The sequence below is a fragment of the Nostoc sp. NMS7 genome (assembly GCF_017115085.1).
Lineage (GTDB): Bacteria > Cyanobacteriota > Cyanobacteriia > Cyanobacteriales > Nostocaceae > Nostoc.
This window is the reverse complement of the sequence record NZ_JABXKJ010000137.1, coordinates 1-57,671: the sequence shown is the minus strand read 5'-3', so window position 1 is coordinate 57,671 and position 57,671 is coordinate 1. Positions and strand designations below refer to the sequence as shown.

The window sequence follows — 57,671 nt, the reverse complement described above, 5'->3', positions numbered from 1 at the left end:
ATAGATCAACCTGTCGTAAAACGCCATCATGTGACTTTTATCACTTACAAGGAGTAATCCCATGACTACATATCGCACAGTTTCGATCGATGGTTTAGATATCTTCTACCGTGAAGCTGGTTCTCGTAATAATCCGACGATTCTGTTATTGCACGGCTTTCCAACTTCCTCTCATATGTTCCGCAATCTCATACCTGCCCTGGCTGATAAATTCCATCTTGTTGCGCCTGACTACCCTGGCTACGGCAACAGTTCGATGCCAACTGTAAATGAATTTGATTACACGTTTGATCGCTTGGCTGAGATTGTGGAAAAATTCATTGCTGCGATCAATCTCAAAAAGTACAGCCTTTATGTGATGGATTATGGTGCACCGATAGGCTATCGGATTGCCGCTAAATATCCAGAGCGCGTGCAATCTCTGATTGTTCAAAATGGCAATGCTTACGAGGAAGGTCTGCGCGAATTCTGGGAACCAATTAAGGCATACTGGCAAGAGCGATCGCCTGAGAATGCTGAAAAGCTCAAATATCTTGTCACCCTGGAAGCGACGAAGTGGCAATATACCAACGGTGTTCGCAATCTAGAAGCGATCAGCCCCGATACCTGGACTATCGATCAACATTTCCTCGATCGCCCTGGCAACGGTGAAATTCAACTGGCACTGCTGTATAGCTATGGCACCAATCCACCGCTCTATCCCCAATGGCAAGAGTATTTCCGCAACTATCAACCTCCGACCCTGATTGTTTGGGGCAAGAACGACTACATCTTTCCTGCTGACGGTGCTTATCCCTACCAGGGTGACTTGAAAGACGTTGAGTTCCATCTACTCGATACCGGACATTTTGCCCTAGAAGAGGATGGGGATGCGATCGCAAACTATATCGATCAATTTCTCACATCACGACTGCAATCCGTTCTCGCCTGAGCGGCTGGAATCGTCAAAAAATGACCAAATAAAAAATACCTACCTTTGTAAGGGCTTTTATTGAAAAATTAAGGAGGATTGGTCATGGCAGCAATCGATACAGCACCCTTAGAAAACAGCCTGGGATTTCTAGCTTTAGGAGCTTATATTCTCACCTTAATGCCCGCGAATCTCAGAATAATTTTTCCTCAAACTAAACAAGCCAACCTTCCCAAATGGCTGTTAAAATACCGACGACTTATCGGTATTCTGGCTTTCTGCTTGGCTTTGCTTCACGCTTTCCTCTTAGTGAAAAAGAGAGACCTTGATTTTTTAGATCCCAATACCTATTGGATTTATATCCAAGGTATATCTACCTTCATAATTTTTACCCTATTGGCAATTACTTCTAATGACTGGAGTGTCAAAAGACTGAAAAAAAATTGGAAGCGATTACATACGCTGACTTACTTAGCTATGTTCCTGCTCACTTGGCACGTTTGGGACAAAATGTTAGAGCATTGGAGCTATTTAACCCCGATTGGGCTAGTAGGGATTGTCACGACAACCCTTTTATTTCTGATGGGACGCTGGATTGAACATCGGAATAAACAACAAAAAGCGAAAGGAAAAGCGTTCTCATCTCAAATTCCAGAAAAAATTACTCTATAGTACCGCTAGTCTCCGACACCATTACGCAGTGGGTGCAAGTCAGATTATTCTCCCACTCGCACAAGGAATGTCCTGTTATGAGATCGAAACAAATTACCTGGAAATCTTCAGCACCATTGGCAATCAGCACCCTAACGATCTTGGTTGGTAGTAGCAGTTGTGCTAGCCTATTGTCTTCCTTCCGAAATGCTAGTGTTGCTACTATCTCTGTTACAACTACTAAACCCTTACGTTCTCTCCAAGGAAATTCAACTTGGGTTTACGCGATCGCAATCAGCCCTGATGGACGCTTCCTCGCCAGTGGCAGTTACGATAAAAAAATAAAAATTTGGGATCTGCCTAGTAACACCTTACTTTATACTTTAGAAGGACACGGCGATGCAGTGGTAAGCCTTGCCATCAGTCCAGATAGCAAGCTGCTCGCTAGTGGCAGTTGGGATAACCGGATAAAACTCTGGAATCTAGAGACGGGGCAACTGCTTCGGACCCTAGATGGCCATACAGATGATGTAGAAGCCGTTGCCATCAGCCCCAACGGAAAGTGGCTAGCTAGTTGTAGTGCTGACAAAACCATCCGCATCTGGAACATGCAGACTGGCGTACAAGTCCATCAGTTATTGGATGGAATGTGGGTAAGAACTGTTGCTTTTAGTCCGGATGGGCAGACCTTAGCTAGCGGCAATGAGAGTGGCACACTCAAAATTTGGCGAATCATGGATGGTGCTGTTCTACAAACTCTGAATGCTCATTCACAAGCCGTGCGCTCAGTGACTTTTAGCCCTGATGGACGGACTTTAGCGAGTGGCAGTGCTGATCGGACAGTCAAACTCTGGCAAATGCCCACTGGTAAATTGTTGCACTCCCTAATTGGACATGATGGAGTTGTGTGGTCAGTGGCTTTCAGTCCCGATGGCAAGAGATTAGCGAGTGGTAGCAATGATAGCACTATCAAGTTATGGGGGTTGCCTGAAGGCAAACTCTTGGAGAGTTTGATCGGGCATGAGCGAGGCGTGCGGTCAGTAGTTTTCAGACCGCATGGGAACATGATAGCCAGTAGCAGTGCCGACAAAACCATCAAACTCTGGTCTCTTCCTAAAGAGTGACAAGAAGCTTTCACCAAACAAGATCAACTATTTCTGATTCTGTTGAACGATTTGAATTCAAAAGAGTAAACGCATGACCACTTATCGCACAGTATCGATCGATGGTTTAGATATCTTTTATCGTGAAGCTGGTTCTCGTGATCATCCGACGATTCTGCTATTGCACGGCTTTCCAACCTCGTCCCACATGTTCGGCAATTTAATCCCGGCGTTGGCAGATCAATTCCATCTGATTGCACCTGATTATCCTGGTTTTGGCTATAGTTCCATGCCAACGGTGGATGAGTTTGATTACACCTTCGATCGCCTTGCCGAAGTGATGGCAGGCTTTGTCGATGCGATCGGATTAAACCGCTATAGTCTTAGCTTACTTGCGCCAATATCAACCATCGACGCTAATTGTATGGGGCAAAAATGACCAGGGTTTTTTAGTCGAGGGAGCTTATGCCTACAAACGCGACTTAAAAAACCTGGAGTTTCATTTGTTTGATACGGGACACTTTGCTTTGGAAGAAGATGTGGACGCGATCTGCGCTTCTCCCAAAGGGAGACGCCAAGGGCGAACGCAGCAGCGCTTCGCTATCGCAGACCATATTCGCTGCTTTCTGACTACCCACGTTGTGGAGAAGACCATGCTAGAGGGTGTTATGCACTTTGCGAACTCAACTGTGCAAATCGCTTGAGCATAAGAACAGCAAAGGCAACCAAATGCAGACCCACCAATGTTTCTGTCAGTCGCTGATAATCTCGTGCTAAACGGCGAAACCGAGCCGTCCATGCAAAACTGCGCTCCACTACCCAACGACGTGGTAGCAACACGAACCCTTTTCTAGCTTCTGGCAGTTGTTCATAACACGCTCTAGCGAATCCAAACCCACGACAAAAACCTAATAACAGCTTAATTGTCTGCTATTTTGATTTTTCCATCCATCGCGACGAGATATGAGGAGATCAACATGACAACAACGAGCAATTCCGATTTTACTGCCCGCGAGGCACTACGCCTGCTCGGTCCCGATCCCGAAAACTGGGTGCCTGATCGCCCTGGCATCGATCACAATGTCACTATAATAGGTGGCAGCGGCAGCGGTAGCACCTTTGTATTTGCGCTACGACGTGCTGGGATCGGTGGTGTGACAGCGATCGATGCAGCCGATGACGAGGCTCATGCAGGCGTGTGGCTGACGCGAGCGCGGATGGAAAAGCTCCGAACGCCGAAAAATGTGCCTGGTCCAGAACTAGGCATCCCAGAATTATCCTTTCAAGCCTGGTACGAAGCGCGGCACAGTGCGGAAGCCTACGCGGCGATCGATCGCATTGGGCGAGTGACTTGGGCTGAGTACCTCAGTTGGTATCGACAATTCCTCGGTATCCAGGTTCGTTACCGAACGAAGTTAGTGCGGATTGAGCCAGCCGCAGGTTTCTTCCGCCTACACCTTGAGGTAAACGGTGTCCCGCTCTTAGAGACTACACGCAAAATTATCTTCGCCAATGGCGTGGCTGGCACTGGTGGTCCATACGTACCTTCAGTACTGGCTGACTTACCACGCACGCTATACGCACATACCGCTGATGCCATCGATTTTGAAGCACTGCGTGGTAAGACTGTGGCGGTGCTGGGTGCGGCGGCTTCAGCTTTCGATGCAGCAGGAGTGGCGCTGGAATCGGGAGCGAAGGCAGTACACCTGTTTTCACGACGATCGGCGATCGCATCTCTACCAGTAATTCGGATACGGGAATACCCTGGTGCTTACTGCAACTATCCCCAACTACCCGATGCAGCCCGTTGGTTCCAAGCTTGGTGCTTTCGTCAAGCAGGCTCCACGCCATCACGGAACGCGATTGAGCGAGCGATCGCCTTCCCGAACTTTCACATACACCTATCTGCACCTTGGAAATCGGCACGGGAAAAGGGTGATCGCATTGTCATCCAGGTGAATGATGATGTTTTCGAGTTTGATTTTGTGATCGCTGGCACTGGTTACTTCGTTGACCCAACAAAGCGTCCCGAACTAGCCGACTTTGCTCAGTACATTGCCCTCTGGCGCGATCGCTACGAGCCACCAGAAGACCTGCGCGACGGTTAAAAACTTATCATTTAGACCGCAGGGGGCAGGGGGCAGGGGGCAGGGGGAAAGAGGCTGTTAAATCAATTAATTTAACAGTGCCATCTCAACAGATTGTTTACTACTTATTAAAGGAGAATGTCATGGTTGCTCAAGTAAACTCGCAAGCAGCAAAAATTTTGGAAGTTGCGGATGATCCACGTCTTTCCAAAGGAGTAAAGGAATTTTTGAAAGTGCTGAATTCAGGGGGTGTGCCGTTGGAGAAACTCACTGCACCCGAAGCACGTCAAGTCCTTGTAGATGCACAGGCTTCTGTTTCAGTAGACCTTTCAGGCATTGAAGAGTCCCAAAAGACGATTACTGCTGATGGTTATTCAATTACCCTCAATATTGTACGACCTGAAGGGGTCAAAGGCACATTACCTGTTTTCATCTTTATTCATGGCGGCGGTTGGATACTCGGTGATTATCCAACACACAAGCGCATGGTTCGCGATCTGGTTGTGCTTTCAGGGTTTGCAGGTGTCTTTGTCAACTACACTCGCACGCCAGATGCTCAGTACCCACAGGCAATCAATGAGATTTATGCTGCGACCAAATGGGTTGCCGAGCATGGTGAGGAGATTGGGGTGGATGGCAAGAATTTGGCAGTGGTCGGCAACAGTGTTGGCGGAAATATGACAGCAGTCACTGCTTTGAAGGCGAAAGAAAACGGAGGACCACACATCAAGCTACAAATCATGATGTGGCCGATCGTCGATGCCGATTTTGAAACGAATTCTTATCATCAATTCGGCGACAAACGGTACCTAACCGTACCCACGATGAAGTGGATGTATGACCTGTACATCCCTGACCCAGAAAAGCGCAAAGACATTTACGCATCTCCCTTACAAGCGACGGTTGAGCAACTGAAAGGCTTGCCTCCAGCATTAATTGTGGTTGCAGAGAGCGATATTTTGCATGACGAAGGCACAGCCTACGGACGCAAGCTCGATGAAGCTGGGGTAGAGGTGACAACGGTGCAGTACAACGGCATGATTCATGACTTTGGACTACTCAATGGTTTAGCCGAGCTGCCATTCGTCCGCTCTCTGTTTGTTCAAGCTGCTGCCCAATTGAAGAAACATCTGCAATAGGATGCGATCGATGTTTTTGGGGGAGGGAAAAGACGCTCTTCCATCGCTTTGCTGCTTACCGAGTTAGCGTAGGGGAAAATGGTAAAGCGGATGGCACTAAGTTAAGACACAGCCCTTGCCGTGACTGCTTCCCAGCCTCCAGGCTAGGAACTAATTCTGAGAGCCTCCGCCTCCAAAGGCTTGATGAGAGGCAGAGCCTCTCGAAATACATTCCCAGCCTACAGGCTGGGAACGAGGTGAAACAAGACTTTCGGCTTATCTTAGTGCCATTCGGGTAAAGCGACTGTGCTTTGTGCAATCGCCTCATTAATCAATCCAAAGAGTCAACCCTATGCTCAAAGCAATTAAACACAACCGCCGTCGCTTTCTCTTAACGGCGGCAGGAAGCATTTTCACAGAAATGGCACTCATGGGTACTGCACACGCAAGCTTCGACAATCCCAAACGATCTGAATTGAGGTTTTCTCCCATCAAGCAGATCAAAGCGGGTGTCCTCGACATCGGTTACTACGAAGCAGGACCAAGCGATGGATCTCCGGTGTTGCTGCTGCATGGGTTCCCGTATTCCATCGATAGCTACATTGACGTTGCACCAATGCTTGCTGCACGCGGATGTCGGGTGATTGTTCCCTACCTGCGGGGACATGGATCAACCCGTTTTCTTGACAGCGCCACACCACGCTCCGGGCAGCAAGCTGCGATCGGTGTCGATGCGATCGCCTTAATGGATGCATTGCATCTGAACCGTGCTGTGCTTGCTGGCTATGACTGGGGTGGACGAGCTGCTTGTGTTGTTGCGGCTCTTTGGACTGAACGATGCACAGGTCTGGTGTCCGTCAATAGCTACCTGATCCAGGATATTGCCAAGGCAAGGCTGCCACTTTCACCCGCGATCGAATCTGGTATCTGGTATCAATACTATTTCCAGACCGAGCGCGGACGCGCCGGACTGACGGCTAACAGACGTGAGATTGCAAGGATTCTCTGGACTCGCAATTCGCCGAACTGGCACTTTGACGAGGCAACGCTCGATCAACACGCCAGCGCCTTCGACAACCCCGATTATGTGGAGGTCGTCATTCATTCCTACCGCCATCGCCTTGGACTTGCTGCCGGCTATCCCATGTATGAGGAACTTGAGCAGCGACTCGCCGCGCAACCGACCATTACGGTGCCGACGATCACGCTGGACGGGGACGCAGATGGTGTTGTGCCAGCAACCGATGGGAAATCGACGGCAGCGAAGTTTAGCGGCAAACGTCAGCATCAGGTCATTCCAAACGTCGGTCATAACCTGCCCCAGGAAGATCCTAAAGCATTCGTAACTGCGGTCTGGGAACTCGCATCAAAGAAACGTTAACGGCTTCTCTGCAGCGATAACCTTGCGCCGTTTCACCTTCAAATGGATCGTTATATTTAAACTACTCTCAGGTAATTACCTGCTATGAACAGCCACACACCGAGCGCTAGGGACATTATCGGATCATCACCGTTGATTGCGATTGAAAACGAAGCACCACCCAAGCTGATTGTCGATCCACCGCTTCCCGAACCGCTAGCACAGGGACGCGTCTTCATCCAGTACCGGACGGAGAATTTGCGTGTGTTGCCAGTGTTTGGCAAAGGTGCCCTCGAAGTATCGCCGCGCATCGGTCATATCCACATCACCGTTGACGACGCGCCGTGGCACTTTGTAGATTCCAGTGGGGAAACGATCATCCTGGTCGGACTAGAACCTGGCGTACACAAGGTGCTGATCGAACTAGCTGACCCCACGCACAAAGTAATCACTAGCGAAACTGTGGAGTTCACGCTGCCCGATCCTAAGAAATCATCATGAAAAAACTAGAGGGAAAAATCGCAGTTGTGAGGGGGGCATCTGGGGAAACGCTGCACATCGCGGGTGGTATTCATTGATCTGTATTAAACTGCTTTTGAGGTAATTCGGTCGGCACGCACTTACAGCAGAATCAGAAGTAAAACAGGGTTCATACCTGGCTTTGGGACTTAGTTTGTGTACTTTACCAACTTTAAATCTGCTGTAATTTTAATCCAACCATGCTGAGACGTTGGCGTACCACTCCGTGGAAGCAAGCTACACAAAGCGTCTCCAAGAGTTGCCTCTCGGAACGAGAATCGCGATTCTACCGCTTACATACTATGAACAACCCTGAAAATTATCGACTACCCCTGCCGCCTTTTGATAATGAATCCGCTATCCAAAAAGTCAGAATAGCAGAGGATGCTTGGAACACACGTAACCCTGAACTAGTATCACTCGCTTACACGTCGGATAGCATTTGGCGCAACCGCTCAGAATTTCTATCTGGTCGTGAGGCGATCATTCAGTTCTTGACACGTAAGTGGCTTAAAGAATTGGACTACCGTCTGATCAAAGAGCTTTGGGCTTTTCAAGACAACCGAATTGCTGTCCGGTTTGCTTACGAATGGCATGATGATGCTGGCAATTGGTTCCGTTCCTATGGCAATGAAAATTGGGAGTTTGACGAACACGGATTCATGCGATGGCGTATTGCCAGCATCAACGACCTGCCAATTCACCAGAGCGATCGCAAATACCACTGGATACTAGGTCGTCGTCCTGACAATCATCCCGGATTGTCAGACCTCAATCTTTGAAAAGCCTGTTTTAACTAGGCTGATGGCGCTAGCAATCTCTTCATACTTGCATTCAGCTTTTGAATCACTGGGAAAACGCTGCATATCGCGGGTGGTTTTTAAGAAGGAGAACGGTGAAAATCAACAAGCAAGGAGAAAAACCATGAACATCAACAAGAATGACACCGCAGTAGTCGTCATCGATCCGCAAAACGATGTCTTGAGCGAAAAAGGGGTTTCCTGGGATTTGGTGGGTGAGAGTGTTAAGGATAACAAGACCATCGAAAACATTGAGCGAATCTTCAAAGCCGCGAAGCAGAATGAATTCGAGGTTTTTATCTCCCCTCACTATTACTACCCCACCGACTATAGTTGGAAATTTGCCGGAAACCTAGAGCAAATGATGCTTGAGGTTAAGGAGTTCGATCGCCGTGGCGCGTTGAGCCTAGATGGATTTCTGGGATCGGGTGCTGACTGGCTTGATCGCTATAAGCCCTTCATTGAGGATGGCAAGACGATTGTCGCCAGTCCCCACAAAGTCTATGGGCCGCAAACCAACGACCTTGTTTTGCAACTGCGTAAACGCAACATCAGCAAAGTCATTCTACTGGGAATGTTGGCAAATCTTTGTGTTGAAGCTCACCTACGCGAATTGCTTGAGCAGGGATTCCAGGTCGTTGTCGTCAAGGATGCAACAGCTGCTCCTCGACATCCGCAACTGGGTGATGGCTATAAGGCAGCACTAATCAACTTTGGGTATATCGCCAATGCAGTCCTTTCTACAGATGAAGTTGTTGCAGCAATCGAGTAATGTCAAACTCATTAATCTTACAACACTTATGAAAACATCCGCGTTACTTCTTGCTCTGCCAATCAGTATCTTAGCTAATTTTTCCTTAAGAGCTTCTGCTGATTCTACTGCTAGCATCGTCCTGAGTACAAAATGCCAGGGTGGTTATAACATCAATATTTGGCGGAATTATACTTCAGGCGAACTGCTCTATCGCGCGACCAATCCCAACGGTAATTTAAGTTTGGGTAAAGGAACTACCAAAGCGACAGAAGGTGTTCGAGTGTATAAGTTTCGGAATGGAATTTATGAATATTGGGTGTGGGATGGCACGTTGGATAACCCGCAGTCTGGAACTTTAGAGGTGTATAAAAAGAACCGTATCTTGATGAAGCAAGCTTGTAGAAAAAGTTGAATCTTCTAGTGGGTGTTAGCACTTTTTGGAAACCCAGCTAGTAGTCTGTCAAATTCATTTTGACGGTTAAAGAGACGCGATTTATCGCCGTCTCTACTCTTAATTTATCCATCAATTATTTATTGACACAGTACTAGGGCAAATACGTTATCGCTAAAAGCCTCTTAGTCAGCCAGTTTTTCTGAAATTCATAACACCTTCTAGAAATCGTATTCACCTGATCAAACCCAAAGGATATGGAAGTGGACACTCAACACTATGACGATATTATTATCGGCGGCGGCAAAGCGGGTAAAACACTTGCACCAGCGCTGGTTGCTGACGGACGTAAAACTGCTCTGGTTGAACGCAGTTTAAATATGATTGGTGGTGGGTGCATTAATACTGCCTGCATTCCTACTAAAACTATGGTAGCGAGTGCCAATGTGGCAAACACAGTGCGAAACAGTGCTGCTTATGGTGTTAAAACCAATACACCCACCGTTAATTTAGCAGAGGTGATCCAACGAAAACGATCGGTTGTGCAATCTGCCCGTGAAATGAACTTGCACAATTTAGAAACGGCTCTGGATAACAACTTGATTATTGGCGAAGCAAAGTTTGTTGCGCCCAAAACGATCGCAGTCACGACGACTGAGGGGAACAATCGCTTACTTACCGCCGAACGCTTATTTATTAATACAGGCACACGACCGTTAATTCCATCCATACCTGGACTCACAGAAGTTGAGTTTTTGACAAGTGAGTCGATCATGGAGCTAGAACACCTACCGAAACACCTAATCGTGCTTGGTAGTGGCTACATTGGTTTGGAGTTTGCCCAGATGTTTCGGCGCTTTGGCTCTGGCGTTACTGTCATTGGGCAAAGTGAGCAAATCCTGTCACAGCAAGATCCAGATATAGCGATCGCAGTTCAAACATTACTGGAACAAGATGGTATTGAATTCTTGCTGAAGGCGAAGGTGTTAAGGGTTGATCGCACTGGTAATGAAACCATCCTGCAAATCCAAGTTGCCGATCGTGAAATCACCCTCCAAGGGTCGCATTTGCTCGTCGCCGTTGGTCGTGCGCCCAATACCGATAGCTTAAATTTAGCTGCTGCAGGTGTGGCAACCGATACACGCGGATTTATTCAAGTTAACGATCGCCTGGAGACGAACATTCCGGGGATTTGGGCGTTAGGCGATATTAATGGCGGGCCGCAATACACCCATATATCGCTCGATGATTATCGCATTATCAAAGCTAATTTAATTGATGGGGGCAACCGTAGTACACTGGATCGATTGGTTCCATCCTGTCTGTTCATCGATCCAGAACTGGCTCATGTGGGTTTGACTGAAACTGAAGCACAGCAACAAGGATATACAATCCGCGTAGCGAAGGTGGATGCGTCAGCCGTTCCTAGAGCAAGAACGCTCGGTCAAACCGATGGACTGCTAAAGGCGATCGTGGATACAGATACAGGTCGTATTCTAGGGTGTTCCCTGTTGTGTCATGAAGCAGGTGAAGTGATTTCAACAGTGCAGATGGTGATGCAAGCTCAGATGCCCTACACCGTTCTGCGCGATGGTATTTTGACTCATCCCACGATGACTGAAGGGTTAAATATATTGTTTTCCAAGTTGTAAGCATACAGCAATTGCAGACCCAAGGACTTACCAAATAAACGACATTTCATTCTTGAAGATCAAGTAGATATAGCATGATTAGTAAAACATCTAAAGTCGGTATTATTGGTGCAGGTAATGTAGGTGCAGACGTTGCAAATGCTTTAGTTTTACTCGGTAGATGTGTAAGGGTTGTCCTTTTTGACCGAACCTTATCAAAAGCTGAAGGACAAGTATGGGACATTGAAGACAGCATTCCCCTACTTAAAGAGATGGAGATTATACCATCAAATCAGTATGAAGATTTAGCTGATTCAGATATCATTATTGTGACTGTTGGGGTGCAGCAAAAACAAGGACAGACGCGATTAGATACATTGAGCGACAATGCACAGATTATACGTTCGACAATCAAAGAATTGGATCGAGTTGCACCGAATTCAATCGTAATTATCATTAGCAATCCAGTGGATGTACTAACGCGGATTGCTCAAGCTACTTCCACCAGAGCAGAAAACCTAATTTTCGGTTCGGGAACCGTTCTTGATACTGCTAGACTGAGATATCAACTTGGAAAGCAACTGAATGTTGCCAAACAAGACATTCATGCTTATGTGATTGGAGAGCATGGAGATAGTCAATTTGTCGTTTGGTCTAGTGCATTTATTGGGGGAATTCTGTTAACTGAATTTCCCATACCACAAGGAACAACGCTAGAACAAATTCAGCAAGAGTACGCGCAGTTAACTCGTAAACGAGGCTATAACATTTTTGAACGCAAAGGAAATACAAGCTATGGTATATCAACAGTAGTTTGTCAGTTAGTTGATACCATCCTGCGAGATGAAAAGCAGATATTTCCAGTATCGGCTAGAGCAGATTCTAACTATGGAGTTGGCAGTGAAGTTGTTCTTGGACTTCCATGTATCATTGGCTCAACAGGTATTGAGCGCCAACTGCTGTTATCAAGAAATGCTCTTGAACAACGCTTATTAGAAGAATCAGCCAACAAACTCAATGAAGCCCATAATTCTTTGCATAATTAAAATAAATTGGGTGCGGCTATGGTTGAAAATACAGTATCTTGAACAATACCTTTGCCATCAAGTAGAACAACACAATACATGAGTTTGTGACTTAAAGGAATTGTTTGCCGCAACGGCAAGCTTTTACTTTAAGTCACAGAGTTACCCGTATGGATTAGCGCTGGCCTCCGGTAGCGAGCAGTTGTTCGCCGGTGAGCCAGCCAGCATCGTCTGATGCCAGGAAAACGGCAATAGAGGCAATGTCTCCGGGTCGTCCCGCGCGACCAAGCGGTGTCTGAGCAATGAATGCCTTCTCGAAGTCAGAGCCGATGTAGCCAGCACTTACTGAACCCTCGGTTTCGACGATGCCGGGGTTAAGAGAGTTGACGCGGATCTGCCTCGGTCCGAGTTCCCTTGCGAGTACACCCGTGATGGCATCAACAGCGCCCTTGGTGCCGGTATAAATCACACTGTTTGGAGGTGTAATACGGCTGACGCCAGAGCCGATGTTGATGATGCTGGCACCTTCGCCCAGGTGCTTGACGGCTGCCTGCGTTACGAGCAGAAGACCAAGTACGTTAATGTTGAATATCTTATGGAACTTGTCTTCGGTGATGTCCTTGATCGGAGCGAACTCGTAGACGCCAGAGTTATTGACGAGGATATCGAGATGTCCGTAGTGCTTGATGGCGGCGTCAATGATGCCCTGTGCCTCAGCAGCCTTGGAGACATCACCACCCACGGCGACAGCCTTGCCATCGGCTGCGGTGATCTCACTGACCGTTTTGTCTGCACCAGATTTGCTAGAGGCGTAGTTGACGACGACGGCCGCGCCTTCGGCAGCGAGTGATTTAGCGATCGCAGCACCGATGCCCTTAGATGCGCCTGTAACGACTGCTACCTTACCTGTGAGCTTGCTCATAGTCTTAATATCCTCAAATTAGTAAATTGCTTCTGCTTAGGTTGGCGACTTTGATAAGCAAATGTTGCTTATGCTCATTCTTTAGCGATCGCTCCATGCAGACCACTCAAGTTTTCTGATTTAAAACGCAATTTAATCGTGATGCATTGGAGGCAAGCAGCTGGAAGTGATTCGGGGACGGTTAAACCGATTTTCTTAATTGAGATGATTTGCTGATGCATTTGTATCAACAAAACCTTCGGCATCAGAACAACGCACGGTACTATTGAGGGGAAGACTCATGCTGCTCTTTTGCACCATCAGCTTACCTATGTATTCCAATGCGTCAAAATCTGGACGGGGGCGACCTGCTGCTGGGCGAGTGCGAGGGGTCATCCTATCACCCCTGGGGTGGCAGCGGTTTCAAACGGCAAAACAGCAGGCGGAAACAAACGAAACCTGGGGGAAGCACTTCACCCAGGAAGATCTTAGCGATCGCACCGGACTCTCCCTCAATACCCTCATCCGAATTTTCAAGCGCGAACTGGGGGTTGATCGCCAGTCGTTGGAGCATCTCTTCCAAGCCTTTGGGTTGGCATTAGCAAAAGCAGATTTTACATCCCCTGTTGCACTAAATGAAACGTCCCAAACCCGATGGGCAAATTTCCAACAGGACTGGGACACTGCGGTGGATGCCTCGGTATTTTATGGGCGCGAGGCAGAACTGGCGCAAATGTGGCAGTGGGTCGTGTCTGAGCGCTGTCGCGTGGTTGGGGTGTTGGGCATTGGGGGCACTGGTAAAAGTACGATTGTGGTCAAAGCGGCGCTGCAAATGCAGATGGAATTTGAGAGCGTGGTGTGGCGATCGCTCGCCAACGCGCCACCACTAGATGAACTTCTAGCGAGCGTATTAAAATTTCTCATGCCTCTCCAGGGAGAAGATCCCGTCCTTCCCACCACGCTCGGTGAAAAGCTCTCGAAATTGATCCAGTCTCTGCGATCACGTCGGTGTTTATTGATGCTGGATAATGCTGAAATCATTTTGCACAGTGAGCAGGTCGGGCAGTGGCGATCGGGCTATGAAGGCTATGGACAGTTGCTCAGAACCATTGGCGAAACGCCGCACCTAAGTTGTTTATTGCTCACCAGTCGAGAAAAGCCACGAGAAATGGCGCTGATGGAAGGCGAACATACGCTGGTGCGATCGCTGACATTGAGTGGACTGACACCCGCTGATGGACGTGCCATCTTTCGCCAAAAAGGAGCATTCACAGGTTCAGAAGCCGAATGGCAGAACTTGATCCATCACTATGGGGGTAATCCTCTAGCACTGAAGTTGGTGGCAGCCGCAACTCAGGACTTGTTTAACGGCAGCGTTACAGAGTTGTTAACGTATCTCGATCAGGGGATTCCGGTGTTTGCCGACATCCGCGATCTGCTGGAGCGTCAGTTCAATCGCTTACCCCAGAATGAACAGCAGGTGATGTTCTGGCTGGCAATTTGTCGAGAGGCAGTCTCGATCGCAGACCTACAGGACAATGTGATTGATCCTGCTTGCCAAAAAGCTGTACCCAATCTGATCAACGCGCTGCTTCGGCGATCTCTCATTGAAAAAACGGATGGGTTATTGTTCTTGCAGCCAGTCGTGATGGAATATGTCACAGAACGATTTGTGCAGCAAGTTTGTGCCGAGTTCGAGACTGCTCAAATTAACTTTTTGCGAACCCATACCTTGATTCGAGTGCAGGCGAAAGATTATGTGCGAGAGATTCAAGCTCGATTAATTGTGCAACCCGTAATGGAGCAGCTTCTGTCTCGCTTTGGCAGTGTGGCAGCAATCGCGACGCAGGCACGGCAATTATTGACACAACAGCGAAAAAAGCCAGGTTACGTTGCAGGCAATCTGATCAACCTGTTGGTGCAGCTTCAGGTGGATTTGCGCGGCTCAGATTTTTCTGATCTCGTCGTGCAGCAAGCCGACTTACGGCAAGTTGATTTAGCTGGGGTCAATTTTCAGAATGCCAATTTAGCCAAATCCGTCTTTTCAGAAACACTCAGTCTTGCCATGTCCATCGACCTGAGTCCAGACGGTCAAGCGATCGCAGTGGGGGATTCCAGCGGCAGAATCTATCTCTGGAACATCACCACAACCCAACTCTTCACCACCTTTGCCGGTCACACAGGCTGGGTCTGGTCGGTAGCCTTTAGTCCGGATGGGAAAATGTTAGCCAGCAGCAGTACTGATGGTTCGGTACGCTTGTGGGATGTGCAGAACGGGCGCTGCTTGCAGGTGCTTACAGAGCATACAGACTGTGTTTGGTCAGTGAGTTTTAGTCCCGATGGTCAGCAACTAGCGAGCAGTAGTGAAGACAAAACTGTGCGCTTGTGGAATTTGCAAGGGCAGTGCCTTCGTGTCTTGCAGGGGCACACCCAGAGTGTTTACGCCGTCGACTTCGCACCCGATCAGCCAACCCTAGCCAGTAGCAGTCACGATACAACCATTCGGATCTGGGATGTGCGCGATGGAAATTGCTTGAGTGTTTTACAAGGGCATACCAGCGGCGTTCAAAGTGTGCAATATAGCCCGGATGGTCAACTGCTAGCGAGCGGTAGCCGCGATGGATCGATTCGACTGTGGAGCCGCCATCGCTCTCACGATCGACCGTCAAAGCCCAGTTTCATCAATACTAGTGTCAAGCTACTGCGGGGACACACCGATTGGGTTTGGGATCTCGCCTTTAGCCCGAATGGTTGTTGGTTAGCCAGTGCCAGTCGCGATGGCACTCTGCGCCTGTGGAGTGTCCAGGACGAGCAAGCTATCCATGTACTCGACAGTCACATGCACGATGTTCACGGGCTTGTCATCAGTGCCGACGGTCAATGGTTAATCAGTGCCGGTCAAGATCATACAGTGCGGCTATGGGATTTGCAGAGTGGGCAAAACCTCAAAACGTTGCGGGGCTATACGGGTGGCATTCAATCCCTAAGTCTGAGTGCAGATGGTCAAAGGCTTGCCAGTAGCGGTCAGAATGAAACAATCCATCTGTGGCAGTTGCAATTGGATGATGATCTGACACCGCTTCACCGCTACAAAACGTTTTCCAGCCCGACCCGTTGGATTTCGTCATTAACTAATTTAAGCTTTAGTCCCGATGGTCAAACGCTGGCAAGCAGTCGGCATGATGACTCGATCGCCGTGTGGCATATCCAAACCGGGCAGCTTGACCAGTGGTCAGCCCATAGCGCGGCATCTGGACAGTGCTGTTTAGTCCAGATGAGAAAATTTTGGCCAGCAGCAGTGAAGATAGCACCATCCAACTGTGGGATGTGCAGACGCATCATTGTTTGCGGGTGTTACGCGGACATGAGAGCGGTCTTCGTGCGATCGCCTTTGATCCGAGCGGTCAATGGTTAGCCAGTGGCAGCTACGATATCACCATACGCCTGTGGAATGTGCAAACCGGAGCGTGCCTGAGAATCTTCCAGGGGCATACGAACGCCGTCTTCACAGTGGCGTTTGCTCCCAGTAGTCAACAACTGGCAAGTGGCAGTCATGACCAAACGATTCGCGTGTGGGACGTACAAACCGGGGCATGCTTGCAGACTTTGCGGGGGCATACGGGAGCTGTGTGGACGCTTGCCATAAGTCCCGATGGTCAAACCCTGGCAAGCGGCAGTAATGATCAAACCATCCGCCTGTGGGATCTGCAAACGGGGCATTGCCTCCACAGCTTGGGCGAACACACCAGTTGGGTCAAATCAGTAATATTCAGTTCCGATAGCCAAATCTTATTTAGTGGTAGTGATGATCGCACCATCAAACTCTGGGACGTGCAGACTGGACGCTGTATCAGCACACTGACGGTCGATCGCCTGTATGAAGGCATGAAGATTCAAGGCGCAACCGGGCTAACAGTGGCTCAAAGAAGCACTCTTAAAGACTTAGGGGCGATTGAGCATTAATATCCTCATCGGGAGCAAAATACTACCGAAACCTAAGATTCAGCACCTTCTCTTTTGATCGATCGCTTCTAACAATCGATCAAATGTGTTGAGCGATCGCGCCATTTCTTCACTCAAAAGTTGGTCAATCCATTCATCCAAAGCAATCTCTTGCAATACCCTTGCCAGAGGCGTTTCAGCACTTTCACCATCAGTAAAACTGGTGAGTAGTAGAGAAACCTCACGATACCTTTCTAAGGTTAATGGCGATAGCAGCATAACGGTTTCAGGAACTACTAGAGCTTGAAGATAACGCCATGCCGATTCCGGCGAAACATCTGTGCAATCCCACACCAGACGCAGTGGTTTTGCCCCTCCAGGGAGCGAACGCTGGCGTTCACTTCGGCAGAGGTTTCGATAGTGCTGGTACAAAAGCTTGGCTTGCATCACGCCAAAAGATATCTCTGAGTTAGGGATGAATGGAGCAATTACTGCATCTAAACGACCAATAGCAACACTGACAAAACAAACAACCTCATTCACCGATTCTCCTTGCCGCATCAATCTCTCCAGCCCTCTGAGATAACTATCAAATATCTGCTCATACACGCTTGGAGAAAATACCAATGTTGCATTTACATTGATCCGATCACCAATCAATTGTGTAATCACTGGCAACATCAATTGCGTGGCTGGGATTTCCACCAACAAATTACTCCATCCGATTGACTGCCAGATGTTTTGAGCTGCGGCGATCGCGGTTGCAGCCTCAAACAGCGTGTCAGGTGGCAGATTAACCTGAGTATAGCCATCTCGCCCTTGTGTTTGCACATGCGTTTCCTTCAGCAAGTCAGCCGCTAATTGTATATCTCGCACAATTAAGTAGTCATAGGCCGCTCTCGCACTCCGACTCATCCCTTGCTGCGCCAATGTACTGAAATCGCGATCGTACTCTTGTCCCTGAATTGCTGGAATTAAGCTTTGGAAATTTGATCGGACACCCCTCAAAGCATCCTCCTCAATGTACTGCTGCAATTCACCACGACTAATCCAGCCTCGCTCAAATCCATCCAGCCAGACCGATTGTCCATAGCGACGGAGTGATTGCAACAGATTCATAGCTCACGTATCACGATTCAAACGTCCACTGAACTAGTCTGCAAAACTGCCTCAAGTTTCACCACTCAATATCTGCCAGTTAAAGCCCAATTTAAGTAAAGGATAGCCCAACGAGAGATCCCCAACATCGTCACTCTCCCATTCATTGCTAGCATTGCACTCATGAAGCAGTACCTAAAGCCGCATTGTTGTAGCATTTATTTCCGGTAGCAGGCATCTTCCACAGTGATAGGATGTCGAACATGGGCGAATTATACCTTTTGAGTTGTCGTTGTGAGAGACAATAACTCTACTACGGAGTCTTCTCGCTAAAATTAGGTTTTTATTGAGAATGAACAACGAACGAATAAGGTTTAGAAAAAACGAGAGCGTAGACGTAAAGCGGCTTGTCGTCAGACATCGCTCTCGCAAATGTTAAGAAAGATCCGGGTAATGGATAGCTTTGGAAGAAGGGGAGACGCTTTAGTGCAACGAGCGTCACAGCCCTTGGCAGACATCACTCCCATACTTTCCTCCCTTGAATAGAGGAGCGATCGCCCTCTTCATTAATCATCAGTTTGGCTTGACGAACCGTATTGTCATGCGATCGCTCTCCCCAATGGCAAGGAAGCGTTGCCTATCCTTTTCACCTTGGCTCAAGGTCGGAGGTAGTGTCCAAACTCCGCCCGGATAGTCCTTGGTATCTTTTGGGTTAGCGTTAATCTCTGATTTGCCCACCAATTTGAAGCCGGCTTTCTGCACAGCAGCAATTACCCCATCTTCTGACATATAGCCCGTTTTAATACTCTCTTGTAAAGAAATGTCTGGTTTGCCACGATGTTCTTCCACCCCTAAAATGCCCCCTGGCTTGAGTGCTTTGTAAGCCGCAGCATAAACTTGCTCGGCATAGCCAGCTTTGACCCAGTTGTGAATATTACGGAAGGTAACAACCATGTCCACGGAGTTGTCTGGGGCTAAGGTAAGTTCATTTGGGGGATTGATTTGGGCTACTTTGACCTTACCAAAAACTTCTGGATGAGCTGCTAGTTTCTCTTGGAAAGCCAAAGCGGGTTTACTCGTGCTAGGAGCAAAGTTAGTAACTATGAGTTGCCCCTTTGCCGCTAGAAATGGGGCTAATATCTCGGTATACCACCCGCCCCCTGGCCACAATTCAACCACAGTCATATTTGGGCGCAGACCGAAGAATTTGAGGGTCTGGGCTGGGTGGCGGTACTTGTCTCGGTCACGATTTGCAACGGAGCGATGACTGCTGGTGAGTATAGTTTGGAGCGTGGTTGTGCTGTCGAATGTCGCTTTTTCGCTCTCGTTGGCTAGAACAGTTGGGGGCATTACGGATGCTAATACAAGTATTGCTACAATCAGAGCTTTCAGTAAGCCAAGGTGGAGGGTAGGATTTTGTACAAATTTCATAGCTGTTGTTTTTACTTTCCACTTCAGCATAAGGGTTAATAGCCCCTTAAAATAGGGTATATCGCATCTGTTAACTTTCTGAAATTACTGCCAAAAAATAACCCCCAATTGGAGGCATTTATTATTTTTCATGAGTATAAATAAATATTCCTCGAAAACTTATTAATCATCAGAAGTTTTCTTTCTATACCTGGAGGTATTGACAAAATTCACTCGCTTTTATACTTTCCTCGCTTGAATTATGTGATCTTGTATTCAAGTGACCTAACAGTGCGTCTCGTATAGAGGAAAAGATAGCGATCGCAGTAGTTCATAAGAAAACTCAAGCGATAAAATGATCGAAAGCGAAGGCGATCGCTCCAGAAAGTCTATGTCTTACAAATTATCTCTTTGGGCACGGTGATGCCTATACCAGCCACGCCCCGGAGCGGGGCGTGGTTCGCTGCGTGGCTTTGGTTAGACGCTTTGGAGCGGCAGTATGGAGACTTTCCTGAGAACCAAGTGGTTTGCGTTTACGACTGAATGAATTCGAGGAGATCGGCATTGATCTGGTCTGCATTTGTCGTCGGCATACCGTGCGGGAAACCCTTGTAGGTTTTCAATACCGCCCCCTTGACCAACTTAGCGCTCAGTGGGGCAGAGTCGGCATAGGGGACTATCTGGTCATCATCGCCGTGCATTACCAATGTCGGCACAGAGAACTTCTTAAGATCCTCGGTAAAGTCGGTCTGGGAGAAGGACACGATGCTATCAAACTGCGCCTTGATACCGCCCATCATGCCCTCGCGCCACCAATTCTCAATCACGCCTTGCGACGCTTTTGCGCCCGGCCGGTTGTAACCGTAAAAGGGCCCGCTCGGCACATCCCAATAAAATTGCGCCCGATTGGCGGCAAGCTGCGCCTGAAAGTCGTCAAATACCTCTTTAGGTAGACCGCCAGGATTCGCTGCGGTCTTCACCATCAGTGGTGGCACGGCGCTAATGAGAACGGCCTTAGCGATGCGGCTTTCGCCGTGGCGAGCAATGTAGCGTGTCACCTCACCGCCGCCAGTCGAGTGTCCAACGTGGATGGCGTTCTTTAAGTCGAGATGCGCGGTAAGCGCAGCGAGGTCATCGGCGTAATGATCCATATCGTGTCCGTCGCCGCCTTGGCTTGAGCGTCCATGCCCTCGCCTGTCATGCGCGATGACGCGATAGCCGTGATTTAAGAATGAACATCATTTGGTTGTCCCAGTCGTCAGCCGATAGAGGCCAACCATGCGAGAAAACGATGGGCTGACCGCTGCCCCAATCCTTGTAGTAAATCTCTATGCCGTCTTTCACTGTGATCGTGTTCATGTGTTTTTCTTCAGTAGGCTAATTTACATCCCGCAGGTAAGTGAAGAGATTGATGGCATTTTTGATAAATGACATCATCAGTATCAGAAATAAGAGTACAAGATATTCACCACTGCGGGATAGTGGCAGGCATAATTGACCAAATGTGTTTGGTAGAACAAATCAACCAAATAACATCAGTGAGAGGTTAAGGTAATTGCACTTTTGTCAAGAGGGTGCAGAAAAAGGAGACAAATCCAGCTTTGAGACAGGCTTTCGTAGCGCTTTTTTGAAGTGGCGCAGTCCATTCAACAAGGAAATGTGGGAGCAGTGGGGGCAACCGTTTGGGTAGGGGAAAGTAAAGTTTAGTGTCAAAGCAAATCCCCTTCAAGAGCAGATTTATTAGTTGATTATTATTGGTATTAATAGTTATTATTCGGGTTTACCGAACCGCAAAATTAGAGTAACCCGTAATCTTTTTTACTGCCTAACTTGTGCGGTAATCATCAATTCTTTGGTGAGAATAACCGAATTTACAAGCTTCTTAGTTCTCAATAATATAGAAATCAAAGCAAGGATTTAAATCCTCAGTTAATTGAGCAAAAAACTACTACTGGTACGAGGGATAAACTAATATGCTAGTTCGTCGTTACAACCCCTGGCAAGAATTGAACACTTTAGAACGTCACATCAACGGCTTATTTGGAGATACCAGAGTACCATCTGCACGCTTGGAAAAAGGCTTTATCAAGGTTCCGGCTGCTGAACTACAAGAAACTAAAGATGCGATTCATTTGAAGCTAGAACTGCCAGGACTAGACGCTAAAGACTTAGATATTCAAGTCACTGAAGACGCTGTTCACGTCTTCGGTGAGCGCAAGTCTGAAACTAAAACCGAAGAAAAGGGCACAACATCGAGTGAATTCTACTATGGTAAATTCCAACGTGTAATTCCTCTATCTGCTAGGGTTCAAAATACCAATGTCACCGCAGATTATAAAGATGGTATCTTGAATCTGACACTGCCAAAAACCGAGCAAGAAAAGAACAAAGTTGTCAAGGTTAATCTGGAACAACCTGCTGCATAGTGTGAAACTACTCTATCGACAATGATTGATTGAGATAATCAAAGCCCAGTTATGAGATGACTGGGCTTTTTTGTATGCGATCGCTATGCATCCTCTAAGAACGGCGCACTTCAACAGTTATTTCCGTGAAAATGCGATCGCCTGATGATGCCAGAGGTGATTGCTTTACAATTACTCCAAATGATATTTTGGGGAAAAAATGAAGCAAGATGACCGCTATACACTGGCTACTGGGGAATTAGGCGCACCGTAACTGTCAATTGTTGGTTGGGCTGGTTTGGGTTGGAAGAAGCTCAAGATTGTCATGATGTTGGGGAACGCAACTATTAATAGGGTTCCCCAACACCTGTTGATAAGTTTAAGGATGCGATGCCTGACCTAGCTGATTCAAGTAGAAAGGAGTACAATCCTAGCATTAATTAGGGGATAGCTATCATGGGTGAATCAAAACGAAGAAAACAGCACGATCCAAACTACGGTCAAGTTAAAAATCCTGTCAAAAATCTCATGAAAATTGTTTGCCCGTTTTTTGAGGATTATGATAATTTTCATGATCTCGATGCTGATGGTATATCGTTGATGACAGCTAAGGAAGGTTACAAAGAAACGGGCTTGAGAGGAATAATTTTAAAAGGGTATCTAGCCGAACATTTAGTAAAAGATTATCCGCCGGAAGCTGAAGTAATAGAAGGGTTCAAACAACACGGGAATATTTATGTCACTTCAACATTAGCTTTAAGTTATTTAGAAAATGCTGTAAATAAAGAGGAAAATCTGAGAAATTTTGATACTTATAATCCATTAAATGAATTTATACGTATTGAAAGTGACTCTAAACAGTACCACATCAATTTGGTCACAGTATGACAAAATCCTTAGAGAGTAGCTGGAATTTAACCGTGTATATACTTAAAATATTCTCCACAATCATACATAGGTTTCAATTGGTGTGATCCGTTGTTAATCCCTCTGAGTGCCGGAGTATTTTTTCAGATTCTACTTTTGATGGGCGATGCCCCTCTCTACGAGACGCTGCGCGAACGGCACAGGGTAACACCTGCGGCGGCAAGCTACGCTTCTACTGATATATTTCCTTGCTTGGATGGGCGATCGCTCTTTTTTCCTAGCTTGTAAAATACTACACCACAAAGTGAGTGTGTCACTAGTATAATTCAAAACGCGAACGCGGAGAATTTTGTCAGAGGCGTAACGGGTGAGGCGGTCAGTCACTCCCCTCATTCCTGGGAGGAGCGATGCCCAACTCTTGGAGACGCTGCGCCGAAGGGCATCGCATTGGTGGTTTTTGGAGTTTTTTGTGAAAGCAGTAAAGTGGGTACAACGACACCCCCACTGTCTGCTAAACTCTGCTTTTAGGAAACCCAGATATTCAAATATTGATAATGTCGTTAATTCCAAATACATTAGCAACCTTTGTGGCTCTTTTCCCAATCGCCAATCCAATCGGTGCAGTTCCGGTTTTTTACAGCTTAACAGCGATGGAAACATCATCTGAGCGCCATCGGCAGGCGAGACAAACTGCCATAAATGTAGTCTTAGTTTTAGCTGTATTTTTAGTAGCTGGCAGGTGGATTCTAGAATTTTTTGGAATCTCATTAAATGTGCTACGGCTGGCAGGGGGATTACTTGTTGCTCATACAGCGTGGGAAATGGTTACAGCCCGTCAACGACTAACTCCATCAGAAAATGATGAGGCTATAGATAAGGAAGATATTTCTTTTACACCAATGGCAGTGCCATTAATCAGTGGCCCTGGAGCAATTGGGGTAGTAACTAGTTTATCGATTAGCTTTAAGCATTGGGCAGACTATCTTGAGTCTTTAGTGGGAATTGTTTTAATAGGTATAAGTCTTTATCTGTGCCTGGCCTTAGGAGAACCACTTATCAAGAAGTTAGGGAAAAATGGTGTGGGAGCCTTAAATCGAGTTTTTGGTTTTTTCATCCTAGCAATTGGTGTGCGGTTTATTGCCGATGGCTCTATTTCCTTGTTGAAAGAGGCGTTCTATATTCAAGTTAAATAATCTTTAACTTTTAAATAAGTCCCTTTCCAGAGGAAAAAAATATATGCCTTACGATATAACGATGTGTCCAGGACAAAATTGCCCGCTTAAACAAAATTGTTCCCGTTTTACAGATGAAATTCTGGGTCGTCAGGATTTTTTTGGAGAAGCTCCCTATAATTTTATTACTAATTCTTGTGAACATTTTATCAGTAACCGCCCAGATGTTTTCATTCAAGCGATGCAGCTTTGTGGTGCCTGGGATCGGAACAATCCACGGCTTCTGGGCTATTTTTTCGCACCCACCTTCGGCGATACTCGTTCGGAGTCAATTAGCGATGGCGAAACGCCCGCCTTCTCCTAAAGGAGACGCGCAAGGGACGGCGATCGCACAACTTGAGTGATTGTTTTGATAATGTGTAAGTTAATCGAATGGTCAAAAACTAAGCAACTTTTTGCAAGTGTTGCACGCGAGGCATAACTTCTTGGGCAAAACGTGTCATCTCCCGAACAAAGGGATTAAATTGCAGCATGAAAGTGTCGATACCTGCATCAACGAAAGCTGCAACGCGAGTTGCAACTGTATCATAGCTGCCAACCAATCCTGCGGCTGTGCCACCATTGCCACCAACAGCCGGATTTTTGGCGAAGAGTTGGAACATGACAGCTTCTGAGTCAACTCCTTTAGCAACACTTAACTTATCTTCCAACTTTTGCAGTCCCATGAGTCGTTCTAGTTCTGCTTGCGCTTCTTCGTCTGTAGTCCGGGCAATGACAAAGGCTGACAGACCAAAGCTGACTGGTTGGGCTAGGAAACGTGGTCGGCCCAAAACTTGTTTAATTACTTTGCGAACATCTTCAATCGGCTGACCGTTGATGAAATAAACATCGGCTTGTTGGGCTGCTAAAATTTGTGCTGGGTCTGATGCTCCTCCCAGGTAGATACGAGGATAGGGTTGAGCAACAGAAAATGGTCGAAGGCTCAAATCTTGGATTTTGAAATATTCACCCTCGAAGTTCACCCTCTCACCGCTCCACAAAGCTCTAACAACCTCCAACCATTCACCAGAATAGCGATAACGTTCATCGTGGGGAGGGAAGGGGATATTAGTACGCTCCATTTCTGGGCGAAACCAAGCACTAATTAGGTTTATGGCAAAACGTCCACCACTGATAGCATCAATTCCCAAGGCCATCTTGGCTAGAACGGCTGGATGAAATAATAAAGGTTTAATTGCGGCGATAATTTCTATACTTTCTGTAGCTTCAGCCAAGGCCGCACAAGCTGTCCAAGTTTCCAACTGTTCTAAATCCAGACTCCGGGGATTGGCAAGGTGCTGTGCTACTAAAGTGGTGACATATCCTAAACGTTCTGCTTCTAATACTAGCGATCGCGTGCGTTCATAACTAGCATCAATCGCTTCATCTGGCGTATTGAGAGGGCCAAAGTTACCCCCAACAGGTGCCCAAATACCGTAGCGTGGTTCTGACATTCTTACCTCCAAATTAAATGGGGACTGGGGAGATATACCTTGTTTTTTATCCTCACCTATGCAAATGTCATAGTATACTACTATAAGTTTATCGACTTATCGTATCTTTTAGCTGCAAAAATAAAGTTTTAGTCCCGACTACAAAGGTTCTAGAAAACTATGTCTGAACCACGGTATGGGATTTGGATTCCCGTTTACGGCAACTGCGGTGTGATGAACCATCCTCTTGAACCTCGTGATGCTAGTTACTCACGAGCCAAGAATTTAATCCAATTGGCCCAAAAGTGCGGATTTACCACAACTTTAATCGCGCAACATATCATCAATCCCAGGAACCAAGAACTTGACCAGCTAGAAACCTGGACAGCAGCAGCAGCTTTAGCAGAAGCAACAAACTCTATCGAGATTATTGCAGCTGTTAAGCCATTACTGTTTCATCCCGCCGTCTTAGCAAAGATGGCCTTAGGTATTGATGCTATAAGTCATGGACGTTTTTCTATTAACTTAGTAAGTGCCTGGTTCAAGCCAGAAATGGAAAAACCGGGGATAAATTTCCTTACCCACGATGAGCGTTATCGTTATTCGGATGAATGGATTAGGGTCGTAAAAGCCCTATGGAGTGGAGAGAAAGTTAACTTCTCCGGTGAATATTTTCAGATCAATGATTTGAAGCTCAATCCTCCACCTATAGCCAAACCACATCCGCGTGTATATGTAGGGGGAGAGTCAGAACCAGCCCAAGAACTAGCCGCAAAAGAAGCCCATACATTTTTCCTCAATGGTCGTCCGATTGAAGTCATCCGCGAAACCATTGCGGCTGTTGCTCAAAAAACTAAGTTTCGCTCTCAACCTCTGGGCTTCGCCATGTCAGCTTTTGTGATTGCTCGACCGACAGACGAAGAAGCAGAAGCGGAATATCAAAACCTTAGAGCAATGGTACTAACACAAGACGATCGCTCAGAATTACTCAAAGGAGTAGATTCGGAAGTAGTTATGTTCAAAAACATGGCTAAGTACCCTGGTGTGGGAGGCAATGGCGGTACAGCAGCAGGATTGGTTGGTAGCTATGAAACTGTAGCCCATCGGATTGCTGAATTTACCAAAGTAGGAATTGATACTTTCATGCTGCAATTCCAGCCCTTTGCCCCAGAAATGGAGGGTTTTGCTGCGGAAATTATACCAAGAGTGCGAGCGTTAACGGTAGACGCCAACTTGAAAATAGGGGCTAGAGGCTAAGAATTTTAGATTTTGGATTTTCCTGCAGAACGCTACGCGAACGGCTACGCTCAGTCCAAAGATTTTAGATTTTGGATTAAATTGTTCTCCACTACCCAAAGGAAACTTTATGACAGCAATACTTACTCGTCCAGCTTGGACTACTGATTTAGAACTGGAAATTTTTGACAAACTGCTTGACAAATATGCTCCCCATGTGCCCAAGAAGCGATTGCAAGAACCTAGATCGCCGGAAACTGAAGAGGAAAGAGAGAATTTCTACCGCTTCCGTATTGCTGGTGCAGCCCATGACCTGTTTATTGTGCAAGTCTGCGCTAAGATAATTGACTCCTTTGCTGACCCAGAATTACAGCTATTTTTGAGTAGACAAATCGGTGATGATGGCGCACACGCTCAAAATACTCGTTTAAGAGCGCAGGCTATATCGGGACGTGACCCAATTGAGGATATCCAAAAGCAGGTGCAGAAGCATTGGGATTATATGGGTGATTTACCCATTCGTAATTGGCAAGGCTTTTTAGCATTTGAGTTGCATTACGAACTTCATATTGTGGCTTTGTTATTCATCAATAGCCGTACCAGCAAAATCAACGACCCAGACTCAGCCAAGTTTGCAGCAGAAAGAATCCTGCCAGATGAAGCAGCCCACAGGCTGGGAGTTGTAGACTGGTGGCAACGTAAATTTGATCGAGCTTCACCCACAGAGAAAGAGGATTTAATCGCACAAGTCATAGAAGCAGATGAAGAAGGTCAACGCCGACGCAATCCTTACCTTCGGGATCATTGGTATTTGAGTCAAAAAGCTATTGGGATTGAAATTAATGATTTGCCAGTACTTTATGATACTTGGCGGCAAGAGGTTCTTTCTTACTTCTTGGATATCCCTATATCTAGACTGCCGAAACTTGTGAGTGTGAATGATTGATGATAAAAAACTGCCCTTTGAGCTTTAATTTGAAACAAGCAGTCTATGAGATTTTATCTAATAACAGTAATGTTTTGGAAAGAATTCGATATTAAATTTGTGTTGATCCCGAATTGAAGGATTATATCAACAACTATCTCAAGGGGGCGATCGCACCTGTATTTTAAACTTGATACGGAGGACTAATGAGCAGATTGAAGCAATTAAAACTAGGTGCTTTTATGCGCCCGGTAAGCATACATACAGGCGCTTGGCGCTATCCTGGAGCTTTGCCTGACGCTAATTTTAACTTTCCAGCACTGAAACGATTCATCCAGAAACTAGAGCAAGGCAAGTTTGACGCATTCTTCATGGCTGACCACTTAGCGGTGCTGAATATGCCAATCAACGCACTGAAGCGCAGCCATACTGTCACATCCTTTGAACCTTTCACCCTACTTTCTGCCCTTGCCAGCGTCACCGAACACATCGGGCTGGTAGCTACCGCTTCCACGACCTATGACCAGCCTTACCACATCGCTCGCCGCTTCGCGTCTCTCGACCATATTAGTGGCGGTCGCGCTGGCTGGAACATCGTCACCACAGCCAATCCAGACGCAGCGCTCAACTTTGGATTAGAAGAAGAGGTAGAGCATGATGAACGCTATCGGCGGGCTAGAGAATTTTATGATGTTGTCACGGGTCTTTGGGATTCCTTTGCTGACGATGCGTTTATTCGGGACGTGGAAGCAGGGATTTATTTCGACCCTGCAAAGCTTCACGTTCTAAATCATCAGGGAAAATATCTCTCGGTGCGAGGGCCATTGAACATCGCCAGACCTGTCCAAGGCTGGCCGGTAATCGTTCAGGCAGGCGCATCCGAAGCCGGACGGCAATTAGCCGCCGAAACCGCCGAGGCTGTGTTTGCACCTGCTGGTAATCTGGAAGCTGGCAAAGCTTTATTTGCAGACATTAAGGCACGGGCGCAGGCTCAAGGACGTGACCCAGACAGCATAAAAATCCTTCCAGGTGCTTTAGTCATCGTGGGGGAAACCGTCGCCGAGGCACATGCCAAGCGTCTTCATTTGGACAGCCTAGTACATTATGACAGTGGGATCGCCACCCTCAATAGTGCGCTTGGCTACGATGTTTCGGGTTTTGATCCAGATGGGCCATTGCCAGAAATCCCACCGAATAACGGTGGTTACTCTTCACGAGAAAGGGTAATAGCCTTAGCGCAAGGTGAGAACTTGACTATTCGACAACTGGCGCAACGCATTGGCAGTTACGGCGGGCTGTCCTTCGTCGGCACGCCCCAAAGCATCGCCGATGAGATGGAGCAATGGCTGATTGAGGAAGGCTCTGACGGTTTCAACATCATGTTCCCTTTTCTTCCTGAAGGGTTGAATGACTTTGTGGACAAGGTTGTGCCAGAACTCCAACGGCGTGGGATTTTCCGCAAAGAGTATGAGGGCAAGACGCTGCGCGAAAATCTGGGACTGGCACGCCCCGCCAACCGCTTCTTTCAAACAACGGTGGTATAAGCACAAGACCAATTGGGGGATGAGACGTTATTTTTTGGTGGAAAGATGCAGATGCGATCGCCAAAAATCCCCCAGTTACCGTTTGTGCAGCGTCTCAAACTCCAGTTTATTTATACAAATTGCAGATATTTTGGCTTTCTTCAGCCATTTCTTGCCGCAAATTTAAAAGAAGTAACACTTCAACTTTGGAAAACTAATGCGATCGCCACCCCAATCCACATTATTAAATATTGTTACAGAAAAATGTTTTTTCGGTCTATCTATGAATTTTTCTAGTTGAAAAAGCGCCAGATTTCCCCCCAACACCCCACTCATAACCCCAATAGCCTACATGAGAAGGGCTTTCGCTAATAAAAGAGAAAATCGATTAGGGAGGCGATGCACTTCTACAATTAAAAAAATTGTCAAGGAAAGTCGTGCTTTTAGTCTACGTAATCTGTTAGTATTGGATCTTCAACAGTGTTATCTGAACCTATTGGGCGACTACCGTCTATCTCTAGAGTATCTGAAGATAGAAAATTGCTTTTAGCGATCGGACGTTGACCGTCTATATCAAGAACAGCTTCAACCTCTAAATCGCTAGGGTCAAGTGGACGCTTCCCGTCTACAGCTAGCATCTCATGTTCTGGAAAAGCGCTTTTCCCAATCGGGCGTTGACCATCTATATTAATTGTTTTATCATAATCGTTTTCATTCTTGCCAATTGGTCGCTCACCATCTATATTAATTATTTCTTTAATTTCAATATTACTTGGATCGACTGGACGCTGACCATCTATATTAATTGTTTTATTTGTCTGTATCAGTTCGTTAGATGAGGAATCTATATCAGTTTCATCCCCTAGTTCCTGCTGACCCAATTTATTTTTATTACTATCAACTTCATTTGTGTTATCCATGTTTGCCATCGTGATTCTAAGATTATTTATCTACTACCAATATGACCTTAACAATTGTATCTTTTTTAGCAAAATACACTGAAAATTAGGTAGAAAGCAGAAAAATTAGGATTTCTCTTGCAATTCTTTTATCTAATCTAAATAGAATACTCATGTAGGAGTAAAAAATCCTCTATCACAGCACATAATGCATCTATGACTTGAGAGGGATTTATCATTTCTCAAGAAACATAGAGCAGGAGAGAAATGCAGTTTTGTTGCAGACATTAATGCAGGAAACTGATTTTAAAGATGGTGTACATCAGTCTAAAAGAGCTACCAAACCGAATCTTGACCAAAGATTTCCCACCAACACCCCACTCATGACTCCAATAGTCCACATCAGCAGAACTTTCGGCAGTAAGAGAGAAAATCGATTGGCTACGCTTTGCTTTAAGAGCGATCGCGACTTTCTCCATCCTCATGGCTCATACCTCCACCAAAGAGGAATTTAACTTACTATCGAACTTGAAAAGAGGTCAGCGTGAACACCAAAGAAATAATCTAGTGTTGCGCCAAGCCAAATCTTCCCAGTCCCTATTTCAATGCATGATCACAAAGTTTTGTAACAATTATGGCTGGTTTGTGTAAAAGTTGCGATCAATCCATGAGATATATATAAATTCGCAACTTGGTGCGTTCTGATTCGAGGTCTTTTATGACTAATGACTGGAGAAAACAACTAGATGCACAACTTAAAGAATTAGCGATCGCAGCCCAAGAATATACTCACCTAACCAAGGAAAAGCGGATAGCTTTAACACGGCTGATTAATGCTATTTGGCAGTCAGGTAAGCTTGTTCATCCTTACAAAGATCAATTTCAACTAGTTTATGAAGATATCTATGATGAAGCAGTACAAAATTTATTTTTCTATCTTTGTCAAGATAACAATATTAATAGGTATGACCCAGAACGCGGCGAAGTGATGACTTGGGTAAATATGCTATTAACTAAACGTTTTTTCCCAGAGGCTATCCCCAAAGTTATTGGGAAAAAAAATGAAATAAATCTCGAAAGCTCTCACTGGGAAAATATACCCTCATCTAAACCTATGTCTTTATTTGAAGAAGTAAGAGAATTTATAGAATCCGATCCAGAGTTAATTTTTTCCAAGGAACATATTAAAGGTCATCCAGAGGCAAATTTTCAAGCTATAGCTCAAAGAAGATGTTCTGGCATTTCCTGGAAAGAGATTTCGGCAGAATGGGGTATTGGAATCACATCTCTCCATAGCTTTTACCGGCGTTGTCTGAAAAAATTTGCTGACAAATTTCAAGAATATTTATATATTTGATTTTTTCTCTAATTAGCTAGGCAAAAAATATGAACAACATTATAGATTTTTTAACATTCTCAGCTCCGATACCTGTGGATGGAAGGCATCGAGCAGAAGAGTTACGCAGACAACAAGCCACGCAAGCAAAAGGTGAACAAGTTTATCTCAATACTTTGTCTGTATCTTTCGTAAATTATTATCTATGTTGCATGGGATTTGAGACAGACTTGAATAAAAGTGATAGTTGGAATGTCATACAACAGACACTTATGGATATTGCTGATTTGTCGCTAAAAAACTTGGGATTATTAGAATGTCGCCCCGTCAGGTCAGATGCACAATTTGTTTATGTGCCGCCAGAAGTACAGTCAAATCGAATTGGCTATGTAGCTGTGCAAATCAACAAATCATTTAGAGAAGCAACGCTACTGGGATTTGTCAAGCAAGTACAAACTGATTTATTACCCATCAACCAATTGCAACCTTTAGACAATCTATTGGAGTATTTAGAAGAACTTTCTCAACTCCAGGTTGCTGAAATAGCTGATAATTCGCTGGATCGTAATCATAATTTAGTTAATTTGAAGCAATGGTTGGAGAATATTTTTGAAGCTGGGTGGCAAGAGATTGAGACTCTTTTAGGCACTCAAGGTGTCAATCCAGCTTGGAGTCTAAGAAGTAGCAATGGTGCTTTTCTTAGTAGGGGTAAGTTGATTTATTTAGGAAAGCTTTCGAGCGAGCGTGCAGTGGTTTTAATCGTTACCTTACCTCCAGATAACGAGCAAGAAATCCACATTGTCGTAGAATTACATCCGACAAATGGACAAGAGTATCTGCCACCAAATCTCCATCTAATGGTGCTGGATTTTGAGGCAGTATCTGTGATGGAAGCTCAAACAAGAAGCCGCAATAAGAATATTCAATTGGAATTTAGTTGTGAGGTGGGAGAACGTTTTAGCGTTAAACTTGTTCTGGGAGATATCAGCATTACAGAAAATTTTGTCATTTGTTAAGAACAACAGCAGGGCTGCTGCCAATGAAAAAGTTAGTTGTGCTGAAGCTAGATGGCGATTTGCACTTAGGCGTGCAGGCAACGTTGGAGATTGGGGAAGAGGGCAAACGCCCGACTACAGAAATTACTGGCAAGCTGCCCTCTAATCTAGATATGGCAATAGCAATTGACCAATGGCAGTCCACATATCGCAGCTTGTGGAAATTTACCCGTATTAAAGCCAAAAAAATTATTTACGATGGTTGTATTTCCCAGCGACGTCAGGAGTGCAATACAAAAGCTAGTGAGGTACGGGAGCATTTGAATGACTGGTTGCTATCAGAGTCTTTTCGTCCCGTGCGGGAAAAATGGCTCAAACACTTGATGCCAGATGAAGAAGTGCGGGTGTTGATTCGCACTCATTGTTTGCAACTCAAAAAACTTCCCTGGCATTTGTGGGATTTGATAGATCGAGATTACCTGAAAGCTGAAGTTGTTTTCAGTATTCCAGAATCAGAAGCGGTAACAACTGCATTGCAAACATCCATCTTTAGGAGTAAAATTAGAATTTTGGCAATTTTGGGCGATAGTGACGGTATTGATGTGGAGCAAGACCGTCAGTTATTAGAGAAATTACCTAATGCTGCTACAACTTTTTTAGTAGAACCTCAATATTCAGATATCGACGACAAATTGTGGAAACAACCTTGGAATGTCTTATTTTTCGCAGGTCATAGCAAAAGCGAAGGTGAAGCTAGTTGCATCTATATTAATAAAACAGATAAATTAACAATTGATGAACTCAGATATGCTCTGAGAAATGCTGTTGCCAACGGGTTACAATTGGCGATTTTCAACTCTTGCGATGGATTAGGATTAGCGCGAGAACTACAAGATTTACAGATTCCGCAAATTATTGTCATGCGGGAACCAGTACCAGATAAGGTAGCTCAAAAATTTTTAAAGCATTTTCTAGAGGTTTTTTCATCAGGACAATCTATATATGCTGCGGTTCGCACTGCCAGACAAAGGCTCAAAGGAATAGAAAAGGAATATCCAGGTGCAAGTTGGTTGCCAGTAATTAGCGAACATCCTGCCGTAGTACCAATGACTTGGGCAAAGCCCCGAATTTCCAACACTCGCCGCCTTGGAACCTTGCTACTGTTGAGCCTGTTGATAACTGTTGGTGTACTGGGGGTAAGATATCAAGGAGGATTGCAAACATCGGAGTTGCTCTTATATGACAAATTTATGCGATCGCGTCCCCAAGAAAAGCAAGATCCGCGTCTGTTGATAGTCACTGTTACCGAAGAAGATTTTCAGTTACCAGAACAAAAGGAAAGAAGAGGGTCACTATCGGATCTAGCACTAACCAGACTTTTGGAAAAACTTGCACAGTTCCAACCCAAAGCCATTGGTTTGGATATTTATTACGATCAGTTATTACAACGCAACCAAGCTTATTTGGCGACTAGGTTGAAAATAGATGACAGACTTTTTGCAATTTGTAAAGTTCAAGAACTTACAAAAGACCGTCCGGGAATTGCACCTCCTTTGGGGGTGACGCCAGAACGCCAAGGATTTAGTGATATTATCCCAGATACAGACCATGTTCTGCGTCGTCATTTATTGGCAATGCAACCAGCAGATGTAACGTCCCCTTGTACGGCACGCTACGCCCTTAATGCTCAACTGGCATTCCACTACTTGCAGGGAGAAGGTATCTCTGCCAAATATACTGATTCTGGAGATTTGCAGTTAGGCAACATCGTTTTTAAGCGGTTGCAGCCTCACATGGGTGGCTATCAACAAGCCGATACAGGCGGCTACCAAATATTGCTCAATTATCGGTCTGTCCAAGGTTCTCCTGGAGAAATTGCTCCTAAAGTCACGCTCACAGATGTTCTTAGCGGTAAAGTCAACCCTGAACAAGTCAAAGGCCGAATTGTTCTCATTGGTACTAGTGCCCAAAGCTTTCGTGATTATAGCCCTACCCCTTACATGACTGGGCAGGGTTTTTCTGAAGAAATACCAGGGGTGATTCTGCAAGCACAAATGGTGAGTCAACTGGTGAGTGCGGTTATGGATGGGCGACCTTTGATATCAGTTTTGCCCGTTTGGGGGGAAGTTTTATGGGTTTGGAGTTGGTCAGTAGTTGGAGGTGCGATTGGTATAGCCGGATCAGTGGCGATCGCACCAAGCGATCGGTCAAGACTATATTTAGTATTGGCGGGAGGAGGTGTACTTGGAGTCTTATACGTTTTTTGCTTAATTCTCTTTTATCAAGGGATTTGGGTTCCCCTAGTTCCCTCAGCTTTGGTTTTAGTGGCTACTGGCGGCACAGTGGCAATTTATTTGTTTTCACAACAAAGCAACGACAACTGATTTTTACTACTTGAGGAATAAATAAAAATGAAGTTATCTATGCAAAAGATTCAAATTTTCCTCGCCGTTAGTTTAACATTCCTTAGCTCTATATATGTCCAAGCACAGCCTGCAAATCCCAACGAACAATTAAACCAATCATTGATTTTCGCAGCACCGCCCCCACCGCCAGATATCGGGGAACCAAGTAAGCGAACAGAAGCAGGTAGTCGTGGCTGTGGTCAGGATATAAATAAGCTTCTAACATCTTCTCAAAAGCGGCTTACAGCTTTAGTACCTGTTTATTCAAAATCAGAATTGGTATTTGGCACTACGATCGCAGAGCATCCTAGTTTCTTATTCTATGTTCCTTATGCATCCGACTTTGCATCTGGAGAGTTTGTGTTAGAAGATGAAGCAGAAAATCAGACTATTTATAAAACTTCTTTCACGGGGACACCAGGAGTAGTAAACCTTCGCTTGCCATCAAAAGCAGCACCTTTAGAGATTGGCAAGCAATACCGATGGTATTTTAACATCTACTGTCAGAAGGATAAGCAAATTATTGCTAATGTTGAAGGCTATGTAAAACGGGAGCAACTAAAGCCTGCTTTGAAAACTCAATTGGAAAAAGCAACACCACGCCAGCAAGTAAAACTTTATGGGGCTAATGGTATTTGGTATGATGCGTTGAGTGCTGCTAGTGAATTGCGTCGCACCAATTTGCAAGATACTTCTTGGACGGCGCTGTTGCAAGCCGTTGGTTTGAATGATTTTGTAACTGAACCAAAGGTGGAGTGCTGCAATTTAGAAAGTGAGCAGTGAAGAACGATGGATGCGATCGCATTGTCAGCCGATACAATGGCACTATCAACTGATACAATCGAATTGTTAGTCAAAACAATGGGATTGTCAGTCGATACAATAACATCGCAGATCGATGAAAAAAAAACCAGATTGCAATCTGACTTTCTTAAATTACGAATTACAAATTACGAATTGCTCTGCAAGATGCAGGCTTCAACCAAGGACTATGAGGCGTAGTGATGGGAAGATTTGCTGTTAGGACGACTTCCCCTTTTTCGTTTAGCGCCAAACCAGTAGCTTCTATGATGGGTTCTGGTGTGGGGGTAGTTATTTTGCTGTGAACAAAGGGGCGATCGCGCTTATTAGCGTTTGGATTGAGAGTCACCAAATCTACCTGCACTACATCAGTATTAAGAGCTTCACCTGGATTAGGGGGCAACCCGCCGCCTCCAGTAATTGTAAAACTGCTCTTAGCTACAGCGCTACCTGCGGTACAAGTCTGTGCTACTTGGGTATCAACTGGTATTGTTGGCAGGTTGACTAAGCCACTGTTAGGGTCTACATCAGGTGTGTTGATTTCTACATTACCACTGAACTCAGGACTTGCCCCAGTCGCAGTAATATCACTTGTTTTATCAGATGCCACATTTCGGAACTGTATACCAAAGATACCTTGGGCATTGATTCGCACATTTCCCCCACGGAACTTAGCAGAATTGGCGCTGATATCGCTATTTTCAAAACCAATCAGAAAATCGCTGTCAATGTTGATGTTGCCGCCGATGACGTTTTCGCCCCTGGCATTGGTTCTGATATTGCTATTGCGACTCATAAACAAATTTTGTGAGTTAATGTTAATTGTCGCCTGCTCTCTATTGGGGTCAACTCTAGCGCTTTGTGTATTCCCGCTAAGTAAGGCGTTGTTGTTTAAACGGATAGAGCGAGCATTTAATATCATGTTGCCTGCGGTTCCTGTTCCCAAACTCTGCACGGTCATTGCAGCTCCATCTCGCACTAATAAGGTATTAGTTCTAATAATCAAATCACCTGCATCTCCTGTTGAGTTTAACTGTGCGGAAGCAGCCAAACCACTAGGAAATTTACCGTCAGCAGTTGTACCAATGAGTTGCACGTTTTGGGCATCAACGATTAAATTTCCTCCCTTGCCCACACCATATGTACTAGTACTCACCTGTGCCCCATCTTGCACTAGTAAAGTATTAGTTTTAATAGTCAAATCTCCCGCATCCCCTGTTGAGTTTCGCTGCTGTGCAAAAGCAAACAAGCCGCTGGGAAACTGACCATTGGCAGTACCAATGAGTTGTACATTTTGGGCATCAACGATTAAATTTCCACCCTTACCCGCACCAGATGTACCAGCACTCACCACTCCCCCATCTTGCACTAGTAAAGTATTAGTTTTAATCGTCAAATCTCCCGCATCTCCTGTTAAGTTTGACCCTGCGGAAGTTTCTAAGTTACTGAAAAACCGATTGTTGATACTTGTACCAATGAGTTGCACGTCTTGGGCATCAATGGTTAAATTTCCACCCTTACCCACACCAGATGTACCAGCACTTATCTGTGCTCCATCTTGCACTAACAAGGTATTAGTTTTAATCGTCAAATCTCCCGCATCTCTTGTTGAGTTTGACCCTGCGGAAGTTCTTAAGTTACTGAAAAACCGATTGTTGATACTTGTACCAATGAGTTGCACGTCTTGGGCGTCAATAGTTAAATTTCCACCCTTACCCGCACCAGATGTACCAGCACTTATCTGTGCCCCATCTCGCACTAGCAAGGTATTAGTTTTAATCGTCAAATCTCCCGCATCTCCTGTTAAGTTTGACCCTGCGGAAGTTTCTAAGTTACTGAAAAACCGATTGTTGATACTTGTACCAATGAGTTGCACGTCTTGGGCATCAATGGTTAAATTTCCACCCTTACCCGCACCAAAAGTACCAGTACTCACCTCTGCCCCATCTCGCACTAGCAAGGTATTAGTTTTAATTGTTAAGTCTCCCGCATTCCCTGTTGAGTTTGGGTATGCAGAAGCACTCAAGATACTGCCAAACTGAGCATCAGCTGATTCATTAATTAGTTGCACATCTTGAGCATCAATGGTTAAGTTTCCACCCTTGCCTGCACCAAAAGTACTAGTCTCCACCACTGCTCCATCTTGTACTAGCAAGCTATTAGTTTTAATAGTCAAGTTTCCTCCATCTCCTGAGTTTGACTCTGCTGAAGCAAACAAGCCACTGGGAAATTGATCGGCACTTCCATTAATCACTTGTACATCCTGGGCATCAACGGTTAAGTTTCCACCCTTACCCGTACCAAAAGTACCAGTACTCACCTGTGAGCCTCCCTTCACTTGTAATGTGCTAGCAGTGATATTGACATCACCTGCCTGTCCGTTTGCTTCTCGTCGCACCTGATTAACAATTTGACTCTCATTATCAAGACTAATTGCTCCAGTTGCATTAACCTCAATATTTCCTGCTTTGTTATTATCAGAACCTAGTCCACTTTCTATTCCTGCAACCAGGGAACTCTCTCCTATTATCTCTAAATTCCTGGTATTAATTGCGATACTACCACCATTAACAGCAGTAGCTCTTACTATGGTGCCATTGCTTAGAAAAACATCGCTTCTTTCTACACCATCTGGAAAACTCAAGCTCAGATTATTACCATCCTCATTCAACCCAACTGTTCCCGCGCCGGCTAACCCACCTAATTCCACTCGCCCACCAAAAGCAAACAATCCTCCACCATTCATATTGATATCACCGCCAACCAACAGCAAACTCTTACCATCTGGTACACGCAAACCTGTTGCTATAAATTCAGAAGATGGATTTAAGCCGGAACGAGCAACTGAATTATTTTGGATAGATGCGGTTTTGATTTGATTAAATAGTAATGCCGTTGGATTGACTTTTAGCAGGGATGAGTAACTTTCTGGATTTGAGGCACTAAAAAAACCTTGATTGCCAAATGCGATCGCATTAGCTGTCGTCCCTACAAAAGAACCACCAATATCCAGCCTCGCACCTTGACCAAAAACAATTCCATTGGGATTAATCAAAAACAAATTAGCTGTACCCTTAGCGCTAATTAACCCATCAATATTGGAAGCTGACGCACCCGTTACCCGACTGATAATATTCTGAATATTGACTGCATTATTAAACAAAGCAGCGCCATTAGGAGGGACAGAAAATTCTCGAAAGCTGTGGAACAAATTGCCACCTGCTTGGGTTCCTCCTTCAATGATACTATTGTTCCCCTCTAATTTGACACTAGAGTTTTTAGGCAAAGTGCCATCCGGGATAATGTCGGCAAAAGCGCAATTTGTACTCCAAATGCTTGAACCACATATTGCAATTCCTATAAACCAGCCCCAACGAATATTTATCTTAAACATTGCACCCCTTTAAGTAAACAGCGATCGCTTGGTTACGTCACACCACTAATGTAGATTTATGGTGGTTGCAGTCACCTCTGGATAATTCTCAGTTGCGATCGCGTGACTTTTACGCAAAACTTCCTAATTTCTTTACATAAATTTATACAACATAATTCATCAGCCGATGCGATCGCATTGTCAAGCAAAATAATGGCATTGTTAGCCGATGCAATGGCATTGTAAGTTGATGCGATCGCATCTGCCTAAGTAAATGGACAAAAAGTTAACTCCAACTCCTAGCCGGAATCCCACCACTTGAAGTGGTGAGAGTGGCTCAAAGCCAATTACCCAAAAGAACATAGGGGGCCCAAAACCTGGGGCGTTTATATTTGGGATTTTGCAAAAGAGCTAGCTGGGCGCGACGGAGTACTTCAGCTTTAGTCAGGTTTTTGTTGGCTAACTCATGGTAAAATTGACTCATTAATACAGCAGTAGACTCATCATCCAAGTTCCACAAAGAAGCGATCGTACTGCGTGCTCCTGCCTGAAAAGCGACACCAGCAATTCCTAGTGCAGCTTGTTCGTCCCCGGCAGCTGTTTGACAGGCACTAAGAATCAGCAATTCAATCGCTTCGGGTCTGTTTTGCTCTAGAGTTCGCACTAACTCATTTAACTTTTTGACATAAATACGCTCATCCCAAGCGACAATAAATGTCTCCTCAGCCTTGGAGCTAAACTGACCATGAGTTGCAAGATGAACGATAGGGAAAGATAGAGAATTAATCCGGTTTTGCAAAGTTTTGCTGGTAAATTCTTGATTTAGAAGGATGCTGCTAGGGACTTGAGAGCCGATTTCTTCTAACTCCAGTTTGACGTTGGCTAGTGCAGAAAATCCAGAACTTGCTTCAGTCAATCCTGCGACTATTGCCTTTAATTGCTTCTCGAATGGTTTGGGTTCAATCAGTTGCAGACTGGGGGTGAGTGCAATGTTATACTTCTCAACTAGATATTGTTTGCCATCGTAGAGAACTGCCATCGGAATATTTCGCAACCAACCATCCAGCACAAAAACCAAAGTAGGAGTCTTAGTTTCAGCTAAGGCGGCTTCAGCAGGTTGAATCAGCCATTTGTAAACCTTCTGGGATAAAGATTGAACCTGTCGCAGCGTGTGTGGTTTGGGTAGATTTTCTTGTAGTTGCGCTAAAGTAGTTTCCAATTCTTTTTCAACTACAGGGGTAGTGTAGTGCAACCAACGCTGTTGAGGCAACTTGATGATCACCTCTAGTCGGTCTGGCAAAATAAATGGATAAATAATTGCTGCCGTTGGATCTTTTTTTGGATTACGGATTTGAGCATTCAAACAGTTGTTGCGAAAGAAGTTTTCTAGTTCTGCTATTTGGAGTGATTCGATTGTATTGCTGGCTTTTGCAAGATTTTCTGAGCTAACTTGGGAGTTACCCTGAGATTGCAAAAGTAAATCAACCAACTGTCGATAAACTGGTTCAACTTCCTCTCGAAAGGAAAATTTCACCGCAGAATTGACAGCAACTAAATCACTACGGAGGGCTTGGAGGTTATTAACTGCTTCTGTGTAAGCTGCTACTGCTGCTTTTATATCTCCCTTAGCTTTAAGCAAACGTCCCAGTTGCCATTGCCATTGATAGCCAATGTCTTTAGCATCGATATCTTGAGCGATGAGTAAGGCTTGTTGGGTGAGGTTTTGAGCATCAGACCACTGTTGAGTTTGTTCGTAAACTTGGCCTAAAACACCAATAGCATAGGATTCTGTGCGTCTATCTTGCAAACTTTTTGCTTGCTCAATAGCAGTTGCTAGTAATTGGGCAATGTCTAACCATGAGTCCGTGTCTGCGGCGGTTTTTTTTCGGAATTGCATTAGACTTTGGGCAAAGTTAATCCGGGCAGAAATTGCTGTCCGACTAAGGGGTAAGTCGTGAAGCTGAGTTTTAATTTGGGAGGACAATGTTTGAAAAGCTGACAATTGCTCAGTTTTCAGCAGTAGTCTTAGTTGATTAGCTTGAGCTTGGATGCGTGTAGTGGGTGAGGTTGCAGTTTTGATAGTTTGTTGATAATATTTTATAGCTGTTTGCGTGTCTTGCTGAACACGGGCTGTATTACCCAGACTGAGGAGAATATCAGCGATCGCTTCCTGATCTGGCAACGATGAAGCTAATTCTAAACTTTGCTGCAATATCTGCCGAGATGTTTCTAAATCACCAGTGACTTGCACGACATTGCCGATACTATGCAGGGCTGCAACTTTAACAGGAGAGTTGGGTTGACTTTGGAGAATCTGGGTACTTTCTCTTAACGTCTTCTCGGCTTGACGATAAAACCCTAAAGCTTGCAAAGCTTGCGCTTGGTTAATGCGATTTTGAATAACCGCCCTTTCATTGCCTATTTTGGCATAAATGTCAATTGAGAGCCGCCAAGTATCCAGGGCATCTTCAGCTTTGTTTCGAGCCAATTGCAGGCGACCTTTGATATCTAGAACTTGGGCTAGAATTTGCGATCGCTGTTTGGTATCTATATTTTTAGCAGCTTGTAATAAGTTGAGACTTTGAGCGATCGCAGTTTCTGCCACTGACCACTGTCCCAATTGCTGATAAGCTAATGATAAATTGCCCAGTGCGATCGCAAGCCTTTGTTCATCCCCATTGCCTTGTAATGCAGAGATAGCCTGTTGCCAAGAAGTAGCAGCTTCAGCAAATCGTTCAGCTTCATAAAATTTACTGCCCTGTTCCAGCAAACTCTGGGCGTAGGGCAACTTTTGAACAATTGAGTTTTCCGCAGTTACATGTGCGAAAGTGGGCGACAAGAAAAGAGCGCCTAAGAACATACCTAAAAGCAGCAGTACACTTAAAAGGCGTTTGATTTTCCGTAATCTAGATTTTTTTATTGTCATGTTTTTGCCCCCACTTGCACCGCGTTTTTACCCTCCCTGGTGTTGATTCAACAAACGACAATCGGCTGTCCTCTGCCAAGAAGAATGAGGTGTGACGGTGGGTGCAGAACTAGTGAGAATTACATCGCCATTAGCAGCAATTACCCAACCAGTAGCTTCTACTATGCGATGTGGTGTTGGGTTAATGGGATTTGTGGAAGCTGCTGAAGTATTACCTACTTCTGGGTTGAGAGTCACTAAATCTACCCGTACTGCATCAGCGCTGAGGGCTTCACCCGGATTAGGTGGTAAGCCGCCGCGTCCAGTGATTGTAAAACTGCTCTTAGCTACAGCGCTACCTGCGGTACAAGTCTGTGCTACTTGGGTATCAACTGGTACGGTTGGCAAGTTGATTAAGCCACTATTGGGGTCAACATCTGGCGTGTTAAGTTCTACGGTGCCATTTACGCCAAACTCAGAACTAGCGGTGATATCCGAAAGAGAAGTTGGATTAGAGCGGAATTGAATGCCATAGATACCAAAGGCTTGAATATCTACTCTCCCACCGTTGCCTGTGTAAGCATTAGCAGTGATGTCGCTATTTTCGCTTGGGACGGCAACAATGAAACCCGACGGGGCATCAATATTAATGTTGCCACCATTACCACCAGCTTGTGCTGTGCCTGCGGTGGTAGAGATTTGAGCGCCACGACGCAGAAGAAGTAAATCAGTTTGTAAGTTGATGTTGCCACCGTTACCTGATGCAGATTGGGCGTTGAGTGTGCCACTGTTGTCTAAGGTAACTCTAGGTGAGGTGACGAGAATATCTCCAGCAGTACCCGTCGGACTTTGGGAGTTAACGAACAAGCCACTGGTAAAGTTGGCACTCTTGCCAGAAATGGTAAGAAAATCAGCAGCATTAACTTTGATTGCACCTGCATTCCCTTGTCCAAGGGTTGAGGCAGTAAAATAAGCGCCATCTTGTAATGAGAAAGAACCGGAATCGATAGTAATGTTACCCCCATTGCCAACTGTCCCTTCTTCCACCCGACTCGAAATACCACTAACAAAACCATTTTTCTCCCCAGCAATGTCAACTTCCCCAGAGACTTTCACATTGACATTCCCCGCATCCCCCCGTCCTGCTGGCTGGTTCCCAGATGCCCAACTAGTGGCAGTTAGCAGTTGAGCGCCATCAGTTAGCGAGAAAGAAGCAGCATTAATGTCAATATTGCCACCCTTACCCACAGCCCCTGCATCCACCGTGCTGAAGATGGCAGCAGTACCAGCAAGGGAAACAGCATTTTTGGCACGCACTGTCACATTCCCTGCATTCCCTTGTCCAGCAGTTTCAGCAGAAAGAAAAGCGCGATCGCGTAATGAGAATGAGCCAGAATCGATAGTAATATTACCCCCATTGCCAACTGTCCCCGTTTCCACCCTGCTGACAATCGCACTCGCAAAACCATTTTTCTCCCCAGCAATATCAACAATGCCTGTAACTTTCACATTGACATTCCCCGCATCCCCCCGTCCTGCCGGCTGGGTATCAGATGCTCTAGCAGTAATGCTTTGCAGGTTAGCGCTATCACTAATTGATAGGGTTGCAGCATTGATGTCGATATTGCCACCCTTACCTACACCTCCTGATCCCACCATGCTGAAGATGTTAGCATCTGCAAGGTCAACAGCATTTTTGGCACGCACTGTCACATTCCCCGCATTTCCTTGTCCCAATGTTGAGGCAGCAATTTGAGCGCGATCGCGTAACGAGAAGGAACCGGAATCGATAGTAATGTTACCCCCATTGCCAACTGCCCCCGTTTGCACCAAGCTGTTAATCCCACTAAAAAAACGGTTTTTCCTCCCAGCAATGTCAACAATGCCTGTAACTTTCACATTGACATTCCCCGCATCCCCCCGTCCTGCCGGCTGGGTATCAGATGCTCTAAGAGTAGCGGTTGCCAGTTGAGCGCCATCTTTTAGCGATAAGGAGGTAGCATTGATGTCGATATTGCCACCTTTACCTACACCCCCTGATCCCACCGTGCCCAAGATGTTAGCATCTGCAAGGGAAATAGCATTTTTGACACGCACTGTCACATTCCCCGCATTTCCTTGTCCCAATGTTGAGGCAGTAATTTGAGCGCCGTCTCGTAACGAGAAGGAACCGGAATCGATAGTGATGTTACCTCCATTGCCAACTGTCCCTGCTTCCACTTCACTGGAAATCCCACTAGAAAAACCATTTTTCTCGCCAGCGATATCAACTTTCCCAGAGACTTTCACATTGATATTCCCCGCATCCCCCCGTCCTGCTGGCTGGGTAGCAGATGCACCACGAGTAATAGTTACTAGGTTAGCTTGATCAATTAGTGATAGTGTTGCTGCATTGATGTCGATATTGCCACCTTTACCTACACCCCCTGCTTCCACCGTGCTGAAGATGTAAGCATTGCCAGCAAGGTCAACAGCATTTTTGGCACGCACTGTCACATTCCCCGCATTTCCTTGTCCCAATGTTGAGGCAGCAATTTGAGCGCGATCGCGTAACGAGAAGGAACCGGAATCGATAGTAATGTTACCCCCATTGCCAACTGCCCCCGTTTGCACCAAGCTGTTAATCCCACTGGCTAAACCATTTTTCTCCCCAGTAATATCAACAGCGCCAGTAACATTAACATTGACATTCCCTGCATTTCCTTGTCCCAATGTTGAGGCAGCAATTTGAGCGCCATTTTGTAATGAGAAAGAACCAGAATCGATAGTAATATTACCTCCATTGCCAAGTGACCCCAAGCCCACCAGATTGCTAACACTACTCCCAGTGCCAGCAACTTTGATTTTCCCGGTAGTATTGAGCGTAATATCCCCTGCAACAGTTTCAGGTGTGCCCAATCCTTGCCCAATACCAGCAGTTAGGACACTTCCTCCTAAAATCTCTAGATTACTAGCATTGACTGCAATATTACCGCCACCAGCCCCAGTTACATATATACCTGCTTGATTAGTAAGGGATACCGAAGTTCGCGCAATATTCTCAGGAAATCTCAAGCTGAGATTATCACCATCTACACTCAGCGCTACACTACCAGGTTCCGCCAACCCTCCTAACTCAACTCGTCCACCACTAGCGTTTAATTCTCCCCCATCCATGCTGACATTACCACCCACCAGCAGCAAACTTTTTCCATCTGGTACTCGTAAACCAAATGCATCAAAGTCTGCTGGATCTTTTCCTGCAAATGCAACTGAGTTATTTTGAATCGCTGCGTTTTGATTAATCTGATTAAACAGCAATGCTGAAGGATTAATAGTCAATAACGGTGAAGGGATATTTTTATCAGTAGCGCTAAAAAATCCGATATTTCCAAATTGCAGTGCGTTCGCTGTAGTCCCTACAAAAGAACCACCAATATTTAATTGAGCATTCTGACCAAATACAATTCCATTGGGATTAATTAGAAACAGGTTAGCTGTACCATTAGCACGAATTATCCCATCAATATTAGAAGCTGACCCACCCGTTACTCGACTGATGATATTTTGAATATTCGCAGCATTATTAAAGAAAGCAGTGCCGCCCCTTGGAACGGAAAACTTCTGAAAACTATGGAACAAGTTGCTTCCAGCTTGGGTTCCCCCTTCAATGGTACTGATGTTGTCTTGTGTTGTAACACGAGAATTATTGGGTAGAGTGCTATCAGGTATGATCTGGGCAAAAGCGCAATTAGAAGAGAAGGCGAATGTCTGCAATATAGCTTCGCCGATCGCACTACCCATCACCAAGGAACTGCCTAGTGCTAATTTCCAGCACCAATGCTGCCTATATCGCTTCATTCTAGCCATTGCACCTCTTAAATAACCAGCAAGTAAACTACAACCCCCCTATAAGGATAGATAGAAAACCCACGGTAGGATTGCTAGAAATAGTTACGAATAGTTACACTGCGATGCCTGCGGCGGGCTACGCCAACGCGCTACAAGTCTGCAATCAACCTCGCCTTCCTCAGAAAGAATTGCATCACAGTCTCTTCTCTAGAAATAATATCAACTGTACCCTCCATTCCCAATTGAATAGCACACAGGTGTTTTTCGGTACCTAGAGAAAGGCTTTCTGGCTCAATTCTTACCTCATAAAACGCACCAACGGCTGCCATCTTTTGGTTGGCAGATGTTGTGTCGGTGGCATTAGCAGCATTCCCTTGAGGTGCGATTGCATCGGGGGAAATCGTCTTAACCTTGCCTTTGAGAGTACCATAATCTGGATAAGGACAAGCAGAAACCCGCATTTGTACCTTTTGACCTTGTTTCAATTTATTTTTATCCTGAAGTGCTACTGCTGCCTTAATTTCCAAGGAAGCATCACTGGGAACAATTTGGGCAATTTCCTGTCCAGCAGGCACTGTTTGACCGGAGTTTCGCAGGTTTAATTTAGAAATAATCCCGTCTGCTGTGGCTGTAATCACAGTCTGGCTGAGGTCGATATTTACTTGTTTGAGTTCGCGGGTGTCGCTCTCTAGCTGTTTTTGGATTTCAATTCGTTGCTGGATTAAAGCTTGGCGTTCTTTATCTAAAGTAGCAATGTTGGCTTGACCCGTAGCTTTTTCTTGGGCAATGCGTTGAGAAGCGATCGCTACTTGTGCATTACTTGGATTAAGAGCAGTTTGGACATTTTGCAATTTGGCTTTAGTTGCCTGAAGAGCTTGTTCTTGCTGGCGAACAGCTAGTTGTGCTTCCTCAAATTGATCTTGAGACAAGGCTCCGGCTTTAGCTACAGTCTCATAACGATTTCGCTTTGACTGGGCTGCTTTGAGACTAGCATCCGCAGCTTTGACATTGGCATCCGCTTCTTCGACATCAGTAGCGGTAGTGATAAGTTTATCTTGATAGTTCCGGCTGCGATCGCTTAATTCAGCTTCAGCACCAGCAATAACCCGGTTGACGCGCTCATTTTCAGCTAAAACCTGGCTATTAATAGCATTAATCTGGGCATTAATTTGAAACAGTTGTAAACGACTTTGCCCAATGTTACTTTGCAGTTGGCTCTTTTTGGTTTGTAGCTTCGAGTTGTCAATAGTGGCAATGATATCCCCTTTTTTGACAACTTGATTCTCCGAAACAAAAACCCGCGTTACCTGACCTTCCGTAGCAGCTTGAACCAGCCGCAATTCCCCAGCAGGGCGGACAACAGCCTGTCCTTTAACTGTGACTTTATATTTGGTAACAGAGGCAAGTGGAACGCCTAACCCCACAGCACAGACAAGAACTAGTCCGCCCCAAGTAGTCCAACGACCAAGCGGCGGGAGAAACTCGTTGTCTTGAATTGGGGGCAAGTAGTCTGAGTTGGAATGGCTAATCATGCTATTTTATTTACTGATTGTGCTGAATTTACCGTTGGAGTTAGAGGATTTAGGCACTAAACCATTTGTAAAGGGGTCAACGCCGTCTAAAAAGTCTAAGTGTTCACCAGGTTGATGGCGTAGAGCCTCTGGAGTGCCTTGGATTTTTAAACGCCCTGATTCCAGCAGTACAATCCAATCAGCCCGCCCGATGACTTTGGGGCGATGGCTAATCATAATTGTGGTTTTGCCCAGCCGATGAGACAGCAGCCTATCTAGCAGTTTGGCTTCACTCACTGGGTCGAGAGCGCCAGTAGATTCATCTAAAATTAATATCGGTGGGTCAGTAATTATAGCTCTAGCGATCGCTAATCTCTGTCGTTGTCCACCAGAAAGATTCGCGCCAAATTCGCCTAAAACAGTTTGATACTTATCGGGAAGTTTACTAATAAACTCATCTGCACCAGCAATAGAGCAAGCTTGCACAATTTGTTCAAAGGTGATTTGAGGATAGCTGAAGCGGAAATTTTCAATAATTGAGCGACTCCAGAAGTGAGGTTCTTGAGGTACTAGTACTACCTGTTGCCGCAGACATTCCATCGAAAGGTCTTGCTGATTATAGATGCCATAGCGGATATTCCCAGATTGGAGGAAATATAAACCAGCAAGGAGTTTGGCGAGGGTGCTTTTACCACAGCCGGATTTACCAATCAGACCAATGACTTGACCGCCAGGGATAATCAGCGAAAAATCTTGCAGCAAGTCAACTCTACCTGCGTGGTGGAAATTAAGGTTGGTGCAAGTAATATCTATATTGCCTTTAAGTTCTGCCCAAGGCTTTTTCTCGTCCTTTTCGTCTTCTGGGGTAGCATCAATCACCTCCGTCAGGCGTTGGATGACAATCTGGGCAGTGATGAACTCATCAACTAAGCCGATGACTGAACCCAAAAAGCCGAGAAAGTTACCACTCATACCACTAAACGCCAGCAACTGACCGATGCTCAAAGTACGATTAATTACCAAGTAAGAGCCTAACCACAGTAAGGCAATACTAGTGCAAGTAGAAAAAATACTGGTGATTGTGCTACTGTAAAGCCCCAATTTCATGGTACTCCAGCCCAAGTTAGCAAGGCGACCATAATTTGCCTGATACTCTTGCCAAGCTTGAGGAGTGGCTTGAGTAGTTTTTAGCACCTGGACACCGCGAAAAGTTTCAACGAGAAAGCCTTGGTTTTCTGTACCTAAGACGATCGCGCTGCGAGTTTTCTGGCGCAAAGCAGGGAGAAAAAGCAGGTTGACAAGGGTGACAATCATAAAGGCAGCCAGGGAAGCCAAAGTCAGCCCCCAACTGTAAAAGAGCATGAAGCCCAAGGAAACCAAGGCGATAAAAAAATGGCTGGGTAAACCGAGGACAATTTGGGAAACTAGCTCATTGATGTGATTCACATCGGCAATCCGGCTGACTACTTCTCCACTGCGTCGTCCTTCAAAGTACGAGAGGGGCAAACGCAACAGTTGTCGTCCGTATTCTAGAATCAGTCCTAATTGTAGTCGTTGACCAAAGTGACCAATTAAGTGAGATTGTACCAAACCGATCGCACTGCTAAATAGACTCATAGCGATCGCTCCAATTGCCACAACCGTTAGCAGCTGGGTATCTCCCCGCACTAACACGTCATCAGTGAGCAATTGCATCATTAAGGGAGAGATAAGCGAAAGTAGTCCGATGACGATGTTAATTGCGATCGCTTGGATGAGAATGGCGCGATAGGGTAAAACCCGCATCAGAAAACGCCCAAAGCCGCCAATTTTCTCATCTGATTGCTGATAAAAGTGGCTGTCGTCTGGCGTTAGCAGCAGCATGATGCCATTGCCCCACCCTTCTAGCAACTCCTCGCGGGTGAGATAGCGGATACCTACACCAGGGTCAGCGATTACGTATTTTTTCCCCTTTTGTCCATACAGAACTACCCAGTGATAGCCTTTCCAGTGAATAATGGCGGGTAGAGGGGCTTTATTTAATTGATCCAATAGTTGTGCAGAGGCTTTGACTTGACGCGTATTAAATCCTAAAGTTTCTGCACCCCGGCTCAAACCCAGCAGGCTGGTTCCCCGCGATCCAGTACCAACTACTTCCCGCATTCGACTAATGGCAAAGGTGCGTCCATAGTGTTTGGCAATAGTAGCAAGACAGGCAGCACCACAGTCTTCTTCGCTGTGTTGTAGTATAGTTTGGTATTTCATAACTTAAAACTTACGCATAAAAGAAAGTGAGCCGGGGCTTTCACCTCGATCAAAGCTAGTTTTCAAAATGTTAGAGGTGCTTAACTAAAGTCAAAAATGACTAAGTAGGTCAACCTAATTAAATTGGAAGACTAAGAAAAAATTAAAATTTCAGTCCCACGTTTTCAACAAGAGCCTTGTTTTGCCTGGTTTCAACGAAAATATCGCAGACTCTTTGTTCGATGGGAAAGAATCTCAGCCTGTTTCAATGCTTTTCTTTGTCTAGCCACAATTCACATCTGGGTTAACAGAATTTTATTAGTGGAATAGGTTCAATGAAACTTAGTTTTGCAAAGTTCTTCTGTTGTTACAATACTGTTTCATCTCATATTTAAGCTGCCAAAAAGTTTGATGAAAATGATAATTAAACAATGGGGTAGGAGGCGAACAACGCTGAACTCCTATCCTACCCTCTTGCACGATTATCATTTTCATTCAGCCGATTTGAGTATTTTAGGTGATTGACAAAATTTACTCTATTCTAACCTCTCACGGATGAGCGTAAAGACAGTCGCTCTGCACGGTTTCGGTTTTCTACGGGATTATTTTACACGCTGAACCGATGAGATCGAATCGTTAGGCAAGCCTATGTCAAAGAAAAGATTCGGATACTTTCCTACTCCTACTCGTCTAGATGTCCCCGTGAAATTCGCGCCTGTCCATAAGAGCCATGTACCACGCTTAACTATAGCTGAGGTAGTTAGGTCATTTGCGGTATCACCTACATTCCGGATGCTTTTATTTGTAGCCACTATCTTACCCCTAAATTTGTCGCCATTGTAAAGTTCTAAGTCTGCACCACCTTCGATGACGGCTCCTTCTTCAGGAGTTAATTCTGTAAATAGTTGTTGGTCAGAAGTACAAATTGCTTTGTCGATGTTAGACATTGTTTTTCTCCTATTAAAGTATGAATTGTTCTGCAAAAATTGATTAAGCAATACCTAAAACCAGTTGTTCAGCTTTGTTATGTCTGTGTTTTACGCAAGGCATATTGTTGTAATATTTGTCACAAAACTAGAAGTTAGAGCCATCCTCCTAATAGGTGATCCGCCCTGCTATGTCGAAGTAATTTAGCGTCGTAGCATTAAAGTTGAGCTTGAACCTGGTTCCATCGCGCACGTCTGCCGCAACAGTGACGACTCCGTGGTAGTTTGCAGGAATATTCCTTGAGTAACTACTTACATTACCGCGACCGTCGGCACGTACGGCTGTAACGCTCAGGGCGTAAGGGTTCGTAGTCAATCGAATTGAAATGTCGTTGAATTGCTTAGTGGTGGTATACGCTGTTGGGAATGTCGTTGATCCTATTCTCGGAATTCTGCCTCCGATGTTTGATACGGCTCCTCCTGCTACAGAAGCAGACTTGTCCTCTGAAATGTCTTCAATCAGAGAGTCTAAAGCAGCAATCTCATTATTAACTTCCTTAACCGCAAGAGTTGCATCAAGTTGTTTGAAGTATTCTTTGGTGTTTAACATTGTCACTTTCCTTTTATTTCTCTTTATAGAGGGTGCATTGTTCTGCAAAAATTATCAATAAGATGATACAAAGACATTGGAATCAACGCTTGACAAGCTACTTTTTTTTAAAAGTAAGCTGTATTAATAGGAATTTTATTTGATTACTGAAAGCTTTCCAAGATATGAGTATTATTTGGATAAATCTTTTAGTCTTAGTCTGCTTTCAAGAATCAAGTTGCATTCCTATATTTAGTAGTGTAGGAAATAAAAGTTGTAGGAACAATGCACATTTTGTTGTTAAAACTATTCATTATGTTGCTCGTGATTGACACTAATATTAGAACGCTGAGTATTACGCCAAGCTTGAGGTGTAGTACCATGAAACTGGCGAAATTGACGAAAGAAATATCCTTCATACTGATAGCCTATTGCACAAGCAATCTGATTAACTGGCTGGTTGGTTTCCAGAAGCAAAGTACGCGCAGCTAGCATCCGGCGTTCAAAGATCCAATCATTTACTGTTTTTCCCGTTTTGCGTCGCACTAGATTGGTTAAATAAGCTGCGGAATAACCAACTGCAACAGCTACGTTACTTAAACCAATCGATTGATGATAATTAGCTTCGATATAATCAAAAACTTCCTTTAGTTGCACGTCAGTAGGAAAGAGCCTCTGTGATTCTGATATTCGCTGATATTTAGCCAAATCGCACTGCTTTGAGGCGACGTGTTTTTCCAGTCGAGGAGCGATCGCTGACAATAATTCTTCTGTGGAATCTAAAGTTGCCTGAAGCAAAGAAAGGGACTTTTCTAATTCTGTCTGTGTCTGCTGATCTGAAGCTTTCTCACGACAAAATTGCTCTTTAGCAGTGGTTAATTCAGCTAAAAGCTCTTGGACTTTTGACTCTAACGCTCTATTGGTTCTCTGTAAGGCTAAGAAACTCTGCTGGCGTAAGGGTTCGCGTAGCGTCTCCAAGAGTTGCTCATCGTAGACATCGCTTAGATCATGATCCCAGATATGCGGCAGTGTGACTTGAAGAAAATTGCATTGTTCTAAAATCCCATTGCTAGAAACCATACTTCCACAAAATTTATTATTTTGAGTTGCTAGCTATTACTCAGAGAGTTATGTCTGTGTTTTACGCAAGGCATTAGTTTTTGTAAAATTACTTCACAAAACTAATGGCAAAGGTGGGTTACATACTTTCCAGGTGGAGTAAATATCAAAACCTTATCAGGTCTATAGGTTTGAGCAAAACCCTTATAGTCAGCATCCGCGTACAATCTCCAAGGTTCTGTGGTGTTCTCAAGAGACTGCACGTTACTAGATTACGATCGCACAAACAGGACAGACTCACAAATGGAGCCATCGCTTGATGGGACGGACTAAAACTGTGAATGCACATAGAGTCGTAAATCAATACAGGACTTACGCAACTGGCACAGGCAATCACTAAGTTTTAGTACATATGTATTAGCATTGATGTAACTGGTACAGGGCGATCGCTATCTAGTAGCAGGCGAAGGATGTTGAAAAAACCAACTTTGAGAGATAAATTCCATCACAATTAGGGGGATATCAGCTTGCAGTCGTGGGGTATAACTGCGCTAACTTTTCCCAGGTGACATCATGGGTGGCGGCATTGGCTAGCATAATCAGAATATCTCAAGTACAACTTCAATTTAAAACAGTACTATTGTTCTACTATAAATCAATTAAAGATAGTATTATTAAGGACTGTTTCAACAGAAACTCCCTCTTCGCCGCCCAATATGTCAGACCAACAGCTAGCAGCATCCTTGAATGGACATCTTCCGCACCCCAGCCACAACAGCCAGAATACGATTCGGATTCGGGGTGCTAGGCAGCATAATCTGAAAAATATTGACTTGGAACTGCCGCGCGATCGCCTAATCGTATTCACTGGCGTTTCTGGTTCTGGTAAGTCTTCCCTGGCCTTTGATACGATTTTCGCTGAAGGGCAACGTCGTTATGTAGAATCCCTCAGCGCCTACGCACGGCAATTTTTAGGACAGTTGGATAAGCCGGATGTGGAGGCGATTGAAGGCTTAAGTCCAGCAATTTCCATTGACCAAAAGTCAACCTCTCATAACCCCCGTTCCACTGTGGGTACGGTAACGGAGATTTACGACTATCTGCGGCTGTTATTTGGTCGGGCTGGTGAACCCCACTGTCCGATATGCGATCGCTGTATTGCACCCCAGACAATCGATGAGATGTGCGATCGGATTATGGAATTAAGCGATCGCACTCGCTTCCAAATTCTTGCACCCGTTGTCCGGGGGAAAAAAGGCACACATCGTAAGCTTTTGTCAAGTCTGGCATCTCAAGGTTTTGTCCGCGTGCGGATTAATGGCGAAGTCCGCGAACTGTCAGATTCGATTGAATTGGATAAAAATTTTACCCATACCATCGAAGTGGTAATTGACCGCTTGGTGAAAAAGGCTGATATCCAAGAGCGTTTGGTTGATTCCTTGTCTACGTGTCTCAAGCAATCGGGTGGGATTGCGACCATTCTGGTGAGTCTACTTGGTGATGACGGACAAGAAAAAGAAGAAGAATTAGTATTTTCGGAAAACTTTGCTTGTCCAGAACATGGGGCGGTCATGGAGGAACTATCGCCGCGATTGTTCTCGTTTAACTCACCTTATGGTGCTTGTCCGCACTGTCATGGAATCGGGACTTTAAGAAGATTTGCGCCTGATTTGATCATACCCGACTCGGAAGCGCCACTTTATGCTGCGATCGCGCCTTGGTCAGAAAAAGATAATTCTTATTATTTGGAATTACTTTATAGCGTAGGTCAGAGCTATGGGTTTGAGTTACAGACAAATTGGAGCAAGCTGACAGAAGAACAGCAGCAAATTGTTTTGTATGGAGAGAAAGATGAACGAACCGCAGAGGCACAGAGGAAGCAGAGTTTTAAAGGTGCTATTCCGATTTTGCAACGACAATATGAGGGTGGTTCTGAGTTAGTTAAGCAAAAATTAGAGCAGTATTTAATTGATCAACCGTGTGAAGTTTGTCAGGGAAAACGGTTAAAACCGGAAGCTTTAGCGGTGAAGTTGGGACAATATGGAATTTTAGAATTGACTGGGGTATCGATTCGGGATTGTCGGGAGAGAATTGATCAATTTAAGTTGAGCGATCGCCAGTTACAAATTGCTGATTTAGTACTCCGAGAAATCAAAGCAAGATTGCAATTTTTGTTGGATGTAGGTTTAGATTATCTCACCCTTGATCGTCCGGCAATGACCCTTTCTGGTGGCGAAGCCCAACGAATTCGTCTAGCAACGCAAATTGGTTCTGGTTTAACAGGAGTTCTCTACGTTTTAGATGAACCGAGTATTGGATTGCATCAACGAGATAATGGCAGGTTACTGAAAACTTTAACTAAATTGCGCGATTTGGGTAATACATTAATTGTCGTTGAGCATGATGAAGAAACAATTCGTGCAGCCAACTACATAGTTGACATTGGCCCTGGTGCAGGAATTCACGGCGGAAATATTGTCGCCCAAGGTGATTTTCAGGCGTTGCTAGCAGCCGAAGATTCCTTGACTGGTGCATATTTATCAGGAAGGCGAGTAATTACCACACCACCAGAACGCCGAGAAGGAAATGGGCGGAGTTTAGGAATTAAAAATGCTCATCGCAACAATTTAAGAAATATAGATGTAGAAATTCCATTAGGTAAACTTGTCGCCATTACAGGTGTATCTGGTTCTGGCAAATCTACCCTCATTAACGAGTTGCTGTTCCCATCTCTGCAACACCATTTAACTAAGAAAGTTCCCTTACCCAGACATTTGGATAAAATTCAGGGATTAAACGCGATTGATAAAGCGATCGTTATCGATCAATCACCTATTGGACGTACACCACGTTCTAACCCTGCAACTTACACAGGAATTTTTGATGCTATTCGAGATGTATTTTCCCAAACAGTAGAAGCCAAAGCTAGGGGTTACAAACCTGGACAATTTTCTTTTAACGTTAAAGGTGGACGTTGCGAAGCTTGTAGCGGACAGGGTGTGAATGTTATTGAAATGAACTTTCTCCCTGATGTTTACGTGCAATGCGAAATTTGTAAAGGTGCAAGATACAACCGCGAAACTTTGCAGGTTAAGTACAAAGATAAGTCTATTTCTGATGTTTTGAGAATGACAGTTGAGGAAAGTTTAGACTTTTTCCAAAATATTCCCAAAGCGATCGCGCGTTTGCAAACTTTATTTGATGTCGGGTTGGGTTATGTCCAACTAGGACAACCTGCAACTACCTTATCTGGTGGTGAAGCGCAACGAGTGAAATTAGCCACAGAATTATCTAGACGCGCCACAGGTAAGACACTTTATTTAATCGATGAACCGACAACCGGGTTATCTTTTTACGATGTCCATAAATTGTTAGATGTGTTGCAAAGATTGGTAGATAAAGGTAATTCAATTTTAGTAATTGAACACAACTTAGATGTAATTCGTTGTTCTGACTGGGTGATAGATTTGGGGCCAGAAGGTGGCGACAAAGGGGGAGAATTGATTGCTGTGGGGACACCAGAGGAAGTTGCAAAAAATCCCAGGTCTTATACTGGGCAATATTTGCAGCAGGTGTTGAAACAATATCCGGCGGTGAAGAAGTAGAGTTTTTTGTCTTACACAAAGGTGCAAAGATACAAAGCAAAGAGTGCGAAAAGAAAGACTTTTATTAAGAACCCCTTTTTTATTGTTGAGTGTTATCCTTGTATGGATAGACACTAAACTTTAAGCATATATTAGGGAATTATCAAAAAATGAATATGCGTGATTTATTTCCTGGCTATTACCAGCCTACAGAGGAAGAGTTTGCTGAACTATGGAAAGAATCTATTTTTTCATTCGATACAAATGTTTTATTGCATATCTATCGTTACTCTCCTAAAACTAGAGAAAGATTATTTGATATTCTTCAAAAGGTTCAGAAAAGGATTTGGATTACACATCACGTTGGTTGTGAATATCACAAGAATCGTCCAGATGTCATATCTCAACAGTTAAAAGCTTATGATAAAATAGGAAAATTTTTAGAAGATAATTTAAAAATAGAAAAGATAGGAAGCCTAAAAAAAGATTTAGAAATATATAAAAAGCACCCTTTAATTGATGTTAAGGAAATAATATTAACTATTGAGACAGCAATTAAAGAAGTTGTTACAACAGTTAAAAATGATTTACAAAAATCAAAAGAAAAGCATCCTGAACTCATAAAAAATGATGAGTTTCACGAGCAAATAATAAATGTATTCAATGGCAGAATTGGTAATAATCAAGATAAGCTAAAAGATATTTATAACTGGGCAGAAGAAAGATTTAAATATTCAATCCCACCAGGTTATGAGGATGGCTCCAGAAAACCAGTACCAGATAAGTATGGTGATGCTATAATTTGGTTTCAATTAATTAATTATGCCAAATATGAGAAAAAACCTATAATCTTTGTGACAGATGATGACAAGGCAGATTGGTGGCTAAAAGGTGATGGAAAAACCATCAGCCCAAGACCAGAGTTAGTACAAGAAATGTTAGCCGAAGCTGGGGTTCAATTTTATATGTATTCAACTGATAGATTCATGAAATATGCTGAGAATTTTCTCAAGCTTCCAGAGCAGCCAGAATCTATTGAAGAAGCTAGAGAAATTATGATACAGGATGCATTGTCTCAATCTGCTCAATCTGTAGTTTATCTAAATCAAACTAACCCCCCTATATTTTTTGCTGATAGTATATTAGAACAGATGGTACAGGCTGCTAACTCTGCTAAAATTGTGACAGATAATATAACCAACACTATATTAGAACAGATGAAGAAAGCAGCTTTACCTAAATCTGATTTTCTGAATCCTTCAGTTAGATACCAAACGCAACTCATAAAAAAAGAACCTATAAACATTAATAATGAACATATTGTAGGAGCAGTATCAGAATCAGAATTAAGTGTTCTTCACAAGGAAGTAAATGAAGAGAAATTACCAGATACTGAGTAAAGTAGATATATTGTGCGCTTCAATTCTAAGTGTCATCGCCTTATATATCTGAATTAGCTGTTTTTGAAAAAAGTGATCGCTCATCCTAAAATAAACAAACTTGCATCAACGTGAAAAAATTTTCCCAAAGCCTCAGCTTGTTCTTTAGTGATTTTTAACTCACCATTAATTACTTTAGTAACAATCTCGCTCGAACCAAGAATTTCTACCAAATCAGGGTGTTCCAAACTCCTAGCTTCCATCAAATGCTTGAGTCTTGAGTGAGGTGTTGAAACACTAAGCTGATAGTGCTTATCTTCAAAATCCTCAATCAGTTTTACCAATAATTCCAACAAAGTATCTTCTTCAGAAGTCAGATGGGAACGAGAAAGCAGTTCTTCAACAGTTTCTAAAAATTCCTCGTTTTCCTCTTCTGTCTTGATAATCCGAGGTTGATGTTGAGACAGCAATTGGCTGTAAATGTCTGAGTTAAAAGTAAGGTATCCGCTCAATAAGTTGCGGTAAGCAAAAATTATTAGCGATTGTTGAATCAAT

General features: G+C 44.7%; 48 protein-coding genes and 4 pseudogenes (1 of these 52 running past the window's edge). 33 read left to right on the top strand and 19 right to left on the bottom strand.

From position 1 onward, the window contains the following. The 6 genes from HWQ38_RS14210 to HWQ38_RS40450 form a co-directional block, all read left to right on the top strand. A protein-coding gene (locus HWQ38_RS14210) for an MOSC domain-containing protein (protein ID WP_292794542.1) crosses the window boundary here: on the top strand, nt 1-4 show its 3' end. It extends 647 nt beyond the left edge of the window; the window shows 4 of its 651 coding nt (coding positions 648-651); the start codon falls outside the window, past its left edge; its stop codon occupies nt 2-4. 57 nt (nt 5-61) lie between these two features. Next, nucleotides 62-931 carry an alpha/beta hydrolase gene (locus HWQ38_RS14205; protein WP_292794540.1) on the top strand — a complete coding sequence of 290 codons (870 nt, stop codon included), beginning with the start codon at nt 62-64 and terminating at the stop codon, nt 929-931. Between the two features lie 84 nt (nt 932-1,015). Then, nucleotides 1,016-1,582, top strand: coding sequence for a ferric reductase-like transmembrane domain-containing protein (locus tag HWQ38_RS14200; protein WP_292794538.1), 567 nt, complete (start codon nt 1,016-1,018; stop codon nt 1,580-1,582). A 77-nt stretch (nt 1,583-1,659) separates the two neighbouring features. Beyond that, nucleotides 1,660-2,685: a WD40 repeat domain-containing protein gene (locus tag HWQ38_RS14195; protein WP_292794536.1), complete on the top strand. Its 1,026-nt coding sequence runs from the start codon at nt 1,660-1,662 to the stop codon at nt 2,683-2,685. Between the two features lie 73 nt (nt 2,686-2,758). Then, nucleotides 2,759-3,103 (top strand): alpha/beta fold hydrolase, encoded by a 345-nt coding sequence (locus tag HWQ38_RS14190; RefSeq protein ID WP_292794534.1) that lies wholly within the window; start codon nt 2,759-2,761, stop codon nt 3,101-3,103. Beyond that, nucleotides 3,057-3,368, top strand: coding sequence for a hypothetical protein (locus tag HWQ38_RS40450; RefSeq protein WP_366933291.1), 312 nt, complete (start codon nt 3,057-3,059; stop codon nt 3,366-3,368). Before HWQ38_RS14190 ends, HWQ38_RS40450 begins: the two co-directional genes overlap by 47 nt. On the opposite strand, the pseudogene HWQ38_RS14185 reads toward HWQ38_RS40450, so the two are convergent. After that, nucleotides 3,331-3,513: pseudogene (locus HWQ38_RS14185) on the bottom strand (transposase); the annotation flags it as partial. The gene HWQ38_RS40450 and the pseudogene HWQ38_RS14185 overlap by 38 nt on opposite strands. A 128-nt stretch (nt 3,514-3,641) precedes the next feature. Between HWQ38_RS14185 and HWQ38_RS14180 the strand changes: the two are divergent. From HWQ38_RS14180 to HWQ38_RS14140, 9 genes are all read left to right on the top strand, one after another. After that, the gene (locus tag HWQ38_RS14180; protein ID WP_292794532.1) at nt 3,642-4,772 is read left to right on the top strand and encodes an FAD-dependent oxidoreductase; all 1,131 of its coding nucleotides are present in this window, start codon (nt 3,642-3,644) and stop codon (nt 4,770-4,772) included. Between the two features lie 77 nt (nt 4,773-4,849). Further along, nucleotides 4,850-5,890, top strand: a complete 1,041-nt coding sequence (locus tag HWQ38_RS14175; RefSeq protein ID WP_292794530.1) for an alpha/beta hydrolase — start codon at nt 4,850-4,852, stop codon at nt 5,888-5,890. 331 nt (nt 5,891-6,221) lie between these two features. After that, on the top strand, nt 6,222-7,250 hold the full coding sequence (locus HWQ38_RS14170) for an alpha/beta hydrolase (protein WP_292794527.1): 1,029 nt from the start codon (nt 6,222-6,224) through the stop codon (nt 7,248-7,250). A gap of 84 nt (nt 7,251-7,334) precedes the next feature. Then, nucleotides 7,335-7,730, top strand: coding sequence for a DUF6130 family protein (locus HWQ38_RS14165; protein ID WP_292794525.1), 396 nt, complete (start codon nt 7,335-7,337; stop codon nt 7,728-7,730). Nucleotides 7,731-7,948: 218 nt separating this feature from the next. Further along, on the top strand, nt 7,949-8,530 hold the full coding sequence (locus HWQ38_RS14160; RefSeq protein WP_292794522.1) for a nuclear transport factor 2 family protein: 582 nt from the start codon (nt 7,949-7,951) through the stop codon (nt 8,528-8,530). Nucleotides 8,531-8,672: 142 nt separating this feature from the next. Next, complete coding sequence (locus HWQ38_RS14155) at nt 8,673-9,320, top strand: cysteine hydrolase (RefSeq protein ID WP_292794519.1); 648 nt, start codon at nt 8,673-8,675, stop codon at nt 9,318-9,320. 28 nt (nt 9,321-9,348) lie between these two features. Continuing rightward, nucleotides 9,349-9,714 (top strand): hypothetical protein, encoded by a 366-nt coding sequence (locus tag HWQ38_RS14150; protein WP_292794517.1) that lies wholly within the window; start codon nt 9,349-9,351, stop codon nt 9,712-9,714. Between the two features lie 236 nt (nt 9,715-9,950). Then, nucleotides 9,951-11,345 (top strand): mercuric reductase, encoded by a 1,395-nt coding sequence (locus HWQ38_RS14145; RefSeq protein ID WP_292794515.1) that lies wholly within the window; start codon nt 9,951-9,953, stop codon nt 11,343-11,345. Nucleotides 11,346-11,419: 74 nt separating this feature from the next. Further along, nucleotides 11,420-12,370 (top strand): L-lactate dehydrogenase, encoded by a 951-nt coding sequence (locus tag HWQ38_RS14140; protein WP_292794513.1) that lies wholly within the window; start codon nt 11,420-11,422, stop codon nt 12,368-12,370. Nucleotides 12,371-12,524: 154 nt separating this feature from the next. Here the strand turns inward: HWQ38_RS14140 and HWQ38_RS14135 are convergent, their stop codons facing one another. Both HWQ38_RS14135 and HWQ38_RS14130 read right to left on the bottom strand, forming a co-directional pair. Then, nucleotides 12,525-13,271, bottom strand: a complete 747-nt coding sequence (locus tag HWQ38_RS14135; protein WP_292794511.1) for a glucose 1-dehydrogenase — start codon at nt 13,269-13,271, stop codon at nt 12,525-12,527. 74 nt (nt 13,272-13,345) lie between these two features. Then, a complete protein-coding gene (locus HWQ38_RS14130; protein WP_292794508.1) occupies nt 13,346-13,492 on the bottom strand; it encodes a hypothetical protein in 147 nt (48 codons plus the stop codon). 59 nt (nt 13,493-13,551) lie between these two features. Between HWQ38_RS14130 and HWQ38_RS14125 the strand changes: the two are divergent. Next, nucleotides 13,552-16,404 (top strand): annotated as a pseudogene (locus HWQ38_RS14125) (NB-ARC domain-containing protein); the annotation flags it as partial. A 173-nt stretch (nt 16,405-16,577) separates the two neighbouring features. Then, the gene (locus HWQ38_RS14120) at nt 16,578-17,213 is read left to right on the top strand and encodes a WD40 repeat domain-containing protein (protein ID WP_292794568.1); all 636 of its coding nucleotides are present in this window, start codon (nt 16,578-16,580) and stop codon (nt 17,211-17,213) included. A gap of 39 nt (nt 17,214-17,252) precedes the next feature. On the opposite strand, the gene HWQ38_RS14115 is transcribed toward HWQ38_RS14120, so the two are convergent. From HWQ38_RS14115 to HWQ38_RS14100, 4 genes and pseudogenes are all read right to left on the bottom strand, one after another. Further along, nucleotides 17,253-18,311: a transaldolase family protein gene (locus HWQ38_RS14115; RefSeq protein ID WP_292794507.1), complete on the bottom strand. Its 1,059-nt coding sequence runs from the start codon at nt 18,309-18,311 to the stop codon at nt 17,253-17,255. 101 nt (nt 18,312-18,412) lie between these two features. Beyond that, nucleotides 18,413-18,555, bottom strand: a pseudogene (locus tag HWQ38_RS14110) (IS4 family transposase); the annotation flags it as partial. 308 nt (nt 18,556-18,863) lie between these two features. Then, nucleotides 18,864-19,721, bottom strand: coding sequence for a class I SAM-dependent methyltransferase (locus tag HWQ38_RS14105; RefSeq protein ID WP_292794505.1), 858 nt, complete (start codon nt 19,719-19,721; stop codon nt 18,864-18,866). A 512-nt stretch (nt 19,722-20,233) separates the two neighbouring features. Then, a pseudogene (locus tag HWQ38_RS14100) lies at nt 20,234-21,059 on the bottom strand (alpha/beta hydrolase). Nucleotides 21,060-21,673: 614 nt separating this feature from the next. On the opposite strand from HWQ38_RS14100, the gene HWQ38_RS14095 reads away from it, so the two are divergent. The 5 genes from HWQ38_RS14095 to HWQ38_RS14075 all read left to right on the top strand — a co-directional run bounded on the left by HWQ38_RS14095 (nt 21,674) and on the right by HWQ38_RS14075 (nt 24,508). Further along, nucleotides 21,674-22,126 (top strand): Hsp20/alpha crystallin family protein, encoded by a 453-nt coding sequence (locus HWQ38_RS14095; protein ID WP_292794503.1) that lies wholly within the window; start codon nt 21,674-21,676, stop codon nt 22,124-22,126. 435 nt (nt 22,127-22,561) lie between these two features. Further along, entirely contained in the window at nt 22,562-22,993 is a 432-nt protein-coding gene (locus HWQ38_RS14090; protein WP_292794501.1) for a hypothetical protein, read from the top strand. Between the two features lie 138 nt (nt 22,994-23,131). After that, complete coding sequence (locus HWQ38_RS14085; protein ID WP_292794499.1) at nt 23,132-23,260, top strand: hypothetical protein; 129 nt, start codon at nt 23,132-23,134, stop codon at nt 23,258-23,260. Nucleotides 23,261-23,526: 266 nt separating this feature from the next. Next, nucleotides 23,527-24,165: a MarC family protein gene (locus tag HWQ38_RS14080; protein ID WP_292794496.1), complete on the top strand. Its 639-nt coding sequence runs from the start codon at nt 23,527-23,529 to the stop codon at nt 24,163-24,165. Nucleotides 24,166-24,208: 43 nt separating this feature from the next. Next, nucleotides 24,209-24,508 (top strand): hypothetical protein, encoded by a 300-nt coding sequence (locus HWQ38_RS14075; RefSeq protein ID WP_292794494.1) that lies wholly within the window; start codon nt 24,209-24,211, stop codon nt 24,506-24,508. Nucleotides 24,509-24,587: 79 nt separating this feature from the next. Here HWQ38_RS14075 and HWQ38_RS14070 read toward each other — a convergent pair whose 3' ends face one another. Then, nucleotides 24,588-25,637, bottom strand: a complete 1,050-nt coding sequence (locus HWQ38_RS14070; protein ID WP_292794492.1) for an LLM class flavin-dependent oxidoreductase — start codon at nt 25,635-25,637, stop codon at nt 24,588-24,590. 159 nt (nt 25,638-25,796) lie between these two features. Between HWQ38_RS14070 and HWQ38_RS14065 the strand changes: the two genes are divergently transcribed. The 4 genes from HWQ38_RS14065 (at nt 25,797) to HWQ38_RS14050 (ending at nt 29,597) form a co-directional block, all read left to right on the top strand. Then, the gene (locus HWQ38_RS14065; protein ID WP_292794490.1) at nt 25,797-26,873 is read left to right on the top strand and encodes an LLM class flavin-dependent oxidoreductase; all 1,077 of its coding nucleotides are present in this window, start codon (nt 25,797-25,799) and stop codon (nt 26,871-26,873) included. Between the two features lie 109 nt (nt 26,874-26,982). Then, on the top strand, nt 26,983-27,798 hold the full coding sequence (locus tag HWQ38_RS14060; RefSeq protein ID WP_292794488.1) for a hypothetical protein: 816 nt from the start codon (nt 26,983-26,985) through the stop codon (nt 27,796-27,798). Between the two features lie 185 nt (nt 27,799-27,983). After that, nucleotides 27,984-29,321 (top strand): LLM class flavin-dependent oxidoreductase, encoded by a 1,338-nt coding sequence (locus HWQ38_RS14055; protein WP_292794486.1) that lies wholly within the window; start codon nt 27,984-27,986, stop codon nt 29,319-29,321. Nucleotides 29,322-29,333: 12 nt separating this feature from the next. Further along, nucleotides 29,334-29,597 (top strand): hypothetical protein, encoded by a 264-nt coding sequence (locus HWQ38_RS14050; RefSeq protein ID WP_292794484.1) that lies wholly within the window; start codon nt 29,334-29,336, stop codon nt 29,595-29,597. Between the two features lie 146 nt (nt 29,598-29,743). Here HWQ38_RS14050 and HWQ38_RS14045 read toward each other — a convergent pair whose 3' ends face one another. Both HWQ38_RS14045 and HWQ38_RS14040 read right to left on the bottom strand, forming a co-directional pair. Further along, the gene (locus HWQ38_RS14045; RefSeq protein ID WP_292794482.1) at nt 29,744-30,229 is read right to left on the bottom strand and encodes a hypothetical protein; all 486 of its coding nucleotides are present in this window, start codon (nt 30,227-30,229) and stop codon (nt 29,744-29,746) included. Nucleotides 30,230-30,486: 257 nt separating this feature from the next. Further along, a complete protein-coding gene (locus HWQ38_RS14040) occupies nt 30,487-30,684 on the bottom strand; it encodes a hypothetical protein (protein ID WP_292794480.1) in 198 nt (65 codons plus the stop codon). 233 nt (nt 30,685-30,917) lie between these two features. Here HWQ38_RS14040 and HWQ38_RS14035 point away from each other — a divergent pair, with 233 nt between their 5' ends. From HWQ38_RS14035 to HWQ38_RS14020, 4 genes are read left to right on the top strand one after another with little or no spacing between them, the layout of a single operon-like run. Next, nucleotides 30,918-31,556 carry a sigma-70 family RNA polymerase sigma factor gene (locus tag HWQ38_RS14035; RefSeq protein WP_292794477.1) on the top strand — a complete coding sequence of 213 codons (639 nt, stop codon included), beginning with the start codon at nt 30,918-30,920 and terminating at the stop codon, nt 31,554-31,556. Nucleotides 31,557-31,585: 29 nt separating this feature from the next. Then, complete coding sequence (locus HWQ38_RS14030; protein WP_292794474.1) at nt 31,586-32,551, top strand: DUF1822 family protein; 966 nt, start codon at nt 31,586-31,588, stop codon at nt 32,549-32,551. A 23-nt stretch (nt 32,552-32,574) separates the two neighbouring features. Further along, nucleotides 32,575-34,914: a CHASE2 domain-containing protein gene (locus HWQ38_RS14025; RefSeq protein ID WP_292794471.1), complete on the top strand. Its 2,340-nt coding sequence runs from the start codon at nt 32,575-32,577 to the stop codon at nt 34,912-34,914. A 27-nt stretch (nt 34,915-34,941) separates the two neighbouring features. Further along, complete coding sequence (locus tag HWQ38_RS14020; protein WP_292794469.1) at nt 34,942-35,718, top strand: DUF928 domain-containing protein; 777 nt, start codon at nt 34,942-34,944, stop codon at nt 35,716-35,718. Nucleotides 35,719-35,878: 160 nt separating this feature from the next. On the opposite strand, the gene HWQ38_RS14015 is transcribed toward HWQ38_RS14020, so the two are convergent. Then, nucleotides 35,879-39,130, bottom strand: a complete 3,252-nt coding sequence (locus tag HWQ38_RS14015; protein WP_292794466.1) for a filamentous hemagglutinin N-terminal domain-containing protein — start codon at nt 39,128-39,130, stop codon at nt 35,879-35,881. 102 nt (nt 39,131-39,232) lie between these two features. Here HWQ38_RS14015 and HWQ38_RS14010 point away from each other — a divergent pair, with 102 nt between their 5' ends. Continuing rightward, nucleotides 39,233-39,355, top strand: a complete 123-nt coding sequence (locus tag HWQ38_RS14010) for a hypothetical protein (RefSeq protein WP_292794464.1) — start codon at nt 39,233-39,235, stop codon at nt 39,353-39,355. Between the two features lie 91 nt (nt 39,356-39,446). Here HWQ38_RS14010 and HWQ38_RS14005 read toward each other — a convergent pair whose 3' ends face one another. From HWQ38_RS14005 to HWQ38_RS13975, 7 genes are all read right to left on the bottom strand, one after another. Next, on the bottom strand, nt 39,447-42,035 hold the full coding sequence (locus HWQ38_RS14005; protein ID WP_292794461.1) for a CHAT domain-containing protein: 2,589 nt from the start codon (nt 42,033-42,035) through the stop codon (nt 39,447-39,449). 27 nt (nt 42,036-42,062) lie between these two features. Beyond that, nucleotides 42,063-45,863: a filamentous hemagglutinin N-terminal domain-containing protein gene (locus tag HWQ38_RS14000; RefSeq protein ID WP_292794458.1), complete on the bottom strand. Its 3,801-nt coding sequence runs from the start codon at nt 45,861-45,863 to the stop codon at nt 42,063-42,065. A gap of 131 nt (nt 45,864-45,994) precedes the next feature. Next, nucleotides 45,995-47,377 (bottom strand): HlyD family efflux transporter periplasmic adaptor subunit, encoded by a 1,383-nt coding sequence (locus HWQ38_RS13995; protein WP_292794456.1) that lies wholly within the window; start codon nt 47,375-47,377, stop codon nt 45,995-45,997. Between the two features lie 6 nt (nt 47,378-47,383). Then, entirely contained in the window at nt 47,384-49,600 is a 2,217-nt protein-coding gene (locus HWQ38_RS13990) for a peptidase domain-containing ABC transporter (protein ID WP_292794453.1), read from the bottom strand. 581 nt (nt 49,601-50,181) lie between these two features. Next, a complete protein-coding gene (locus HWQ38_RS13985) occupies nt 50,182-50,526 on the bottom strand; it encodes a beta/gamma crystallin-related protein (RefSeq protein ID WP_292794451.1) in 345 nt (114 codons plus the stop codon). Between the two features lie 148 nt (nt 50,527-50,674). After that, complete coding sequence (locus tag HWQ38_RS13980; protein ID WP_292794449.1) at nt 50,675-51,115, bottom strand: hypothetical protein; 441 nt, start codon at nt 51,113-51,115, stop codon at nt 50,675-50,677. A 285-nt stretch (nt 51,116-51,400) separates the two neighbouring features. Then, complete coding sequence (locus tag HWQ38_RS13975; RefSeq protein ID WP_292794447.1) at nt 51,401-52,174, bottom strand: helix-turn-helix domain-containing protein; 774 nt, start codon at nt 52,172-52,174, stop codon at nt 51,401-51,403. A 695-nt stretch (nt 52,175-52,869) separates the two neighbouring features. Here HWQ38_RS13975 and uvrA point away from each other — a divergent pair. Together uvrA and HWQ38_RS13965 are read left to right on the top strand one after the other, a co-directional pair. Continuing rightward, entirely contained in the window at nt 52,870-55,758 is a 2,889-nt protein-coding gene (gene uvrA / locus HWQ38_RS13970) for an excinuclease ABC subunit UvrA (RefSeq protein ID WP_292794445.1), read from the top strand. A 149-nt stretch (nt 55,759-55,907) separates the two neighbouring features. Continuing rightward, entirely contained in the window at nt 55,908-57,137 is a 1,230-nt protein-coding gene (locus HWQ38_RS13965) for a PIN-like domain-containing protein (protein WP_292794442.1), read from the top strand. 80 nt (nt 57,138-57,217) lie between these two features. Here HWQ38_RS13965 and HWQ38_RS13960 read toward each other — a convergent pair. After that, nucleotides 57,218-57,671: hypothetical protein (locus HWQ38_RS13960; protein ID WP_366933289.1), on the bottom strand; the 454-nt coding region annotated here is incomplete at its 5' end.

Bases quoted from the DNA above. Each gene is read 5' to 3' on its own strand.
- HWQ38_RS14090 (WP_292794501.1), top strand. From the start codon at position 22,562: ATGGGTGAATCAAAACGAAGAAAACAGCACGATCCAAACTACGGTCAA.
- HWQ38_RS13990 (WP_292794453.1), bottom strand. From the start codon at position 49,600: ATGAAATACCAAACTATACTACAACACAGCGAAGAAGACTGTGGTGCT.
- HWQ38_RS14115 (WP_292794507.1), bottom strand. From the start codon at position 18,311: ATGAATCTGTTGCAATCACTCCGTCGCTATGGACAATCGGTCTGGCTG.
- HWQ38_RS14140 (WP_292794513.1), top strand. From the start codon at position 11,420: ATGATTAGTAAAACATCTAAAGTCGGTATTATTGGTGCAGGTAATGTA.
- HWQ38_RS14020 (WP_292794469.1), top strand. From the start codon at position 34,942: ATGAAGTTATCTATGCAAAAGATTCAAATTTTCCTCGCCGTTAGTTTA.
- HWQ38_RS14130 (WP_292794508.1), bottom strand. From the start codon at position 13,492: ATGCATCAGCAAATCATCTCAATTAAGAAAATCGGTTTAACCGTCCCC.
- HWQ38_RS14170 (WP_292794527.1), top strand. From the start codon at position 6,222: ATGCTCAAAGCAATTAAACACAACCGCCGTCGCTTTCTCTTAACGGCG.
- uvrA (WP_292794445.1), top strand. From the start codon at position 52,870: ATGTCAGACCAACAGCTAGCAGCATCCTTGAATGGACATCTTCCGCAC.
- HWQ38_RS14150 (WP_292794517.1), top strand. From the start codon at position 9,349: ATGAAAACATCCGCGTTACTTCTTGCTCTGCCAATCAGTATCTTAGCT.
- HWQ38_RS14165 (WP_292794525.1), top strand. From the start codon at position 7,335: ATGAACAGCCACACACCGAGCGCTAGGGACATTATCGGATCATCACCG.
- HWQ38_RS14060 (WP_292794488.1), top strand. From the start codon at position 26,983: ATGACAGCAATACTTACTCGTCCAGCTTGGACTACTGATTTAGAACTG.
- HWQ38_RS14015 (WP_292794466.1), bottom strand. From the start codon at position 39,130: ATGTTTAAGATAAATATTCGTTGGGGCTGGTTTATAGGAATTGCAATA.
- HWQ38_RS14095 (WP_292794503.1), top strand. From the start codon at position 21,674: ATGCTAGTTCGTCGTTACAACCCCTGGCAAGAATTGAACACTTTAGAA.
- HWQ38_RS14055 (WP_292794486.1), top strand. From the start codon at position 27,984: ATGAGCAGATTGAAGCAATTAAAACTAGGTGCTTTTATGCGCCCGGTA.
- HWQ38_RS14025 (WP_292794471.1), top strand. From the start codon at position 32,575: ATGAAAAAGTTAGTTGTGCTGAAGCTAGATGGCGATTTGCACTTAGGC.
- HWQ38_RS14040 (WP_292794480.1), bottom strand. From the start codon at position 30,684: ATGAGGATGGAGAAAGTCGCGATCGCTCTTAAAGCAAAGCGTAGCCAA.
- HWQ38_RS14205 (WP_292794540.1), top strand. From the start codon at position 62: ATGACTACATATCGCACAGTTTCGATCGATGGTTTAGATATCTTCTAC.
- HWQ38_RS14035 (WP_292794477.1), top strand. From the start codon at position 30,918: ATGACTAATGACTGGAGAAAACAACTAGATGCACAACTTAAAGAATTA.
- HWQ38_RS14080 (WP_292794496.1), top strand. From the start codon at position 23,527: ATGTCGTTAATTCCAAATACATTAGCAACCTTTGTGGCTCTTTTCCCA.
- HWQ38_RS14070 (WP_292794492.1), bottom strand. From the start codon at position 25,637: ATGTCAGAACCACGCTACGGTATTTGGGCACCTGTTGGGGGTAACTTT.
- HWQ38_RS14160 (WP_292794522.1), top strand. From the start codon at position 7,949: ATGCTGAGACGTTGGCGTACCACTCCGTGGAAGCAAGCTACACAAAGC.
- HWQ38_RS14145 (WP_292794515.1), top strand. From the start codon at position 9,951: ATGGAAGTGGACACTCAACACTATGACGATATTATTATCGGCGGCGGC.
- HWQ38_RS13995 (WP_292794456.1), bottom strand. From the start codon at position 47,377: ATGATTAGCCATTCCAACTCAGACTACTTGCCCCCAATTCAAGACAAC.
- HWQ38_RS14000 (WP_292794458.1), bottom strand. From the start codon at position 45,863: ATGGCTAGAATGAAGCGATATAGGCAGCATTGGTGCTGGAAATTAGCA.
- HWQ38_RS14075 (WP_292794494.1), top strand. From the start codon at position 24,209: ATGCCTTACGATATAACGATGTGTCCAGGACAAAATTGCCCGCTTAAA.
- HWQ38_RS14030 (WP_292794474.1), top strand. From the start codon at position 31,586: ATGAACAACATTATAGATTTTTTAACATTCTCAGCTCCGATACCTGTG.
- HWQ38_RS13985 (WP_292794451.1), bottom strand. From the start codon at position 50,526: ATGTCTAACATCGACAAAGCAATTTGTACTTCTGACCAACAACTATTT.
- HWQ38_RS14135 (WP_292794511.1), bottom strand. From the start codon at position 13,271: ATGAGCAAGCTCACAGGTAAGGTAGCAGTCGTTACAGGCGCATCTAAG.
- HWQ38_RS13965 (WP_292794442.1), top strand. From the start codon at position 55,908: ATGAATATGCGTGATTTATTTCCTGGCTATTACCAGCCTACAGAGGAA.
- HWQ38_RS14195 (WP_292794536.1), top strand. From the start codon at position 1,660: ATGAGATCGAAACAAATTACCTGGAAATCTTCAGCACCATTGGCAATC.
- HWQ38_RS14065 (WP_292794490.1), top strand. From the start codon at position 25,797: ATGTCTGAACCACGGTATGGGATTTGGATTCCCGTTTACGGCAACTGC.
- HWQ38_RS13975 (WP_292794447.1), bottom strand. From the start codon at position 52,174: ATGGTTTCTAGCAATGGGATTTTAGAACAATGCAATTTTCTTCAAGTC.
- HWQ38_RS14190 (WP_292794534.1), top strand. From the start codon at position 2,759: ATGACCACTTATCGCACAGTATCGATCGATGGTTTAGATATCTTTTAT.
- HWQ38_RS14155 (WP_292794519.1), top strand. From the start codon at position 8,673: ATGAACATCAACAAGAATGACACCGCAGTAGTCGTCATCGATCCGCAA.
- HWQ38_RS13980 (WP_292794449.1), bottom strand. From the start codon at position 51,115: ATGTTAAACACCAAAGAATACTTCAAACAACTTGATGCAACTCTTGCG.
- HWQ38_RS14200 (WP_292794538.1), top strand. From the start codon at position 1,016: ATGGCAGCAATCGATACAGCACCCTTAGAAAACAGCCTGGGATTTCTA.
- HWQ38_RS14105 (WP_292794505.1), bottom strand. From the start codon at position 19,721: ATGAAATTTGTACAAAATCCTACCCTCCACCTTGGCTTACTGAAAGCT.
- HWQ38_RS14005 (WP_292794461.1), bottom strand. From the start codon at position 42,035: ATGACAATAAAAAAATCTAGATTACGGAAAATCAAACGCCTTTTAAGT.
- HWQ38_RS14085 (WP_292794499.1), top strand. From the start codon at position 23,132: ATGGGCGATGCCCCTCTCTACGAGACGCTGCGCGAACGGCACAGGGTA.
- HWQ38_RS14045 (WP_292794482.1), bottom strand. From the start codon at position 30,229: ATGGCAAACATGGATAACACAAATGAAGTTGATAGTAATAAAAATAAA.
- HWQ38_RS14180 (WP_292794532.1), top strand. From the start codon at position 3,642: ATGACAACAACGAGCAATTCCGATTTTACTGCCCGCGAGGCACTACGC.